Origin of the sequence: Solimonas aquatica, assembly GCF_900111015.1 — a bacterium.
Taxonomy (GTDB): Bacteria; Pseudomonadota; Gammaproteobacteria; order Nevskiales; family Nevskiaceae; genus Solimonas; species Solimonas aquatica.
The window spans coordinates 1-55,535 of sequence record NZ_FOFS01000003.1 but is presented as its reverse complement, the minus strand read 5'-3'; the positions used below and the strand labels follow the sequence as shown (position 1 = coordinate 55,535).

The 55,535-nt window shown below is 66.3% G+C and carries 52 protein-coding genes, 2 tRNA genes and 1 riboswitch (1 of these 55 running past the window's edge); of the genes, 20 read left to right on the top strand and 34 right to left on the bottom strand.

All coding sequences use genetic code 11. The features are described 5' to 3' along the window. The 4 genes in view from BMY12_RS04420 to BMY12_RS04405 are tightly spaced (at most 33 nt apart) and all read right to left on the bottom strand, a layout consistent with a single transcriptional unit that may run on beyond the window. Window positions 1–732 carry the 5' portion of a lipoprotein-releasing ABC transporter permease subunit gene (locus BMY12_RS04420; protein ID WP_093282604.1) on the bottom strand. The gene continues 516 nt to the left of window position 1, outside the view, so 732 of the gene's 1,248 nt are visible here — the first part of the coding sequence; its start codon is at window positions 730–732; its stop codon lies off the left edge, out of view. Between the two features lie 33 nt (window positions 733–765). Then, a complete protein-coding gene (locus tag BMY12_RS04415; protein WP_143068839.1) occupies window positions 766–1,431 on the bottom strand; it encodes a hypothetical protein in 666 nt (221 codons plus the stop codon). A gap of 2 nt (window positions 1,432–1,433) precedes the next feature. Beyond that, window positions 1,434–2,888, bottom strand: a complete 1,455-nt coding sequence (locus tag BMY12_RS04410) for an alkaline phosphatase (protein ID WP_093282599.1) — start codon at window positions 2,886–2,888, stop codon at window positions 1,434–1,436. A gap of 26 nt (window positions 2,889–2,914) precedes the next feature. Next, window positions 2,915–4,387: an alkaline phosphatase gene (locus BMY12_RS04405; protein ID WP_218140084.1), complete on the bottom strand. Its 1,473-nt coding sequence runs from the start codon at window positions 4,385–4,387 to the stop codon at window positions 2,915–2,917. A 233-nt stretch (window positions 4,388–4,620) separates the two neighbouring features. Between BMY12_RS04405 and pdhA the strand changes: the two genes are divergently transcribed. From pdhA to BMY12_RS04390, 3 genes are read left to right on the top strand one after another with little or no spacing between them, the layout of a single operon-like run. Beyond that, window positions 4,621–5,727, top strand: coding sequence for a pyruvate dehydrogenase (acetyl-transferring) E1 component subunit alpha (pdhA, locus tag BMY12_RS04400; protein WP_093282596.1), 1,107 nt, complete (start codon window positions 4,621–4,623; stop codon window positions 5,725–5,727). A 5-nt stretch (window positions 5,728–5,732) separates the two neighbouring features. Further along, complete coding sequence (locus BMY12_RS04395) at window positions 5,733–6,722, top strand: alpha-ketoacid dehydrogenase subunit beta (RefSeq protein ID WP_093282594.1); 990 nt, start codon at window positions 5,733–5,735, stop codon at window positions 6,720–6,722. Window positions 6,723–6,736: 14 nt separating this feature from the next. Further along, window positions 6,737–7,876 (top strand): dihydrolipoamide acetyltransferase family protein, encoded by a 1,140-nt coding sequence (locus BMY12_RS04390; protein ID WP_093282591.1) that lies wholly within the window; start codon window positions 6,737–6,739, stop codon window positions 7,874–7,876. Window position 7,877: 1 nt separating this feature from the next. Here the strand turns inward: BMY12_RS04390 and BMY12_RS04385 are convergent, their stop codons facing one another. From BMY12_RS04385 to BMY12_RS04375, 3 genes are all read right to left on the bottom strand, one after another. Then, window positions 7,878–8,279, bottom strand: a complete 402-nt coding sequence (locus tag BMY12_RS04385; protein ID WP_093282587.1) for a hypothetical protein — start codon at window positions 8,277–8,279, stop codon at window positions 7,878–7,880. Beyond that, window positions 8,276–9,169: an alpha/beta fold hydrolase gene (locus BMY12_RS04380; protein ID WP_093282584.1), complete on the bottom strand. Its 894-nt coding sequence runs from the start codon at window positions 9,167–9,169 to the stop codon at window positions 8,276–8,278. Before BMY12_RS04380 ends, BMY12_RS04385 begins: the two co-directional genes overlap by 4 nt. A 76-nt stretch (window positions 9,170–9,245) precedes the next feature. Next, window positions 9,246–9,956 (bottom strand): helix-turn-helix domain-containing protein, encoded by a 711-nt coding sequence (locus BMY12_RS04375; RefSeq protein WP_093282581.1) that lies wholly within the window; start codon window positions 9,954–9,956, stop codon window positions 9,246–9,248. A 229-nt stretch (window positions 9,957–10,185) separates the two neighbouring features. Here BMY12_RS04375 and BMY12_RS04370 point away from each other — a divergent pair, with 229 nt between their 5' ends. The 3 genes from BMY12_RS04370 to BMY12_RS04360 are packed head-to-tail and all read left to right on the top strand — an operon-like array spanning window position 10,186 to window position 13,299. Beyond that, window positions 10,186–11,205, top strand: coding sequence for an agmatine deiminase family protein (locus BMY12_RS04370; RefSeq protein WP_093282578.1), 1,020 nt, complete (start codon window positions 10,186–10,188; stop codon window positions 11,203–11,205). Continuing rightward, window positions 11,202–12,092, top strand: coding sequence for a carbon-nitrogen hydrolase (locus BMY12_RS04365; RefSeq protein ID WP_093282576.1), 891 nt, complete (start codon window positions 11,202–11,204; stop codon window positions 12,090–12,092). Before BMY12_RS04370 ends, BMY12_RS04365 begins: the two co-directional genes overlap by 4 nt. Window positions 12,093–12,114: 22 nt before the next feature. Then, the gene (locus BMY12_RS04360) at window positions 12,115–13,299 is read left to right on the top strand and encodes an FAD-dependent oxidoreductase (RefSeq protein ID WP_177188836.1); all 1,185 of its coding nucleotides are present in this window, start codon (window positions 12,115–12,117) and stop codon (window positions 13,297–13,299) included. 94 nt (window positions 13,300–13,393) lie between these two features. Here the strand turns inward: BMY12_RS04360 and BMY12_RS04355 are convergent, their stop codons facing one another. The 4 genes from BMY12_RS04355 to BMY12_RS04340 form a co-directional block, all read right to left on the bottom strand. Further along, window positions 13,394–13,717 (bottom strand): CsbD family protein, encoded by a 324-nt coding sequence (locus BMY12_RS04355; protein WP_093282571.1) that lies wholly within the window; start codon window positions 13,715–13,717, stop codon window positions 13,394–13,396. Between the two features lie 116 nt (window positions 13,718–13,833). Further along, entirely contained in the window at window positions 13,834–14,046 is a 213-nt protein-coding gene (locus BMY12_RS04350; protein ID WP_093282568.1) for a cold-shock protein, read from the bottom strand. A 202-nt stretch (window positions 14,047–14,248) separates the two neighbouring features. Next, window positions 14,249–14,509, bottom strand: a complete 261-nt coding sequence (rpoZ, locus tag BMY12_RS04345; protein WP_093282566.1) for a DNA-directed RNA polymerase subunit omega — start codon at window positions 14,507–14,509, stop codon at window positions 14,249–14,251. 55 nt (window positions 14,510–14,564) lie between these two features. After that, window positions 14,565–15,197, bottom strand: a complete 633-nt coding sequence (locus BMY12_RS04340) for a class I SAM-dependent DNA methyltransferase (RefSeq protein ID WP_093282563.1) — start codon at window positions 15,195–15,197, stop codon at window positions 14,565–14,567. Between the two features lie 252 nt (window positions 15,198–15,449). Here BMY12_RS04340 and BMY12_RS04335 point away from each other — a divergent pair, with 252 nt between their 5' ends. Both BMY12_RS04335 and BMY12_RS04330 read left to right on the top strand, forming a co-directional pair. Further along, window positions 15,450–16,598 (top strand): acyl-CoA dehydrogenase family protein, encoded by a 1,149-nt coding sequence (locus BMY12_RS04335; RefSeq protein WP_093282561.1) that lies wholly within the window; start codon window positions 15,450–15,452, stop codon window positions 16,596–16,598. A 121-nt stretch (window positions 16,599–16,719) separates the two neighbouring features. Then, window positions 16,720–17,865, top strand: coding sequence for an MFS transporter (locus BMY12_RS04330; protein ID WP_093282558.1), 1,146 nt, complete (start codon window positions 16,720–16,722; stop codon window positions 17,863–17,865). On the opposite strand, the gene BMY12_RS04325 is transcribed toward BMY12_RS04330, so the two are convergent. From BMY12_RS04325 to BMY12_RS04310, 4 genes are read right to left on the bottom strand one after another with little or no spacing between them, the layout of a single operon-like run. Then, window positions 17,860–19,515 (bottom strand): 3-(methylthio)propionyl-CoA ligase, encoded by a 1,656-nt coding sequence (locus tag BMY12_RS04325; RefSeq protein ID WP_218140083.1) that lies wholly within the window; start codon window positions 19,513–19,515, stop codon window positions 17,860–17,862. The two genes, BMY12_RS04330 and BMY12_RS04325, sit on opposite strands and share 6 nt — an antisense overlap. Before the next feature lie 40 nt (window positions 19,516–19,555). Then, on the bottom strand, window positions 19,556–21,031 hold the full coding sequence (locus tag BMY12_RS04320) for a M28 family peptidase (protein WP_143068838.1): 1,476 nt from the start codon (window positions 21,029–21,031) through the stop codon (window positions 19,556–19,558). Continuing rightward, window positions 21,021–23,612, bottom strand: coding sequence for a TonB-dependent receptor (locus BMY12_RS04315; RefSeq protein WP_177188835.1), 2,592 nt, complete (start codon window positions 23,610–23,612; stop codon window positions 21,021–21,023). Before BMY12_RS04315 ends, BMY12_RS04320 begins: the two co-directional genes overlap by 11 nt. A 41-nt stretch (window positions 23,613–23,653) precedes the next feature. Further along, the gene (locus BMY12_RS04310) at window positions 23,654–25,270 is read right to left on the bottom strand and encodes a carboxylesterase/lipase family protein (RefSeq protein WP_177188834.1); all 1,617 of its coding nucleotides are present in this window, start codon (window positions 25,268–25,270) and stop codon (window positions 23,654–23,656) included. A gap of 259 nt (window positions 25,271–25,529) precedes the next feature. On the opposite strand from BMY12_RS04310, the gene BMY12_RS04305 reads away from it, so the two are divergent. Continuing rightward, a complete protein-coding gene (locus BMY12_RS04305) occupies window positions 25,530–26,129 on the top strand; it encodes a TetR/AcrR family transcriptional regulator (protein ID WP_245732344.1) in 600 nt (199 codons plus the stop codon). Window positions 26,130–26,139: 10 nt separating this feature from the next. Next, window positions 26,140–28,527: a penicillin acylase family protein gene (locus BMY12_RS04300; protein WP_093282545.1), complete on the top strand. Its 2,388-nt coding sequence runs from the start codon at window positions 26,140–26,142 to the stop codon at window positions 28,525–28,527. A gap of 13 nt (window positions 28,528–28,540) precedes the next feature. Here the strand turns inward: BMY12_RS04300 and BMY12_RS04295 are convergent, their stop codons facing one another. Further along, window positions 28,541–29,782 carry a threonine ammonia-lyase gene (locus BMY12_RS04295; RefSeq protein ID WP_093282543.1) on the bottom strand — a complete coding sequence of 414 codons (1,242 nt, stop codon included), beginning with the start codon at window positions 29,780–29,782 and terminating at the stop codon, window positions 28,541–28,543. Window positions 29,783–29,933: 151 nt separating this feature from the next. Between BMY12_RS04295 and ettA the strand changes: the two genes are divergently transcribed. The 3 genes from ettA (at window position 29,934) to BMY12_RS04280 (ending at window position 32,783) form a co-directional block, all read left to right on the top strand. Then, window positions 29,934–31,598, top strand: coding sequence for an energy-dependent translational throttle protein EttA (ettA, locus tag BMY12_RS04290; protein WP_093282540.1), 1,665 nt, complete (start codon window positions 29,934–29,936; stop codon window positions 31,596–31,598). Continuing rightward, window positions 31,595–32,356, top strand: a complete 762-nt coding sequence (locus tag BMY12_RS04285; protein ID WP_093282537.1) for an ATP-binding protein — start codon at window positions 31,595–31,597, stop codon at window positions 32,354–32,356. The genes ettA and BMY12_RS04285 overlap by 4 nt, the downstream gene beginning before the upstream one ends. A 103-nt stretch (window positions 32,357–32,459) precedes the next feature. After that, window positions 32,460–32,783, top strand: coding sequence for a YXWGXW repeat-containing protein (locus BMY12_RS04280; RefSeq protein WP_093282535.1), 324 nt, complete (start codon window positions 32,460–32,462; stop codon window positions 32,781–32,783). Window positions 32,784–32,834: 51 nt separating this feature from the next. Here BMY12_RS04280 and BMY12_RS04275 read toward each other — a convergent pair whose 3' ends face one another. Genes BMY12_RS04275 through BMY12_RS04245 form a run of 7 tightly spaced genes read right to left on the bottom strand, consistent with a single transcriptional unit; the run spans window position 32,835 to window position 37,863 of the window. Next, window positions 32,835–33,101: an acyl-CoA-binding protein gene (locus BMY12_RS04275; protein ID WP_093282532.1), complete on the bottom strand. Its 267-nt coding sequence runs from the start codon at window positions 33,099–33,101 to the stop codon at window positions 32,835–32,837. A gap of 58 nt (window positions 33,102–33,159) precedes the next feature. Then, entirely contained in the window at window positions 33,160–33,660 is a 501-nt protein-coding gene (locus BMY12_RS04270) for a dihydrofolate reductase (RefSeq protein WP_177188833.1), read from the bottom strand. 10 nt (window positions 33,661–33,670) lie between these two features. Further along, a complete protein-coding gene (locus BMY12_RS04265; RefSeq protein ID WP_093282530.1) occupies window positions 33,671–34,465 on the bottom strand; it encodes a thymidylate synthase in 795 nt (264 codons plus the stop codon). 4 nt (window positions 34,466–34,469) lie between these two features. Then, window positions 34,470–35,273, bottom strand: a complete 804-nt coding sequence (gene lgt, locus BMY12_RS04260; RefSeq protein ID WP_093282527.1) for a prolipoprotein diacylglyceryl transferase — start codon at window positions 35,271–35,273, stop codon at window positions 34,470–34,472. Between the two features lie 45 nt (window positions 35,274–35,318). Continuing rightward, window positions 35,319–36,494 (bottom strand): class I SAM-dependent rRNA methyltransferase, encoded by a 1,176-nt coding sequence (locus tag BMY12_RS04255; RefSeq protein WP_093282525.1) that lies wholly within the window; start codon window positions 36,492–36,494, stop codon window positions 35,319–35,321. Between the two features lie 15 nt (window positions 36,495–36,509). Beyond that, on the bottom strand, window positions 36,510–37,445 hold the full coding sequence (locus tag BMY12_RS04250; RefSeq protein WP_093282522.1) for a carbohydrate kinase family protein: 936 nt from the start codon (window positions 37,443–37,445) through the stop codon (window positions 36,510–36,512). Window positions 37,446–37,503: 58 nt separating this feature from the next. Beyond that, the gene (locus tag BMY12_RS04245) at window positions 37,504–37,863 is read right to left on the bottom strand and encodes a diacylglycerol kinase (protein ID WP_093282520.1); all 360 of its coding nucleotides are present in this window, start codon (window positions 37,861–37,863) and stop codon (window positions 37,504–37,506) included. A 181-nt stretch (window positions 37,864–38,044) separates the two neighbouring features. Between BMY12_RS04245 and BMY12_RS04240 the strand changes: the two genes are divergently transcribed. Then, a complete protein-coding gene (locus BMY12_RS04240) occupies window positions 38,045–38,269 on the top strand; it encodes a hypothetical protein (protein WP_093282517.1) in 225 nt (74 codons plus the stop codon). 99 nt (window positions 38,270–38,368) lie between these two features. On the opposite strand, the gene gcvPB is transcribed toward BMY12_RS04240, so the two are convergent. The 8 genes from gcvPB to BMY12_RS04200 all read right to left on the bottom strand — a co-directional run bounded on the left by gcvPB (window position 38,369) and on the right by BMY12_RS04200 (window position 46,913). After that, on the bottom strand, window positions 38,369–39,829 hold the full coding sequence (gcvPB, locus tag BMY12_RS04235) for an aminomethyl-transferring glycine dehydrogenase subunit GcvPB (protein WP_093282515.1): 1,461 nt from the start codon (window positions 39,827–39,829) through the stop codon (window positions 38,369–38,371). A 24-nt stretch (window positions 39,830–39,853) separates the two neighbouring features. After that, the gene (gene tpx, locus BMY12_RS04230; RefSeq protein ID WP_093282512.1) at window positions 39,854–40,354 is read right to left on the bottom strand and encodes a thiol peroxidase; all 501 of its coding nucleotides are present in this window, start codon (window positions 40,352–40,354) and stop codon (window positions 39,854–39,856) included. A gap of 13 nt (window positions 40,355–40,367) precedes the next feature. Beyond that, a complete protein-coding gene (gcvPA, locus tag BMY12_RS04225) occupies window positions 40,368–41,735 on the bottom strand; it encodes an aminomethyl-transferring glycine dehydrogenase subunit GcvPA (RefSeq protein WP_093282510.1) in 1,368 nt (455 codons plus the stop codon). Between the two features lie 92 nt (window positions 41,736–41,827). Further along, a complete protein-coding gene (gene gcvH / locus BMY12_RS04220; RefSeq protein ID WP_093282507.1) occupies window positions 41,828–42,217 on the bottom strand; it encodes a glycine cleavage system protein GcvH in 390 nt (129 codons plus the stop codon). Between the two features lie 34 nt (window positions 42,218–42,251). Then, a complete protein-coding gene (gene gcvT / locus BMY12_RS04215) occupies window positions 42,252–43,337 on the bottom strand; it encodes a glycine cleavage system aminomethyltransferase GcvT (protein WP_093282505.1) in 1,086 nt (361 codons plus the stop codon). Window positions 43,338–43,503: 166 nt separating this feature from the next. After that, window positions 43,504–43,592: riboswitch (glycine riboswitch) on the bottom strand. A 162-nt stretch (window positions 43,593–43,754) separates the two neighbouring features. Continuing rightward, entirely contained in the window at window positions 43,755–44,918 is a 1,164-nt protein-coding gene (locus BMY12_RS04210) for a UbiH/UbiF/VisC/COQ6 family ubiquinone biosynthesis hydroxylase (RefSeq protein ID WP_093282502.1), read from the bottom strand. 90 nt (window positions 44,919–45,008) lie between these two features. Beyond that, window positions 45,009–46,343 (bottom strand): aminopeptidase P N-terminal domain-containing protein, encoded by a 1,335-nt coding sequence (locus BMY12_RS04205; protein ID WP_093282498.1) that lies wholly within the window; start codon window positions 46,341–46,343, stop codon window positions 45,009–45,011. A gap of 6 nt (window positions 46,344–46,349) precedes the next feature. Continuing rightward, a complete protein-coding gene (locus BMY12_RS04200; RefSeq protein WP_177188832.1) occupies window positions 46,350–46,913 on the bottom strand; it encodes a UPF0149 family protein in 564 nt (187 codons plus the stop codon). 72 nt (window positions 46,914–46,985) lie between these two features. Here BMY12_RS04200 and argA point away from each other — a divergent pair, with 72 nt between their 5' ends. Further along, on the top strand, window positions 46,986–48,302 hold the full coding sequence (argA, locus tag BMY12_RS04195; RefSeq protein WP_093282493.1) for an amino-acid N-acetyltransferase: 1,317 nt from the start codon (window positions 46,986–46,988) through the stop codon (window positions 48,300–48,302). Window positions 48,303–48,311: 9 nt separating this feature from the next. On the opposite strand, the gene BMY12_RS04190 is transcribed toward argA, so the two are convergent. Beyond that, window positions 48,312–49,121 (bottom strand): dioxygenase family protein, encoded by an 810-nt coding sequence (locus BMY12_RS04190; protein WP_143068836.1) that lies wholly within the window; start codon window positions 49,119–49,121, stop codon window positions 48,312–48,314. 166 nt (window positions 49,122–49,287) lie between these two features. Between BMY12_RS04190 and BMY12_RS04185 the strand changes: the two genes are divergently transcribed. Beyond that, a complete protein-coding gene (locus tag BMY12_RS04185; protein ID WP_093282488.1) occupies window positions 49,288–50,670 on the top strand; it encodes an adenosylmethionine--8-amino-7-oxononanoate transaminase in 1,383 nt (460 codons plus the stop codon). A gap of 8 nt (window positions 50,671–50,678) precedes the next feature. On the opposite strand, the gene BMY12_RS04180 is transcribed toward BMY12_RS04185, so the two are convergent. Then, window positions 50,679–51,083 (bottom strand): group I truncated hemoglobin, encoded by a 405-nt coding sequence (locus BMY12_RS04180; RefSeq protein ID WP_218140081.1) that lies wholly within the window; start codon window positions 51,081–51,083, stop codon window positions 50,679–50,681. Between the two features lie 300 nt (window positions 51,084–51,383). On the opposite strand from BMY12_RS04180, the gene BMY12_RS04175 reads away from it, so the two are divergent. Then, the gene (locus tag BMY12_RS04175) at window positions 51,384–53,912 is read left to right on the top strand and encodes a glycogen/starch/alpha-glucan phosphorylase (RefSeq protein ID WP_093282486.1); all 2,529 of its coding nucleotides are present in this window, start codon (window positions 51,384–51,386) and stop codon (window positions 53,910–53,912) included. A gap of 57 nt (window positions 53,913–53,969) precedes the next feature. On the opposite strand, the gene BMY12_RS04170 is transcribed toward BMY12_RS04175, so the two are convergent. Next, the gene (locus BMY12_RS04170; RefSeq protein ID WP_245732368.1) at window positions 53,970–54,674 is read right to left on the bottom strand and encodes an SDR family NAD(P)-dependent oxidoreductase; all 705 of its coding nucleotides are present in this window, start codon (window positions 54,672–54,674) and stop codon (window positions 53,970–53,972) included. A 201-nt stretch (window positions 54,675–54,875) separates the two neighbouring features. On the opposite strand from BMY12_RS04170, the gene csrA reads away from it, so the two are divergent. The 3 genes from csrA to BMY12_RS04155 all read left to right on the top strand — a co-directional run bounded on the left by csrA (window position 54,876) and on the right by BMY12_RS04155 (window position 55,432). Then, window positions 54,876–55,070: a carbon storage regulator CsrA gene (gene csrA, locus BMY12_RS04165; protein WP_093282480.1), complete on the top strand. Its 195-nt coding sequence runs from the start codon at window positions 54,876–54,878 to the stop codon at window positions 55,068–55,070. Between the two features lie 164 nt (window positions 55,071–55,234). Further along, window positions 55,235–55,326 (top strand) — tRNA-Ser (locus BMY12_RS04160). 29 nt (window positions 55,327–55,355) lie between these two features. After that, window positions 55,356–55,432: transfer RNA gene (locus BMY12_RS04155), tRNA-Arg, on the top strand. Window positions 55,433–55,535: the final 103 nt, after the last annotated feature.

Below are 55,535 nucleotides of genomic sequence, written 5' to 3'. Positions count from 1 at the left end.
GGTGGTCAGCTCGCGCGCCACGCGCGGCGCCTGAAACAGATCGTGCAGCTTCAGGCGCACGCCGGTGACGCTGTTGTCCATGCGCAGCAGGGCCTGGGCATCGGCCAGATCGATCAGCACCAGGCCGCGATCGAACTCGTACATGCCGACGCGGAACACGCCGCTGACCGTGAAACGCCGGAATCGCGGCAGCAGGCCGGCCGGCGTCACCGAGGCCTGCGGCACCATCAGATCGATCTTGTCGCCGGCCGTGACATTCAGCGATTCCGCCAGCTCCGCGCCCAGCACGATGTTGTAGCTGCCGGGCGTCAGCGAATCCAGCTGGCCGACCTTCATGTGCTGGGCGATTTCGGAGACCGTGGCCTCCTGCTTGGGGTCGATGCCGCGCAGCAGGGTGCCGGAGAGATCCGAGCCCACCTTCACCATGCCCTCGCCTTCGATGTACGGCGCCACCGCCGCCACGTCCGGATGCTGGCGGGCCAGCTCGGCGAGCTTGGCCCAGTCGCTCAGGCCGCCCTGATAGGCCGAGATCGTGGCATGCGAGGCCATGCCGAGGATGCGCGTGCGCAGCTCGCTCTCGAAACCGTTCATCACCGACAGCACCGTGATCAGCGCGGTGACGCCCACGGCGATGCCGGCCATGGAGGCGGCGGAGATGAAGGAGATGAAATGGTTACGGCGCTTGGCGCGGGTGTAGCGCAAGCCGACCAGGAGTTCGTACCAAGCGTGCATCCCGCTATTAGACCACAGCTGCCGCAGCGGTCTTCAATCCATGAAGTCGTCGTATTCCTTGTGCTGGTAGCCGGCCAGCTCGCGCCAGGGCAGCGCGGCATCCGCGACCGCCGGCATCGGCTCGGCGACGATCAGCTGGCGCTCGACGCCGTCCTCGCGGCCGGTCTCGATGCGCCGCGCGTAGCCGCCGCGCTCGTCCCAGAGCACGCGGGTGTAGCGTCCCTGCCGGCGCTCCTCGCGCCAGCTGCAGCCGGCGGGCGCGGTGCGCACCAGCACCGGCATGCGCTTGACCACGGCCGGCGGCAGCAAGGCTGCGGCCGCTTCCCAGGAACCGTCGAAGCCGACCGCCGCGTACTCGGCGGCCGGGACGAACACCACGGTGCGGCTGCGGGTATCGACGTATTCGGCGATCAGCTCGCCCTTCTCGCCGCGGCGCAGATGCTGCGCCGCCAGCGCGAAGTCGAAGTGCGCGTGCTGCTCCTGCCCGCCATGCGCCGGCAGCCGCGCATCGATGATGCGCTGCGTCCAGACATGGCCCTCGCGCACGATCAGACGGTCCTGCCATTGCTCGCGCTTGTGCACGGCAGCGGCATCCACAGCTTCGCTCTCGTAACGAACCCGCAGGTCCAGATCGGCCGCGGCAGCGGCCGCGCAGACCGCGGCCAGCAGCAGCGCCGCCGTCGCCGCCATCGCCCGCATGTTCAATAGCCCGCCGCAGTCTTGATCAGGCTGAACACCGCGGTGTTCTCGATGGTGCCCTTGAAGCTGGCCTGATCGGCGCCCTGCGCGAACAGCATCACATCGCCGCCGCCGTGCGTCTCGCTGCCGGCCGAGCCGCGACGGATCGCCACTTCCTGCAGATAGCCGGTGGCGGTGACCTGCTCCTGGGTCAGGGCGCTGCGCGTGTCGGGGCGGTTGGCACCGTTGCCGAACACCAGCGTGGTGTACGGCAGGCCGTCGGCATCCAGGCTGTTGCTGCCGCTGGCATAGCTCTGATTGAGACCGAGCACGTCGGTGCCGCGCTTGCCGTAACCGTTGAAGGCGATGGTGTGGTCATGATCGGCGGTGACCACGATCAGCGTGTTCTTCAGGTCGGGATCGAGGGTCTTCATCTTGTCGATGGCGGTCTTCACCGCATCGTCGAAGGCGATGGTATCCACCAGCGCGCGCTTGGCATCGGTGCCGTGCAGCGCGTGGTCGATACGCCCACCCTCCACCATCAGGAAGAAGCCGTTGCTGTTCTTCGCCAGGATGTCGATGGCCTTGGCCGTCATCTGCGAGAGGCTGGGCTCCACGGCGGGATCGCGGTCCAGCTCGTAGGACATGTGGCCCTGCGCCTTGGCCTGATCGAACAGGCCGAGCAGCTTGCTGCCGGAGCTGGTCGGCGCGGCATTGAGGCCGCTCAGATCGCTGACATAGGTGTAACCCCTGCCCTGCATCTCGGCGACCAGATTGCGGCCATCGGGACGGCCCTTGGGATTGCTGGTCTTGTTGTACGGCGTCCAGTACTGGCTGATGCCGCCGAGCAAGACGTCGATGCCCTCGCCCAGCGCGCTGTTGAAGCCGCTGCCGCCGGGCACCGCCTGCACCGAGATCGCGTACTCGGCATCGCGATGACAGATATGCGCGTAAGTGGCCGCCGGCGTGGCATGCGTGAGGCGCGCCGTGGTGACCACGCCGGTCGCCTTGCTCTTGGCCTTGGCCAGTTCCAGCAGCGTGGTCTTGGCGCTGCCGTTGCCGCTCGCCGGGCAGTTGTTCTGCGCATTGGACACCGAGGTGCTGCTGCCGTCGCCGTTGTCCACCAGCACCGCGCTGGGCTTGTAAGGCTGCGACACCGCGCCGCCATCCAGCGCCAGCACTTCATTGCGTGATTTCACGCCGGTCATGTAGGCGGCCATGGACGGCGCGCTGTCGGTGGTCTGCGCATCCAGCGAGTAGGTCTTGATGCGCGCGGCATAGGGCATGGTGTCCATGGTCAGCGCGCCTTCTTCCTTGTACTGGTAGATGCGCGCGGCGGTCTTGGTCACCGGGCCCATGCCATCGCCCAGGAAGAAAATGACATTCTTGGCTTCGCCGGCGGCGTTGGAGCAGCCCGCGTTGAACACCGCCAGCAGGACGCCGGCCCAGATCGCGGCGCGGGTGAAATTCTTGGTCATCGTGATTCTCCGGTTGCGCCGATGGCTTACAGGCCGACAGCGGCCTTGCACAGATCGAACACCTTGTTGTTTTCGAGCGTGCCGTGGAAGGTGTCGGCGTTCAGGCCCATGGCGCCGAGGAATACATCGCCGCCGCCGTGCGTCTCGCTGCCGGAGGGCATGCGGATCGCCGCCTCCTGGTGATAGTCCTTGTTGAACACCTGATCATCGCTGAGGTCGCTCTGCGTGTTGCGGTTGCCCTGGATGCGGTTCTCGCCGTTGCCGAACACCAGCGTCGTGAACGGCTTGCCGTCGGCATCCTTGCTGGGCGTCACCGTGCTCAGGTCTTTCTGGCTGCCGTCGGTGTTCTGGGCAGCGGTGTAATCCCGCATCAGGCCGAGAATGCCCGGATGCGTATCGGTGGTGGCACCGGTGAGTGCCGCATAGCCGTTCATCACCAGGGTGTGGTCATGGTCGGCGGTGACCACGATCAGGGTGTTCTTCAACTCCGGATCGAGGGTCTTCATCTTGTCGATGGCGGTCTTGATGGCCTCGTCGAAAGCCTTGCCGTCCTGCAGCGCCTTGCGCGCCAGCGTGGGATGCAGGGCCTGATCGATACGACCGCCCTCCACCATCAGGAAGAAGCCCTTCGGATTCTTCGACACGATGTCGATGGCCTTGGCGGTCATCTGCGACAGGCTCGGCTCGCTGGCCGGGTCACGATCCAGATCGAAATTCATGTGGCCCTTGGTGAACAGGCCCAGCAGCTTGCCCGTCGTGGAGGCCGGGACGGCTTGCAGATCGGTGACATTGCTCACGTAGCTGTAGCCCTTGGCCTTCATCTCATCGACGAGGTTGCGCGTATCGCTGCGCGAGGAACCCTTCGTATCACCCTGGGGCAGGAAGTGCTGCCAGCCGCCGCCGAGCACCACGTCCACACCATCGAGCAGCGCGCTGTTGAAGCCACTGCCGCCCGGCACCAGCTGCGCGGCGATGTTGTTCTCGCCATCGCGGTGACAGATGTGCGCATACGTGGCGGCGGGCGTGGCATGCGTGACGCGCGTGGTGGTGACCACGGCGGTGCCGCGACCGGCAGCCTTGGCCAGTTCCAGCAGCGTGGTCACCGGCGTGCCGTTACCCGAGGCCGGGCAGGTGCTGTCGGCGCCGGAGACATAGCCCTTGCCGCTGGAATCCGCCGCCTTGGTGTCGGTGGACATGGAGATGACTTCATTGTTCATCTTGTAGCCGGTCATGTAGGCCGACATCGAGGGCGCGCTGTCGGTGACCTGCGCATCATTGGAGTACGTCTTGATGAAAGCCGACTCCGGGAACTGATCGATCTGCAGCTGACCGCTTTCGCCCACGGTATAGATGCGGGTGGCGGTCATCGGCACGATGCCGTAGCCGTCGCCCAGGAAGAAGATCAGATTCTTTGGTTTGACTGAGTCCTTGTTGTCATTGCAGCCGCCCAGAACCAGGGCGGCCAGGACCGTGGCGGCCGTGAGTAGTTTGCGCATCATGCTTTCCCCTTGCTGATGGCCGCGAGTCTGCTGTCCAGCGATGACATCGCGATGACATTTGCGCGCCCGCGCCGGTGCTGCACGCCCGCCCGGGCCGACCGCTTGAGTGGATTTCCGGCTGCCAAAAGCCGGTCAAGCCCCTAGAATCCGCCGCTAAGGAAGATCAAGGCTCCGGCCGCATGGGCGAAGCAGGATGCTCGCACCGGCCGCGCCAAAGACACGAGGATGCGTGCATGAGTCACAGCAGTCCCGCCGTAGAACGCGTTGCGCAGTTCGAAGTCACGTACACGCAGTATCTGGACCCCGAGGGTCAGCCGCGTGCACCGCTGCCGGACTTTGCGCAGGACGCCGAGGAGTTGCGGCGCATGTACCGCGCCATGGTGCAGACCCGCGCCTTCGACAAGAAGGCGGTGGTCTTGCAGCGTACCGGTCGCATGGGCACTTACGCCGCCTGCCTGGGCCAGGAAGCCATCGGCACCGCCATCGGCTGCGCGCTGCGCGCCGAAGACATCTTCATCCCCGCCTATCGCGAATACGCCGCGCAGCTGCTGCGCGGTGTGCGCATGCGCGACATCCTGCTCAACTGGGGCGGCGACGAGCGCGGCATGCACTACGAGGGCTGCGCGATCCGCCACGACTTTCCGCTCTCGGTGCCCATCGGCTCGCACGTGCCGCAGGCCATCGGCGTGGCCTATGCGCTGAAGCTGCGCCGCGAGCCGCGCGTGGTGCTGGCTTCCTGCGGCGACGGCGCCACCAGCAAGGGCGATGTCTACGAAGCCATCTCCTCGGCCAAGGTCTGGAACCTGCCGCTGGTGTTTCTGATCTCCAACAATCAATGGGCGATCTCGCTGCCGCGCGGCCGCCAGACCGGCGCCCAGACCCTGGCACAGAAAGCCTTCGCCGGCGGCCTGCCCGGCGAGCAGGTGGACGGCAATGATGTGATCGCCACCCGCGCGGTGCTGGCCGCTGCCATCGAGCGCGCGCGCAGCGGCGGTGGCCCGAGCCTGATCGAGGCCATCACTTATCGCCTGCACGATCACACCACGGCCGACGATGCGCGCCGCTACCGCAACGAGGCCGAGGTGCAGGAGGCCTGGCAGCGCTGCCCGGTCAAACGCCTCAAGCAGCATCTGGAAGCTCGCGGCCTGCTCAGCGCCAGCGACGAAGCCGCCTTGCAGCAGGAGGCCTCGGCCTTTGCCGATCAGGCCGCCGAAGAATTCCTGGCCACACCGCCGGCCTCACCGGCGGCGATGTTCGATCATCTCTACGCGCAGCTGCCCAAGCAGTACGAGTGGCAGCGCCAGGAGGCCCTGGCGCGCGGCCTCAAGCCGGGACACTGAGCACCATGCCGGAACTGAACCTGATTGAGGCGGTGAACCTGGCGCTGCGCAGCGAGATGCAGCGCGATGCCGGGGTGCTGGTGCTGGGCGAGGACGTGGGCCGCAATGGCGGCGTGTTCCGCGCCACCGTCGGCCTGCTCGACGCCTTCGGCGAGGAGCGCGTGATCGACACGCCGCTGGCGGAAACCCTGATCGCGGCCATGGCCATCGGCCTGGCCACACAAGGCTTCAAGCCCGTGGCGGAGATCCAGTTCTCCGGCTTCACCTATCCCTGCATCGACCAGATCGTCAATCACGCCGCGCGCTACCGGCATCGCACGCGCAGCCGTCTGAGCTGCCCCATGGTGCTGCGCGCCCCCAATGGCGGCGGCATCCACGCCCCCGAGCATCATTCCGAATCGGTGGAAGCCACCTTCGCGCACATCCCGGGCTTGCGCGTGGTGGCGCCGTCCACCCCGGCGCGCGCCTACGGCCTGCTGCTGGCCGCGATCCGCGATCCGGACCCGGTGATCTTTCTGGAGCCCACGCGCCTGTATCGCCTGTTCAAGCAGGCCGTGGAAGACAATGGCGAGGCCCTGCCGCTGGACACCGCCTTCGTGGAACGCGAAGGCCAGGATCTGACCCTGGTGTCCTGGGGCGCGATGATGCAGGACGCGCGCGCCGCCGCCGACCGTCTGGCCGAGGAAGGCATTTCCGTGGAGCTGATCGATGTCGCCACGATCAAGCCCCTGGACATGGACACCATTCTCGCCTCGGTGGCCAAGACCGGGCGCTGCGTGATCGTGCAGGAATCGCCGCGCGCCGGCGGCTGGGCCTCCGAGATCGCCGCCAATATCGCCGAGCACGGCCTGCTCAATCTGTTCGCGCCGGTGCTGCGCGTCTCCGGCTACGACACCATCATGCCGCTGGCCCGGCACGAAGCCCTGTACATCCCCGACACCGAACGCATCCTCGCCGAGGTGCGCAAGGTCTTCGAGTTCGCCCCCAAAGCCTAGAGCCACAACCCCACATGATCGTCTTCAAGCTGCCGGATTTGGGTGAAGGACTGCAGGACGCGGAAATCCGCGAATGGCTGGTGCAGGAAGGCCAGAGCGTGGCCGCCGACCAGCCCCTGGTCTCGGTGGAAACTGCCAAGGCCGTGGTGGAAGTGCCCAGCCCGCAGGCCGGTGTGATTGCCAGGCTGCACGCCAAGGCCGGCGACACCGTGGAAGTGGGCAAGCCGCTGGTGAGCTTCGAAGGCGAGGCGCCGGCCGCCGCGCCGGCTGCGCCCGCGCCCGCGCCCGAGGCGATCCGCGACACCGGCGTGGTGGTGGGCGCGATGACGCAGGGCAACGAGGTGGTGCGCGAGCGCGCCACCGCCATCGGCAGTGCTTCCGGCGTCAAAGTGATGCCGGCGGTGCGCGCGCTGGCGCAGCGGCTGAACGTGGACCTGTCCATCGTCACGCCCAGCGGCCCCAACGAGATGATCACCGCCGCCGACGTGCAGCGCGTGCACAAGATTCTCTCCAGCGTCGGCCCGCTGGAAAAACTGCACGGCGCGCGCCGCGCCATGGCCAAGACCATGTCGCAGGCCCGCGACGAGGTGATGCCCACCACCGTCACCGACGATGCCGTGCTGCACGCCTGGAGCGCGCCGCAGGACGTGACCCTGCGCCTGATCCGCGCCCTGGTCGCTGCCTGCCGCGTGCAGCCGGCGCTCAATGCCTGGTACGACAGTGTGGAGATCGGCCGGCGCATCCTCGACAAGGTGCACCTGGGCGTGGCCGTGGACACGCCCGATGGCTTGTATGTGGCGGTGCTGCACGACGTCGCCAACCGCAACCACGATTCCCTGCGTGAAGGCCTGCAGAAGATGAAGGCCGCCGCCGCCGCCAAGGCCATGGCCCCGGAAGACCTGCGCGGCTTCACCATCACCCTGTCCAACTTCGGCAAGTTCGGCGGCAAGTACGCCACGCCAGTGATCGTGCCGCCGACCGTGGCCATCGTCGCCGCCGGCGCGGTGCGTGATGCGGTGGTGCCGGTGAACGGCCAGATCGCGATTGCCAAGGTGCTGCCGCTGTCGGTGACCTTCGATCACCGCGCCGTCACCGGCGGCGAGGCCACGCGCTTCCTCGCCGCGATGGTCGCCGACCTGCAACTGCCGGAATAGCTCAGGCGCTGGCGCGGCTCGCGCGGCGCCGGAGCAGCAGCGCCAGCACCAGCGCCGCCATCAGGTCGTAGGCCGCGCAGAACGAGGGCCACCAGACCGGCACGCCGGGATTGGCGATGAAGGCGTCATGCGTGAAATCAAACAGCGCATGCGCCGCCAGGCCCAGCACCAGATACCAGGGCCTGAGCTTGAAGCCGGCCAGCGCCAGCGCCGTGAACAGCGCCAGACCCAGGGACTCCTGAAGAAACAGCGCCAGCGACTGCGCCTGCGCGGCGAACAGCAGGTAGTAGGACGCGATCACGATCAGCAGCGTGGGATAAAACGCGCGGTCGCGATCCAGGCCCACACCGGCCGCCGCCAGTGCCACGGCCAGGGCCATGACGGCACCGATCAGATAGCTCATGCCAGCACCTTGTCCGCCATGCTCGCAGCACTGTCATGAAGAAAAACCTCCAGGTGCTGCGCCAGCTGCCCTGGATTGTCGATGGCGGAGAAGGTGTAGGCATCGTCCACCAGCATCAGCCGCGCCTGCGGGAAATGCTGCTGCAGCCGCCGCGCATGCGTCAGGGGGAAGAAACGATCCTGCCGCGACCAGGCGATCAGCACCGGTGCGCGAAAGCCCGCGAAGCTGTGCGCCGCCTGCAGTGTGTAGCGCGCCGAAATGCCGCGCAGGAACTTGCCCAGATCGCGGCGCACGCCCGATGAAGCCGCCATCGGCGCGGTCAGCGCATCGGCCAGATCGCGGGGCATGCGCTTCACCAGCCAGCCGAAGGCGATCGGCAGGCGGCGCAGCGGCCGCAGGCGCAGCAGCTGCGCCAGCAGCCAGAGCATGCCGGGCACGAAGGCGGCGTACTCCAGATATTTGAACAGCAGCGGCAGCCAGATCTCGTAGGCGTCACAGGACGTGAGCACCAGACGTTCGACACGCTGCGGATGGCGCGCCAGCAGCATCTGGCACAGCGCGCCGCCGCTGTCGTTGCCGATCAGCGTGGCGCGCGGCAGCCGCAGCGCGTCCATGAAGGCCACGATCTGCTCCACCATGCCCGGCGGCGAGAGATCGGCATCGGGACGCATGGCCAGACGATGCGCGCCCAGTGGCCAGGTCGGCAGGATGCAGCGGTAATGCGGCGCCAGTCTCTGCGCCACCGCCTCCCAGAGCCGCTCATTGGCCAGCACACCATGCACGAACAGCAATGGCGGCGCCTCGGCCGCACCGTATTCGCGATATTCGACAACGCCGCCCGGCACCATTGCCCGGTGCATGCCTGGCGGCGGCGTAGCTTTCAGAGCCATGCGCCGCTCCCTCGATGATCGGCGCCACTCTAGGAAAAAGGGTGCAGCCTGTCTTGAACAAATCGGCTGCGCGGCTTCATGCCAGCTCGTCCAGCACGATCAGGCGGCTGGCCTGAAACACCCCCGGCGTGATGCCCAGCATCTCGACGAAGGTGCGGGTCAGGTGCGCGGCATCGGCAAAGCCCGCGGCCAGGGCGGCATCGACGATGCGCTCGCCCTGCGCCAGCTGCTGCGCGGCCAGGCGCAGCCGCCACCAGCGACGATACCGCACCGGGGTGCCGCCCACCGAGGCGCTGAACAGCTGCCGCAATCGTCGCGGCGAGACGCCGGCCCGCGGCGCCATCATCGGCAGCGCCAGGTCCTGATCGCGACGCAGCGCATCCACGGCCTTGAGCACGCGCGCATCGGCGGCCTCCTGCATGTCCGGCTGCAGCTGCTGCACGACGGTCGGCGCCTCGCCAGCGCCGAGGTCCAGCCGCCGGCACAGGCGGAACAGCTCGCGCAGCTGCCGCGAAGCCGGCAGGCCGGAATGCGCGAAGGCCCCGGCATCGGCGTAGTACAGGCCGATGCGCCGCCCCGGCGCCGTGACGCGATGCAGGCTGCCGGCTTTCACCAGCGCGATGCGCCCGTGACGCCGCTCGCCCGAAGCCCAGTTCACCTCCAGCTCACCATCCAGGCCCATCACCAGCTTGTGGGCCAGATGCCGGTGCAGCGGCGTTGCGCCGCCCTGCCCCACGAACAGCGCCCATTCCGCGCCGAGATAGATCGTTCCGGTCCAGTCCTGCATCGGCGTAACTTAGCACCGTGCCGCGCCCCTGCCTTGCCGGCGCGGCGCTGATTCATCGCTGACACATGGACCGCCGCTTCGCAGGCGCAATGCCACGATTTTCCGAAGCGATCGGCACAAGCTCCGTGATGACCTTTTGCATCACCCTGTTAGAATCGCGCTTCGAATGGGCTTCCCTGCGCGCCCCGCGTGCGCTTTCGTCATTTCACCGCTGACAACTTCCGGATTCATGTCCACCGTTCTCCCCGCCGAATGGGCGCCGCAGCGCGCCGTGCAACTCACCTGGCCTCGTCCGGAGGGTGACTTCGCCCGGCACTTCGCGGCCGTGGAGCGCTGCTTCATCGCCATCGCCGCGGCGGTCACGCGCTTTGAGCATCTGATCATCGCCTGTGGCCCCGACAAGGCGGCGCTGCGCGAAAAGCTGCTGGCCGGTGGCGTGCGCGACGAGCGTCTGCGGCTGTACAGCGTGCCGGCCAATGATGTCTGGGCACGCGACCATGGCCCGATCACGGTGTTTCGTGACGGCAAGGCCGTGCATCTGAACTTCGTGTTCAACGGCTGGGGCGGCAAGTTCAACGCCTGGCTGGACAATGAAATCACCCGCCGCCTCGCCGAGCAGCAGGCCTGGCAGGCACCGGTGGAGGACTTGAGCTTCGTGCTGGAAGGCGGCGCCATCGAAAGCGATGGCCAGGGCACGCTGCTGACCACCGAGCGCTGCCTGCTCGCAGCCACGCGCAATCCGCAGTTCGACAAGCTGCAGATCGAAGCCCAGCTCATGCACTGGTTCGGCGTGCGCCGCGTACTGTGGCTCAGGCACGGCGACCTGCTCGGCGATGACACCGACGGCCACATCGACACCATCGCGCGCTTCTGCGATGCGCGCACCATCGCCTATCAGGCCTGCGAGGATGTGCGCGACCCGCACTACGCCGATCTCAAGGCCATGGAGGCCGAGCTGCAGGCCCTGCGCACCGCCGACGGCGAGCCTTATGCGCTGGTGCCGCTGCCGATGCCGGCACCGGCCTACGATGAGGACGGCAGGCGCCTGCCGGCGGGCTATCCCAATTTCCTGATCATCAATGGCGCGGTGCTGGTGCCGGTGTACGGCAATGCCCAGGATGAGATCGCACTGGCGCGGCTGCAGCCTGTGTTCGCGGACCGCGAGGTGATCGGCATCGACTGCCGCGCGCTGATCGAGCAGTACGGCAGCCTGCACTGCGTCACCATGCAGATTCCGGAGAGCGCATGAGCAAGTCCAGCATCCTTCGCGTCGGCATCGTGCAGCAGGCCTGCGGCAGCGATGCCGAAGCCAATCTGCACGAGTCCGAGCGCGGCATCCGCGCCGCCGCCGCGCAAGGTGCGCAGCTGGTGCTGCTGCAGGAACTGCACACCTCGCTGTATTTCTGCCAGCACGAATCCACTGAGCTGTTCAATCTCGCGGAAGCCATTCCAGGCCCGTCTTCGGACTTTCTCGGCACGCTCGCCGGCGAGCTGGGCATCGTCATCGTCGGCTCGCTGTTCGAGCGTCGCGCACCGGGCCTGTATCACAACACTGCGGTGGTGCTGGAGCGCGACGGCTCGCTCGCCGGCATCTACCGCAAGATGCACATCCCGGATGATCCGGGCTACTACGAGAAGTTCTACTTCACGCCCGGCGACATCGGGTTCGAGCCCATCGAAACCAGCGTCGGACGGCTTGGCGTGCTGGTGTGCTGGGACCAGTGGTATCCGGAAGCCGCGCGCCTGATGGCCCTGGCCGGCGCCGATCTGCTGCTGTATCCCACCGCCATCGGCTGGAATCCGCAGGACGAAGAAGACGAGCAGCTGCGCCAGCGCGAAGCCTGGGTCACCATCCAGCGCGCGCATGCGGTGGCCAATGGCCTGCCGGTGCTGGTGGCCAATCGCGTCGGCTTCGAGTCCGATCCCGCCGGCCAGTGGCCCGGCTCGCAGTTCTGGGGCAGCAGCTTCATTGCCGGCCCGCAGGGTGAATTCATCGCCCTGGCCGAGGATCAGCCGGCGGTGATCGTCGCCGATGTGGATCTCCGGCGCAGCGAGAACGTGCGCCGCTGGTGGCCCTTCCTGCGCGATCGCCGCATCGATGCCTACGGCGATCTGGTGAAGCGCTACCGGCGCTAGTCCCAGCCGGGCCCCGATCATCGTGAGCACTCCGCACGCCTTGATTGTCGGTGCCGGCATCGGCGGCCTGAGCGCCGCCTTGACGCTGGCCCGCAGCGGCTGGCGCATCACCCTGGTCGAACAGACCGCCGAACCTTCCGAAGTCGGCGCGGGCCTGCAGATCAGCCCGAACGCCTCGCGGGTGTTGCTCAGCCTGGGCCTCGGCGAAGCGCTGGAAGCCTGCGCCTGTCATCCGCTGGCGCTGGAAATGCGCAGCGCGCAAAACGGCCGGCTGCTCAGCCGCATGCCCCTGGGCGAGTCGATGCGGCAACGCTACGGCGCGCCTTATCTGCACCTGCATCGCGCCGATCTGCATGGCGTGCTGCTGCAGGCGGCGCGCGAGCTGGCGCAGATCGAATGCGTATTCAATGCGCGCGTCATCCTGGTGGAGCAGAACGCTTCGCGCGTCAGCCTCTGCATCGCCAACGGCCGTGAGTTGCAGGCCGATCTGCTGATCGGCGCCGATGGCATTCATTCCCTGGTCCGCGCCACCTTGTTCGGCGCCGAGCACGCGCGCTTCACCGGCTGCGTGGCCTGGCGTGGCGTGATTCCCGCAAGCCGCTTGCGCGACGCGGACATCCCGCGCAGCGCCGCGCTGTGGCTGGGGCCGGGCGCCCACTTCGTGCACTACTACCTGCGTCGCGGCGAGCTGCTCAACTTCGTGGCGGTCACCGAGTGCGAAGGCTGGGAAGTGGAGTCCTGGACGCAGAAGGGCGAGTATCGGGAGTTGTTCGACGAGTTCGGCGACTGGCCCGCGCCGGTCAGCCGCATCATCGAAGCCGCCGATCCGGCGGCCTGCTTCAAGTGGGCCTTGTTCGACCGCCCGCCGATGCCGCAGTGGTCGCAGGGCCGCGTGAGCCTGCTGGGCGATGCCTGCCATCCAACCCTGCCGTTCATGGCCCAGGGCGCGGCGATGGCCATCGAGGACGCGGCGGTGCTGGCCAGCTGCCTGCGGCGCAGCGCGGCGATTCCCGGGGCCCTGCTCGAATACGAGCAGCTGCGCCGCGCACGCACGGCGGAGATCCAGAACACCAGCCGCGACAACAAGCGCCGCTATCACTATCGCGGTGCCGCAGCCTGGGCGCGCGATCTGGCGATGCCGGCCCTGCAGGGCGCACTGGCGCGCAAGCTCGACGCCCTGTACGGCTACGACCCGCTGCGCGTCTGAACCTCGCGCCAGGGCTCACAGCGCCGGCCGCTCCCGAGCAAAAAAAAGCGGCCTGGCGCCTGCGCGCCAGACCGCCTTCAGTCATCGACCAAAATTACAGTGCCGCAGCCAGCGGTGCGCGATGCGTGTCGAAGAACGCATTGACCTGCCGGTCAGACTCTTCGCGGCTGAGCTGGTAGCGCAGCTGCACCAGGCCGGCGAGCTTGTGGAAATTGCCTTCCACGCCCGCCAGTTCCTGCGGATGCAGCTTGGCCCAGGTGGCCTTGGCGGGAGCCAGCAGGCTCAGCCACTGCTCCTTCACGGCACGGGCCTCGGCCTGCGCTGCGGCGCGCAGCTGATTCTTGGTGGGCGTGCCAGGAGCGCGCCGCACCTTGACCGGTGCGGGATATTGGGACGGACGCTGACGCTTGGGGCGCATAGTGCTTCCTCGATCAGAAAATGGAGCGGGAACGAGCGCGCAGCGCCGCAATGGCGCGCGCGAGGGATAAAAAAACCGCGGCAGTGGCCGCGGTTTTTTAACTACGGACCGGCAGCTTAGACTGCGCGAATCCGCGTCGCCTGCATGCCCTTGGGACCGCGAGCGGCGACGTATTCGACGCGCTGGCCTTCGGACAGGGACTTGAAGCCATCACCCTGGATTTCCTTGAAGTGCGCGAAGAGGTCTTCGCCGCCTTCGGAAGGGGTGATGAAGCCGAAGCCCTTGGCGTCATTGAACCACTTGACGGTACCGGTTGAAACATTGCTCATGGATGCATTCCTTTCATTGAGCGCGGGCACAAACCCGCCCGCGAGGCTGCAAATCATTCAAGGAAGGCATCTGGAAATTTCGTGCCGCTGTGACTGCGGACGGGAACTAGCTGATTACGCTGCTTGATACTTTGCGAGCCGCAGCTTACGCGACATTCATGGCCTTGTCGAATCAAGACTTTGCCGCGCCAAGCGGCAGGTTCTACTTGAATTCGCCTTCCAGGGTCTCCAGCTCCAGCTTCTGCGGCGATTCCAGCGGCAGATCCACCTCGTTCAGCACCGCAGCCGAAACATGCCCGGCGGCGATCTCCTGCAGCGCCAGCACCGTCGATTTGTGATCGCCCCAGGGCAGCTGCGAATTGGCGCCACGCGCCAGTTGCCGTGCGCGCTTTGCCGCGATCTGGACCAGAGCAAAATTGCTGCCGACCGATGCCAGACAGTCTTCAACAGTGACGCGTGCCATGGGTTACTCGTTCAAGAATCACCGCAAAAGCACGGTCGGCGGACTATACGCGCAATTACCGCTGTGCGTTTGCCAGATCAGGGCCTGGCCGCCGCGCGCTCAGCAGAAACACGCCGTACTCGCCCTGCGGCTTGCGCAGCACACTGACCGAATCCAGCCGAACCGACGCAAAACCCGCATCGGCAGGGAGTTTGGCGAAGGCCTCGCGTTCAAAGCCATGATGAAACACGCCGGTGTCCTCGCTGTGAAAGCTGCCGTCCTCGCAATCCAGATCGGCGATGGCGATGAAGCCGCCGTCCCTGAGCATGGCGTGGAACTTCGCAAACATCGCGGCGGTATCGGCGATGTGATGCATCGTCATCGAGGAGATGATGCCGTCCACACGCAGCGGCAGCGTGGTTTTTTCCAGATCCACTTCCAGCAGCTCCAGCTCGCAGGCGATGCGGCTGCGCTTGTCCGCCAGCTGCCGGTTCATGGCGGGCGAGACATCGATGGCCGTGATCCTGTCCACATAAGGCGCGATCTTCTCCAGCAGCAGCCCGGTGTCCGAGCCGAAATCGATCAGATGCATCGCAGGCCTGAACGCGAAGCGCCGCAGGATCGCCTCGGCAATCGTGGCCACATTGTCGACGCGGCTGGGATTGTCTTCGTAGCGGGCGGCTTTCTGTGCGAAGTGATCGACGGCCATTGCAGGCACCTGCGGAGTCCAAGAAACCAGGCGCCATCATAGGGGCAAGTGCCGGCGCCACATCCTTGCCGCGCGCCGCGCCATCCGGGCCGCCGCAAGCCCAGCTTTGCGTGAACTCGCCGCCGCGCTGCGCCCTCCCCTGCAGTCACCGCGCCGGCCCTACTCAAAAAGAGGGGGGCGCCACGCCGCCTTTGCGTTTATCCTTCGCGTTCATTTTTTGGCCATTCCCTTTCACTTTTACAGGCTTGAACCATGAGCAACGAAGCACTCGCCGCCGAACTCTCCGCCTGGCGCGACACCGTCCGCCGCTTTCTCACCGACGAGGTGTCGCCGCATTACGAGCGCTGGGAAAAGGAAGGCATCCTGCCCAAGGAGCTGTACCTGAAACTCGGTGAGGCCGGCCTGCTGTGCGTGGACGTGCCGGAGGAATACGGCGGCATCGGCGCGCCCTTCGAGTTCTCCTGCGCCATCGTCGAGGAAGCGGCGCGCATGGGCTATCTGGCCCTGGCCTCCAACCTCACCATGCATTCGGACATCGTCGCGCCCTACATCCTGCATCTGGGCACGCCGGAGCAGCGCGCGCATTACCTGCCGAAGATGATCAGCGGCGAATGCTTCGGCGCGCTGGCGATGACCGAGCCGGGCACCGGCTCGGACCTGCAGGGCATCAAGACCAATGCCGTGGCCGATGGCGATGAGTACGTGCTCAACGGCTCCAAGACCTTCATCACCAATGGCCAGCACGCCGGCGTGGTGATCGTCGCCGCCAAGACCGATCCCAAGGCCGGCGGCAAGGGCATGACCCTGCTGCTGGTGGACACCGACCGCCCCGGCTTCAAGCGCGGTCGCAATCTGGAAAAGATGGGCCTGCACTCGGCCGATACTTCCGAGCTGTTCTTCGACAACCTGCGCCTGCCCGCCAACAAGGTGCTGGGCCGCGTCGGCGGCGGCTTCGGCCATCTGATCGACGAGCTGCCGCGCGAGCGTCTGATGCTGGCGGTCTCGGCCGTGGCGCATGCCGAGGGCGCGCTGGAGAAGACCATCGAATACGTGCAGCAGCGCAAGGCCTTCGGCCAGGCGGTGTCCAGCTTCCAGAACACGCGCTTCGAGCTGGCCAAGATCAAGACCGACATCGAGGTGCATCGCGCCTTCTACGAGAAGTGCGCGCAGGCCTATGCCGAAGGCAAGCTCGATGTGCCGACCGCCGCGATGGTGAAGATGGCCACTTCCGACATGGAATGCCGCGTGGTGGACGCCTGCCTGCAGCTGTTCGGCGGTTACGGCTACATGGCCGAATACCCGATCTCGCGCTTCTACTGCGATGCGCGCATCCAGCGCATCTACGGCGGCACCAACGAGATCATGAAGGAAGTGATCGCGCGTTCGCTGGTCGGGCGCTGAACGCTGGCGGGGCGCCGTGCCAGCCACGGCGCCCCCTCGCAAGCAACCGGCGCGCGGCCAAGCGGGAGCCGGAAAAATCCCGATAGACAAGGCCGATGCCCGCGCGTAGGGTGCGCGCGCCATGGATTACCGCCGTCTTGCCGTCTGCCTCGCGGGCGCCGCCGCCTTCGTGCCCTTGTATGCCCCGCAGTCGCTGTTGCCGCAGCTCAAGCTGTGGATGGGCAGCAACGCGGCGCTGCTCGGCGCGGTGGTGTCGGCGGGCACCGCCGGTGTGGCCTTGGCCGCGCCCTTCGCCGGCCGGCTCTCGGATCGCATCGGCCGCCGCAGCACCATCGTCGCTGCGGCTTATCTGGCGGCCCTGCCCAGTCTGCTTTCGGCTCTGGCACCGACGCCGGCTCTGCTGCTGCTTGCGCGCCTGCTGGAGGGCCTGATGCTGCCGGGCATCTTCGCGGTGACGGTTGCCTACACCGCCGACGAATGGCCGCCGCTGGAAGCACGCCCCGTCACCGCCCTGTACGTGGCCGGCACCATCGGCGGCGGCTTCTGCGGGCGCATGATCTCGGGCCTGGTGGCGGAGTTCAGCAACTGGCGCGAAGGCTTTGCCGCGCTGGCGCTGTTGCAGCTGCTGCTGGCGTTTCTGATTCAGCGCTGGCTGAGCCCCGAGAAAGGCCATCACCGTCCCAGTTCCGGCAAGCCGCTGCGCCTGCGGCAGCTGTTTGCCGATCCGGCCCTGCGCAGCATCTACGTCGCCGGCTTCACGCTGCTGTTCTCGCTGGTGGCCAGCTTCACCTATCTGTCGCTGCGCCTGTCCGAGCCGCCGTACTCGCTGTCACCGGCGCGGCTCTCGGCGATCTTCGTGGTGTATCTGGTGGGCGTGGCGGTGACGCCGCTGGGCGGACGCCTGCTCAACCGTCACGGTCACGCCAACATGCTCACCGGTGCCTGGGCGATGGCCATCGTCGGTCTGGTCATTACCCTGCTGCCGAGCATCGCCGCCGCGATGCTCGGCCTCTGCCTGCTGTCGCTCGGGCTGTTCCTGGCGCAGACCGCTGCCACCACCTTCGTCGGTGAGGCCATGCCGCAGGCGCGCGGCGCGGCGGTGGGCCTGTATGTCACCTGCTACTACCTGGGGGGCAGCTTTGGCGGGGTTTTGCCGGCGCCGGTCTGGGAGCTCGCAGCCTGGCCGGGCGTGGCGGCCATGATCGCCACCGCAGGGGTGCTTTGCGTGGTGCTGGCGCGTCGGGCGTTTTCACTTCGTCAGTCATGATTGGGCAGGCCATTGGTAATTGCCGAGCTGCTGACGCAGCTGCAGCTTGCTGAGCTTGCCGTTTGCGGTGTACGGCAAGGCGTCGAGGAACAACACGTCATCGGGGATCCACCATTTCGCCACCCGGTCCTGGTAGAAACTCAGCAGGGATCGGCGGTCGACCTCGGCGGCAGGCTTCTTCACCACGATCAGCAGCGGACGCTCGTCCCACTTCGGATGTTTCATGCCCAGCGCAGCAGCCTCCGCCACTGCCGGATGTGACATCGCGATGTTTTCGAGTTCGATGGAGCTGATCCATTCGCCGCCGGACTTGATCACGTCCTTGCTGCGGTCGGTGATCTGCAGGAAGCCATCCAGATCCAGGTTCGCCACGTCGCCGGTTGCGAACCAGCCCTGCCGCAGCGCCGTGGTGCCGGCGCGGAAGTAGCGCTCCGCGACCCAGTGCCCGCGCACCATCAGCTCGCCCGTACTCTGGCCGTCGTGCGGCAAGTCCACGCCCAGGCCATCGACCACCTTCAGCTCGATGCCGAACGGCGGACGGCCCTGCTTGGCGGCGAGGGCCGCCTGCGCCACCGGCGGCTGATGCTCGTGCTGCCGCTTGGGCGTGTTCACCGTGCCCAGCGGCGAAAGCTCGGTCATGCCCCAGGCGTGCTGCAGCTTCACGCCCAGTTCTGCATAGGCCTGCATCAGTGCCGGCGGGCAAGCCGCACCGCCGACGATCATGCGCGGCACGCTGCTCAGGCGCAGGCCGCGGCTCTGCAGGTACTGCAACAGCCCCAGCCACACCGTCGGCACGCCGGCGGCGAAGCTCACCTGTTCCTGCTCGAACAGCTGATGCAGGCTCGCGCCATCCAGGGCGGCGCCCGGAAACACCAGCTTGGCGCCGACCAGCGGTGCCAAAAAGGGAATGCCCCAGGCGTTGACATGGAACATGGGCACCACCGGCAGCACGCAGTCGCGCGCCGAAAGATTCATCACATCGGGCAGGCTGGCAGTCAGGGCGTGCAGCAAGGTCGAACGATGCGAATACAGCACGCCCTTGGGATTGCCGGTGGTGCCGGAGGTATAGCAAAGACCCGAGGCAAGTTCTTCGTCGAGCAGTGGCCACTCGAAATCGGCGCCGCCCGCACTCAGCAGTTCTTCATAGCAGAGCAGCCCCGGCAGCTTCAGTGCCGGCATGTGTTGGCGATCGCACATCGCCACCCAGTGGCGCACGCTGGGACACAAGGGCTGCAGACGCGCCACCAGCGCGCTGAAACTCAGATCGAAACACAGCACGCTGTCTTCGGCGTGATTGACGATCCAGGCGATCTGTTCGAGGAACAGGCGCGGATTGATGGTATGGGTGATGGCGCCGATGCCGGAGATCGAAAAATACAGCTCGAAATGACGGTATCCGTTCCAGGCCAGCGTTGCGATGCGCTGCCCCTCGCGCACACCCAGACGCTGCAGGGCGCACGCCAGCTGCCGGCAACGCCGCGCCGCTGTGGCGTACGCATAGCGCTGAATTGCTGGCGGCTGTGGCGAGCCATCGTCGCCCGAATCGGTTTCTGTGCTGCGCGAAACGATTTCTGTGTCGCCGTGATAGCGCTCGGCATGCTGAAGCAGGGCGCTGATGTTCAGCGGCATGCGCATCATCTGACCTAGCATGAGTTCCTCTCGTTGTTTTTGTGTGCGGGGATCCGCCCGTTCAGGATGCGCAGGACGGCAGGGGCGTGCTGCGCGGTGGCTGGTACGCCTGCTCGCGCAGCTGCGCGGCGCTGACGCCATCCAGCCCCTGGATGATGCGGATGGTGGCGCGCGTCAGCGGCTCCAGACTGTCGACATCCACCTTGTCGAGCCGGTCCTGCGCATCGAACAGATACATCGGCGCGGTGAGAAAACTGACGATGGGCGTCAGCGGATGAAAGAACGCGGCATCGGTGGGCGGATGCCTGCTGCCTTCGGGAAAGCCTTCCACCGGCATCAGCAGTGAGCGCTGCAGGTTCTCGGCGCAGATCGCCTGCGTCACCACCTCTTCCAGCCTGGGAACGAAACTGGTGAACCACCAGCGCACTTCCGGCCGGCCGGTCGCTTGCAGCTGACCGTCCTGTGCGCGCATCTCGCGTGCGGCATGTTCCAGATGAATCTCGGTCACCACCTGCTGCTGGAGGAAGGCCTTGTGAACCTGCGCAAACTGCAGCAGCCCCGCGCCGCCCGACATATGTCCGCCGTTGAGCAGGAACATCAGATTGAAGGGGCGCTGCTCGCGCGGCAGTCGCGACCAGTAGCGTGCCTGCGCCATCACCAGCGCGGTGCCGGAGGCGTCCTCCACGGCCGACTGCCAGGGGCCGTCGTGATGCGAGCCGATCACGATCCATTCCGACGAACGCCCGGGCAGCGTGCCGATGAGGTTGTGCGACATCGACACCACCAGATCGCGCTGCAATTCCAGGCGCGCGCGCGTCGGCCCCTGCGCCATGAATTCGAGCAGACGCTTGCCGTTGGCGGCACTGAGCCAGACCCCGGGAATGGCGCGTGCCTTGCCGTCATAGGGATAGAAGTAGCGATCGGTCTCCCAGGGAAAATCGAGAATGCCGATCAGGCCGAGCGCGCGGGCCTCCACCGCCTGATCGAGCGGATTGGCGAAGCGATCCGGCACCGGCAGGGTCTGCACCCGGCCGTCGAGCTCCCGCAGCGGATCGAAGTCCCAGCGTGCGATCTGGCGCATCTGGCTGTGCGCCATGCTCAGCAGCCGGCTGCGCGACACCAGGATGCTGCCTTCCGCTGCCACACCCTCCGCCTCCAGCCGCAGGTCTGCTTCCACGCTGCCGGCGGCGGACATCGGCACCGGATACGAGGGCAACTCGAGCACCTTCTGCGGCTGCTGCGGATGCCAGACCCGCAGCGACCAGCGACGCGGCGTCCACTGCATCACCGGCACCGGCTCCAGGCGCACCTGCTCCAGCCCGAAAGCCTGGAACTGACGCTGCGCCCAGCGCTCCGTCCACTGATCCGCCGCATAGCCGGGGCGTCGCTCCCCCTGCGCTTCGATCTGCGCAATCCAGCGCATCATAGTCTGCGCGCTCACCGGCGTCGGCGCAGGCGCCTGCGCCGACGCCGCGGATAGACTCAAGCCCAGCAGCAGCGCCGCGCAGCCACGCATGCCGCCGCGCTCAAAAGTCATAGCGCAGGGAGCCGTAGATCGTGCGCGGCGCGTCCACGCCTTCCACGCGCGCGCCCTTGATCAACTCCGCCTGACGGATCGAGACCACGCGGTCGGTGAGATTCTCGCCCTGCAGGCGCAGCGACCAGCCCTGCGCCGGATTGCCGATGCCCAGCGTGGCGCGCCAGCGCATGATGCCGCCCTGGCGGAAACGACTGTCCAGGGCGGTATCGGTGTATTGCCAGGACTGGTAGTCGAAACCGGCGCCCAGCTGCATGCCCAGCCCCGTGCCGAACAGCGGCAGGGTCACCATGCCCAGCGTGCCGGCGGTGAGCTTGGGCGTGAGCGGGAACGGCTTGCCGCTGGCATCGCAGTGCGGATTGGCGTCGCCGTCGGTGTTCTGATTGTCCGGCTCGCAGGCGTTGTCGGCGAAGTCCAGATACTTCGAATCGTTCAGACCCAGGGTCGAGAACAAGGTGAACCAGCGCGTCAGTGCCCAGGTCATGTCCGCCTCCAGGCCTTGGGCCCGCGCGGCAGCGGCGTTCTGCACGCGTGTCGTGCCCAGGCCGATGCCGGTATTGCTCTGCTCGCCCACCAGCACCTGGAAATTGTTGACGGTCATGCGATACAGCGAAGCATTCAGATGCATGTTGCCGCCCAGCAGGCTGGCCTTGAAGTCCAGGCCCCAGTCCTTGGCCGACTCGGGGCCGAAGCTCAGCGTCTCGGGCGCACCGTTATACGAGAAGGAATTGAAACCACCGCCGCGAAAACCCTTGGCCCAGTGCAGGAACAGGCCCAGGTCGCGATCGGGTTCAAAATTGAGCGAGACGCGCTGCGCCAGATTGCTTTCCGACAGATGCCGCTGCGCCTGGTACTCGTTGACGCCCAGCACCGGCATGAGAATGGCCGTCGGTGAGGAGTAATACTGGTTGAACTGTGCGTCCTTGCTCTCGCGGTTGTAGCGGACGCCGTACTCCATGCCCCATTCCGGCGTGAAGTGCCATTGCAGCTGCGTGAACGCAGCGCCGGCCTTGGCCTGCTGGTCGAAGTCCTGGGTGACTTCCTCGCTGTAAGTCGAATTCGTCGAACCCAGCGGGGCCGGCAGCAAGGGGTAGAGCGCGGCCAGCAAGGGATCGAGCGCACCTGCCAGCGGATTGTCCGGGCTTGTCGCGTCGGCGGCGACCAGCAGATCCAGATACGACAGGCCGAAGCGGAACACGATGCCGTCGCCCTGGATGTCGCGGCGCTGGTAGTACAGGCCGCCGAGAATATTGCTATGGCCCAAGCTCACGCCGAACAGCTGGCCCATGCCCAGCAGACCGTCGAGGTCCGGCGACTCCAGGCGCAACTCTGCGGTAGTGGTGGGCGAGCGATCCTGGTCGCCGCCGAAGATCGCCGGCACCGCCGTGGCGTCCACGTCCAGACCGGCCTTGTCCTTCAGCACCGAGTAGCCGCCCAGCGCCACCAGATTCCAGTCGCCGAGCTGATAGCGCCAGTCGGCATTGAGGGTTTCGATACGGATGTTGCGGAAGTCCGGATCGTTGATGGTGTTGACGTAGTTGCCGCGGATGAAATCGCTGCGCGGCTCATAGCGCAGGATGGCCTGGCGCAGGGCATCGCTGGGGTCATAGGTTTCCAGACCGGCACCGATGGACTTGGAGTCCACGCTTTCCAGCGACAGCTTGAGCTCGGAACCCCACAGGTCGAGAAAATCCAGCTTCAGGCGCACGCCGCGGCGATCCACGCCGCGGCCATGGCGGGGGGCGCCGCTGAGGGATTGCTCGGCGCTGTTGTCCACGAAGCCTTCACGCTGATCGTAAAGACCCGCCAAACGGAAATTGAGGAAGCCTTCCAGCAGCGGACCGCCCACGGCCGCCTCGGCGCGCCGTCGCTGGAACTGCCCGGATTGCACCTCGGCATAACCCTGGTAGCCGGCGCTGGGTGATTTGGTGATCAGATGAATCAGGCCGGCGGTGGTGTTCTTGCCGAAGGCCGTGCCCTGCGGGCCGCGATACACCTCCATGCGCTCGAGATCGAACATCGCCGAGTTGAAGTACTCCAGCCGCGTATACGGAATGCCGTCGACGGCCACACCGGCAGGCGGCTCGAAGGCCTTGTTGTTCTGGTCGGTGCCGAAGCCGCGGATGCGCGGCATGATGAAGTAGCCGGCATCGGCCATCTTCACGTTCGGCGTGTACAGCGCTGCCGTGCTCAGATCGGTGATCGACCAGTCCTGGATGAATTGATCGTCGAGTACCGAGATCGAGATCGGCACATCCTGGATGGCCTCGGCGCGCTTCTGCGCCAGCACCACCACGGTTTCCAGCAGCGGCGCCTCCGCTGGCTGCGCGGACGCCGACGGAACCGGCGGCGGCACCTGATCCAGACTCACGACCTCATCGATCGCTTCGGCCTGCGGCGCAGCTGCGGCGGCCGGCGACGGATCCGAAATTCCGGGCATGGTCGTTCCGGCCTCGACGAAGGTGTCGGCAGCCTGCGCCTGCGCCTGCACCAGACCTGCCAGGCACAGGCAGGCCAGACCGCTCAGCCGGGCGGCAGCCTGGGGCCTCGGCTTCCTGCCGCTGCGATGTCGCACACTCATCTCCACTTCTCCTCTTGTTTTTGTTTCGTCGTGATCTGATTTCACGGAATGTCGGTGTACTGGCGGTTCTGGTTCCATGCGCGCCAGCGAATGGCGCTCGGATAGCGCGCGGGATCCCCCGCCTCGATGTAGCCTTTGACGCTGCTCACGAACTGCTCATGCAGCTGCTCGCGTTCGATCTGGTTTTCCGCTGTCCAGCTAAAGCGCGAGAAGTTCGGCCGGTCGACGATGAAATTGCCGAACAGCACGGCCAGATCCAGACCGTGATACGCACCGAAGAGATCGCGCCAGGGCTGCGCGATGCGGTCCCAGGAAAAGGCGTAGCGGTACACCGGCAGGCCCTGCGCGGCGAGCAGGTCGGCGCTGGCGTCCACCTTGCGCAGCAGGTAGGGATTGACGAAGAAATCCGAGACCGCATAGGCGGCGCGCGACAGCGGTGCGAACACGTCTGAAGTCCTGACCTGTGCGCCATCGCCATTGAGCAACTGCCAGAATCGCTGGGTATCGGGCCGGCCGAAGGTCTTGATCAGCAAGAGGCTGGCCTCGTTGCTCACCGCGCCGATGATCATCGGCACACGCACCTGCGAGCCCGGCGCCTCGCCGCGCGCTTCCAGGGGCAGCACCACGCCGTCGCTGGGATCGGCAATCGCGGCGATGCCGCGCGAGGCTTCGACGAGTTCCGCCGTGCTCTTGCCATGCAGATAGTCACGCAGGCCCGCCGCGCCCAGCTGCTGCTTGATGGCGGACAGTTCGCCATCGCGCTGCAGGCGACCGTCGCGACGCAACAAGGCCGTAAGGAATTTGTCGCTGCGCGCCTGGGCCTGCGCCATGGTGCTGCTCATCGGAATGCCCGACAGGCAGATGGCGCGCTGCACCTTGCCCTGCGACAGCGGCGAGCGCAGCAGCGACCACAGCCGCACGCAGCCTGCGGAGTGACCCATCACGGTGACATTGCCGGGATCGCCACCGAAGGCCGCGATATTGTTCTGCACCCAGGCCAGGGCCTTGAGCTGATCGAGAAGCCCGTAGTTGCCGGAATCGCTCTGCGCATCGCCGCTGGCCAGCGCCGGCACATGCAGGGAACCGAAGAACGCAAGCCGATAGTTGATGGTCACCACCACCGCATTCAGCTCTTGCGCCAGCCGGCCGGCGTCGTACAGCGACCAGGCGCTGCTGCCGGCGATGCCCGAGCCACCGTGGATGAACAGCAGCACCGGGCGCGGTTGATTGCCGCTCGCGGCCGCCCACACATTCAGTGACAGACAGTCCTCGTCACCGTAAGGCTTGTCGAAGGTCTGCGGATCATCGCTGGCGAAATAACCTCCGAGCTGCGCACAGGGCGCGCCGAAGCGATCCGCGCGGCGCACGCCCGCCCAGCCGGCCGGATCCTGAGGCGCCTGCCAGCGCGCTTGCGCCACCGGCGGCGCCGCGTAGGGGATGCCCAGATAGCGCCAGCTGCCGGCCGCCGTCCTCTCTCCCTGCAACCAGCCCTGCGCACTCAGCGCCAGCCCCGGCGTCCCTGCAACGCCCTGCTCCGGGGTGAACTCCCGCGAATCCGGATTCATGCCCACACCCGCCTCCTCGATGCCCAGCGCCAGCCCCGGCAGCAGCAGCCACAGCATGCAAGCGCCCGCACGCACCGCTTTTGCGAATCCCATCAGCCAACTTCCCCTGTTCATGATTGCGATCGCCTCGCCGGACCCGCGCCCTCGCCCGGCACCGCCCAGGCTTCGGCCGAAGGCGTGGCTCGCTTGATTTTATATACTAACGTTCGTTGTTATTTTTGTGAAGTCTGTATTGAAAACACTGTTTAAACAATATACTGTTAAAAGCACGTCACAATAACGGTCGTTAATTATGAGCCTCCTAGCCCAGCTCCCGCCCCCGGGGCGCCGCATTGCCACGGAACAAACTGCGATGCCCCCCGGCGTGCTGCCCAAGGGCGCGCGCGGCCGCATCCTCACCGCCGCCTTGCGGTTGTTTGCGGACCTGGGCTACGGCGGCACTTCGGTACGTGATATCTGCGCCTCCGCCGAAGTGCAGGCCACGACGCTTTACGTCCACTTCCCGTCCAAGGAAGACGTGCTGGCCGAAATCATTCGCCTGGGCCATGAGGAGCTGTTGCGCCGCCTGCGCGAAGCGCTGCTCGCGGCGCAGCCCGATCCGCGCGAGCAGCTCGTCGCGCTGGTCCGCGCGCATGTCCTGTCGCATTGCGAGCATGCGATGCTGGCGGTGGTGGCCAGCGCCGAACTCCACGCCTTGTCGGAAGCCACCGCCGCGCCGATCCGCGTGGTCAGCGCCCAGGCGGAACGCCTGGCACTCGACGTCGTCGAGCGCGGCATCACGCTGCAGCTGTTCAACTGTCCGGAACCGGCGCTGGCCCTGCGCGCCATCAGCAGCATGGGCCAGCGCGCCGCCTACTGGTTCGCGCCCGGCTGCGGCAAGACCCCGCAGCAGGTCGCCGACACCTTTGCCGACTTCGCCCTGCGCATCGTCGGCGCGCAGAACAAGAACTGAGCCGCCGAACATGCGCCTGTTTGCCAAACTCTCCCTGGGCCTGCTGGCCGGTTTGAGCCTCGGCGCGCTGGGAATCGACCTCTGCCTGCGCAGCAGCCTGCCGCAGCTCGATGGCGAGCATGCGCTCGCGTCATTGCAGGCACCGGTACAACTGCAGCGCGACGCCCTGGGCATCGTCACGATCCATGGCGAGCAGCGTCTTGATCTGGCCCGCGCCACCGGCTTTGCGCATGCACAGGACCGCTATTTCCAGATGGACCTGCTGCGCCGCAATGCCGCCGGCGAGACCGCCGCTCTGCTTGGCCCGGCCGCCCTGCCTCTGGACCGCCAACGCCGCTTCTTCCGCATGCGTGCCGCGGCAGTCGCCGCCGTGCAGGCACTGCCGGACGAAGAACGCGCGCTGCTGGACGCCTATGTCGATGGCGTCAACCAGGGCCTGCAAGCCCTGCGTTCACGGCCGTTTGAATACTGGCTGCTGCGTCAGCAACCGCAAGCCTGGCGGCCGGAGGACAGCCTGCTGGTGCTGATGACCATGTTTTTCTCGCTGAGCGATGCGCGCGGCGAACGTGAGCTGGCGTTGTCGGCCCTGCGTGAAAACCTGCCGGCGGAACTGCTGCGCTTCCTCACACCGAAAGGCACGCCCTGGGATGCACCACTGCAGGGTCAGGCGGACACCGAGTCCGCCGCGATTCCGCCGCCGCAGGTTTATGACCTTCGCTCACTGAAGAAATCATCGTTTCCGCAGCTGTCGTGGGCTGAACGATCGGCGCCGGATCCGGGCTTTCACCGCGGCAGCAACAACTGGGCGCTGGCCGGTGCGCACGTTGCGGGCGGCGGCGCGCTGGTTTCAGGCGACATGCATCTGGACTATCGCGTGCCGCACATCTGGTACCGACTGCGCCTGCAGTCGGACAGCGGGCTCGACCTCAGCGGCGTGAGCCTGCCTGGCGTGCCGTTCATGATCGCCGGCAGCAACCGGCATATCGCCTGGGCGCTCACCACGACCTATGGCGACTGGAGCGATCTGGTGGCGCTGGAACTCGATCCCGCCGACCCCACCCGCTATCGCACACCGCAGGGCTGGCGCCGCTTCACGCATCAGCATGAAATCCTGCGGCAGCGCCAAGGTGCAGACGAAGCGCTGGATATCGACGAAACCATCTGGGGCCCGGTGATCCGCGATGCACGCGGCCGCGCCTATGCCGTGCACTGGCTGGCGCGTGTGCCAGGCGCGGTGAATCTGCATTGCCGGCAACTGGAATCCGCGCGCCGCGTGCAGGATGCGCTCGACATCGTCCATCTCTGTGGCCTGCCGCCGCAGAACTTCGTGGCGGGTGATGCGCAGGGCCACATCGCCTGGAGTGTCGCCGGGCGCATCCCGCATCGTGTTGCCAGCGATGGCAGCACGCCGCTGTCCTGGGCCGAGCAAGAACACTGGCAGGGCTTTCTCGATCCGGCGCGCTATCCGCAAGTGCTGGATCCGCCGCAGGGCCGGGTGTGGTCGGCCAACGCGCGCATGGTGGACGGCGAGGCACTGCGGCTGATCGGCACCGGCAATTACGCGCTCGGCGCGCGCCAGCAGCAGATTCGCGACGATCTGCTCGCCATCGAGCAGGCCCGGCCCCAGGACATGCTGGCGGTGCAGCTCGATGATCGCGCGCTGTTTCTGCACCGCTGGCAGCAACGCCTGCTGAGCCTGCTGACCCCCGCGGCGCTGGCCGGCCAGCCCCTGCGTGCGCAGGCACGGACGCTGATCGAACACTGGGGTGCGCACGCCGCGCCGGAATCGGTGGGCTATCGCCTGGTGAATGAATGGCGCACGCAGATGCACGATGCGGTGTTCGCGGCCCTGCTGGCGCCCTGCCGTGCCGCCAATGCCGACTGCCGCTACGGCGCGCCGATGTTCCAGAGCGAGGGGCCGCTCTGGCAGCTGATCACGCAGCAGCCGCTGCATCTGCTCAATCCGCGCTACGAAAACTGGGACGCGCTGCTGCTGGCGGCGCTGGATGCCGTCATCACGCCATATGCACAGCAGCCCGGCGGCCTGGCCGCGCGCAGCTGGGGCGAGCGCAATACCCTGTCGATGCGCCACGCGCTGTCGCCGGCGCTGGGGCCGCTGGCGCGCTGGCTGGACATGCCGGCGGTGCCGATGGCGGGCGACAACCAGATGCCGCGCGTGCAGACCGCACACGGCGGCGCTTCGCAGCGCATGGCGGTGACACCGGGACGCGAAGAAGAGGGTTATCTCAACATGCCAGGCGGACAGTCGGGTCATCCGCTGTCGCCGTTCTACAGCGCCGGGCATCAGGACTGGATCGAGGATCGTCCCACGCCCTTTCTGCCTGGCAAGCCGAAGCACCAGCTGCGGCTGCTGCCCGCTGCCGCCGGCACCTCCTAAACGAACGCCCCGTTCACTCGAATTCCATCCCGCCAGCGCCCAGGCGCACCACGAAGCCCGCCGCGCTCAGATCCGCCACGATCTGCTGCGCGTGCGCCTGATCCTGCGCTTCCACCATCACTTCCAGGGTCGCGTCCTTGGCGTGGCCGCGATGCAGGCGTTCGTGATGCACCTGGATGATGTTGCCGCCTGACTCGCCGATGCGTCCCGCCACGCGCGCCAGAAAGCCGGGGCGGTCTTCGATGTCGATGGACAGTGAGATCAGCCTGGATTCATTGACCAGCTGACGCAGCAGCACCGAGGCCAGCAGGCGCGCGTCGATGTTGCCGCCGCAGATCACCAGACCGACCTTGCGTCCGGCAAAGCGCGCCGGATCGCTGAGCAGCGCAGCCAGGCCCACGGCGCCCGCGCCTTCGGCCACCACCTTCTCGACGTTCACCAGCAGGCCGATGGCGCGCTCGATGGCGGCTTCCTCCACGCGCATCAGCTCGGCCACCTGCTCGCGGATGATGGCCAGGGTCAGTACGCCGATGTTGCGCACGGCGATGCCTTCGGCAATGGTCTGGCCGCCGCGCACCAGGCCGGGTTCGTTTTGCAGCGCCGCATAGGCGGACGGATAGGCGCTGGATTCCACGCCCACCATGCGCAGCTCGGGCTTGATGCCATGCGCGGCGATGGCCATGCCGGCGATGAGCCCGCCGCCGCCGATAGGCACCACCAGGGTGTCCAGTTCCGGGGCCTGCGCCAGCATCTCCAGCGCCACCGTGCCCTGCCCAGCGATGATCTGTGCATCATCGTAAGGGTGCACCAGGGTCATGCCGCGCCGCTGCACCAGCTCCTGCTCCATGTACAACTGCGCGTCGGCCAGCGTCTCGCCGTGCAGAATCACCTCGCCGCCCAGCTCGCGGGTGTTGCGCACCTTGGTGAAGGGCGTGATCTGCGGCATCACGATCACGCTGCGGATCCCCAAGCGCGTGGCGTGATAGGCGACGCCCTGGGCATGATTGCCGGCCGACATCGCGCAGACCCCGGCGGCGCGTTCCTCGGCGCTCAGGCTCAGCAGCTTGTTGAGCGCGCCACGCTCCTTGAACGAAGCGGTGAACTGGAAGTTTTCAAACTTCAGCCAGACCTCGGCGCCGGTCAGCCGCGAGAGCACGCGCGAGTGCGTGCAGGGCGTGCGCTCGATGGCGCCGGCCAGCCGCGCGGCGGCGGCTTGCACGTCGGCGAAACGGACGCGGGCGGCGGTGGCATTCATGCGGACACTCTCATCGTGAACAGGCGGCGCTGCCGTGCTGCGGCCATTATGGTCGGCGCTTGCGCGCGGCGCCTGAGAACTTGCCCGCTCCGGCCGCGCGGTGGCGATCCGCTACAATGCGCGCCCTCGTCTCAAACCCCAGTCCCGGCCCATGTCCCAGTACGTTTACACCATGAATCGCGTCGGCAAGATCGTGCCGCCGAAGAAAGAGATTCTGCGCAACATCTCGCTGTCGTTCTTCCCGGGCGCCAAGATCGGCGTGCTGGGCTACAACGGCGCCGGCAAGTCCACGCTGTTGCGCATCATGGCCGGCATCGACAAGGACATCGTCGGCGAGGCGCGGCCGATGCCGGGGCTGAAGGTCGGCTACCTGCCGCAGGAGCCGCAGCTGGACCCGAACAAGACCGTGCGCGGCAATGTCGAAGAGGCGCTTGGCGAGGTGCTGGGCCTGAAGGCCGAACTGGACGCGGTCTATGCGGCCTACGCCGAGGAAGGCGCGGACTTCGACAAGCTGGCCGCCAAGCAGGCCGAGCTGGAAGCCAAGATCGCGGCTGCCGATGCCGAGAATCTGGACGTGGTGCTGGACAAGGCTGCCGAGGCGCTCAACCTGCCGCCCTGGGACGCCGACGTCACCCGGCTCTCTGGCGGTGAGCGCCGCCGCGTCGCGCTCTGCCGACTGCTGCTGTCCAAGCCCGACATGCTGCTGCTGGACGAGCCCACCAACCATCTCGACGCCGAATCCGTCGCCTGGCTGGAAAAATTCCTGCACGACTTTCCCGGCACCGTGGTGGCGGTCACCCATGACCGCTATTTCCTCGACAACGTGGCCGGCTGGATTCTGGAGCTGGACCGCGGCCACGGCATTCCCTGGCAGGGCAATTACTCCTCCTGGCTGGAACAGAAGGAGAAGCGCCTGGAGACCGAGCAGAAGCAGGAAGACGCGCGCAGCAAGGCGATGAAGGAAGAGCTGGAATGGGTGCGCAAGAATCCCAAGGGCCGTCAGGCCAAGAGCAAGGCGCGCATCAAGGCCTTCGAAGAACTGGCCTCGCAGGAATACCAGAAGCGCAGCGAGACCAAGGAACTCTACATCCCGCCGGGCCCGCGCCTGGGCGACAAGGTCATCGAGGTGAACAATCTCACCAAGAAGTTCGGTGATCGCACCCTGTATCAGGGCATCAGCTTCTCGGTGCCGCGCGGCGCGGTGGTCGGCATCATCGGCGCCAACGGCATGGGCAAGACCACGCTGTTCAAGATGCTCACCGGCCAGGACCAGGATTACAGCGGCGAGATCAGCGTCGGCGAGACCGTGAAATTCGCCTACGTGGACCAGAGCCGCGATGCGCTCAACGGCGATCACACCGTGTTCCAGGAAATCGGCGGCGGCGGCGACCTGCTGCGCGTCGGCAATTTCGAGATGCCCTCGCGGGCCTACATCGGCCGTTTCAACTTCAAGGGCGAGTCCCAGCAGAAGCGCCTGAAGGAACTCTCCGGCGGCGAACGCAACCGCGTGCATCTGGCCAAGATGCTGCTGCAGGGCGGCAATGTGCTGCTGCTCGACGAGCCCACCAACGACCTCGACGTGGAAACCCTGCGCGCCCTGGAAGAAGCCGTGCTCGACTTCCCCGGCTGCGCGCTGGTGATCTCGCATGATCGCTGGTTCCTGGACCGTATCGCCACCCACATCCTCGCCTTCGAAGATTCCGGCGAAGTGGTCTGGCACGAGGGCAATTACCAGGAATACGAAGAAGACTTCCGTCGCCGCACCGGCAGCGAGCCGGGCGTGAACCGTCGCGCGCGGCACAAGAAGCTGGCATGAGTCTCACCGCCATCGCGTATCGCTGGCACGAACGCCAGCTGCAGCCCATCGAGTTTGTGCAGAAGCTCAAGCTCGATGAGTTGCTCGGCATCGAACGCCAGAAAGACGCGGTGGTGCAGAATACGCGGCAGTTCGTGGCGGGCAAGCCGGCGAACCATGTGCTGCTCACCGGCGCACGGGGCACCGGCAAGTCCTCCATCGTCAAGGCCCTGCTCACCGAGTTCGCGCCGCAGGGCCTGCGCCTGGTGGAAGTGGCACCGCATGATCTGCTGCAGCTGCCGGAAGTGATGGCGCCGCTGCGCGGACGGCCCGAGCGGTACGTGCTGTACGTGGATGATTTCTCGGTGGCCAACAATGATCCGGCCCTCACGGCTCTGAAGACCGCGCTGGATGGCGGCATCGAAGAACCGGCGGAGAACGTGCTGATCTACGCCACGTCCAACCGTCGTCATCTGATGCCGCAGACACGCAGCGACAATGCCGAGTATCAGTGGATCGACGAGGAGCTGCATCCGGGCGAGTCCACGGAAGAGAAGAACTCCCTCGCCGAGCGCTTCGGTCTGTGGCTGAGCTTTCCGGCCTTCACGCAGGATCAGTATCTGGACGTGGTGCGCCTGCACCTGAAGCGTCTGAACCACGCGCTGTGGGACGAGGAAACCGAGAAGCTCGCGCTGCGCTGGGCCCTGAACCGCGCCTCGCGCTCGGGGCGTGTGGCGCAGCAGTTTGCGCGCGACTGGGCGGGGCGCCACGCAAGCTGAGCGCAAGCTGGCCGCAACAGTTCTTTACCGGCATTTCAGGCAGCGCTCAGCAGCGGGAATCGATGATGTCCTCGCGATCTTTCGCGAGCATCAGGAGCCTCCCATGTCACAGAAAAAGCGTTCTTTCGCCCGACTGATCCTGCTGATCGGCTTGACCGGCAGCGTGCTGGCGCCACTGGCCGCGCAGGCGCGCGTGGATGTGGATATCAACGTCGGTCCGCCACCGCCGCGCGTGGTGGTGGTGCCGCCGCCGCGCGAGGGCTATGTCTACGCGCCGGGCTACTGGCAGTGGCAGGGCCGCGCGCATGTCTGGGTGGAAGGCCGCTGGATTGCCGAACGGCCGGGCCGTCACTGGGTGCCGGACCACTGGGTGCAGCACGGCCCGAACTGGCGCTTCGTGCCCGGACACTGGGCGCACAACCCTTGATCCGCAAAACGAAACGGGGCCGGATTTCCGGCCCCGTTTCGCAGGCAGGGTTTACTTGTGCGTCTTGAGCAGGGCCGCGACCTTGTCGATGTACTTCTTCATCGCATCATCGGCCTTCACGCCCTTGAGCTTGGCCCAGGCGTCGTACTTGGCGCGGCCCACCATATCCAGCATGCCGGGACGCGAGCCTTTCACATCGCCGTCGGCGGCCTGCTTGTAGTGCGCGTAGAGAAACAGCATGTCGTCATTGCCCGGGCGCTTGGTCAGCGTCTTGACCTCGGTTTGCGCCTTGGCGAAGTCAGCCTTCAGATCAGCCATCGCGATTCTCCCCTGTGAAATGCTGCGGTAATGGATCGGCGCGGAGCATAGCAAAGCACTACGGCGCTCCGGATTGGCCGCGGCGCAGGGTGAGGAAGGTAAATGCGTAAGCGTGGCGTTCATCGGCCGGATGCGCCTGCCGCTGGGTCTCCTGCCAGGCGCTGCGTTCAAACTCGGGAAACCAGGCGTCGCCGCCGTCCACGTCCGCCTCGACTTCGGTGAGATACAAGGTGTCGGCCAGCGCCAGGGTCTGCGCATAGAGTTGCGCGCCGCCGATCACCATCAGCTCGCGGCCCTGCGCCGCCGCCAGCGCCGTCGCCAGATCGGCAAACACGCGCGCACCCGGCGGCGCGAACGCCGCATCGCGGCTCAGCACCCAGTTCTCGCGCTGCGGCAGCGGCCTGCCCAGGGAATCCCAGGTCTTGCGCCCCATCAGCACGATCTTGTTCAGCGTCAGCGCCTTGAAGTGCTTCAAATCGTCCGGCAGCCGCCAGGGCAGATCGCCGTTGCGGCCGATCAGTCGCTTGCGGTCCATCGCCACGATCAGGGCAATGCTCATCGCTTGCGCCTCACACCGCCACCGGTGCCTTGATATGCGGATGCGGGTCATAGCCCGTCAGCGTGAAGTCTTCAAAGGTGAAGGCAAACAGATCGCGTACCGCCGGATTGATCTGCATGGTCGGCAGCGCGCGCGGTTCGCGGGACAGCTGCAGGCGCGCCTGCTCGAAGTGATTGTTGTACAGATGGCAGTCGCCGCCGGTCCACACGAAATCACCGGGCTTCAGCTCGCAGACCTGCGCGATCATCATGGTCAGCAGCGCGTAGGAGGCGATGTTGAAGGGCACGCCCAGGAAGATATCGGCGCTGCGCTGGTACAGCTGGCAGCTGAGCTTGCCGTCCGCCACGTAGAACTGGAACAGCGCATGGCAGGGCATCAGCGCCATCTTGTCCAGCTCGCCCACGTTCCAGGCCGAGACGATGATGCGCCGCGAATCGGGGTTCGTGCGCAGCTGCTGCAACACCTGCTGGATCTGATCGACATGGCGGCCATCGGGCGTGGGCCAGCAGCGCCACTGCTTGCCGTACACAGGGCCGAGTTCACCCTGCGCATCGGCCCATTCATTCCAGATGCTGACGCCGTGTTCCTTCAGATATGCGATATTGGTTTCGCCGCGCAGGAACCAGAGCAGTTCGTAGATGATCGACTTGAGATGCAGCTTCTTGGTGGTGAGCACCGGGAAGCCGGCGGCCAGATCAAAGCGCATCTGATGTCCGAACACCGAGCGCGTACCGGTGCCGGTGCGATCACTCTTCTCCGTGCCGTTTTCCAGCACATGCCGCATCAGGTCCAGATATTGGCGCATCGCTTCAGGCCTCCTTCTTGCGCAGCGACCAGGCCAGGATGATCAGGCCCGCCGCCAGCATCGGCAGACACAGCTCCTGGCCGCGCGTCATCCAGCCGAAGTGCAGATAACCCAGCTGCGTATCGGGCACGCGCACGAATTCCACCGCGAAGCGGAACGTGCCATACAACAACAGGAACAGCGCGCTGAGCAGGCCGCGCGGACGCGGCTTGCCGCCCACCCACCAGAGCACGGCGAACATCACCAGACCTTCCAGCAGTGCTTCATAAAGCATGCTGGGATGACGCGGCAGCAGATCCGGCGCGGTTTCGAACACCATGCCCCAGGGCAGCTCGGTGGGCTTGCCCCAGAGTTCGCCATTGATGAAATTGCCGATGCGCCCGGTGAACAGGCCGATCGGCACCAGCACCGCGGCAAAGTCCGCCACCTCGAAATACTTCAGCTTCTGCAGATACGCGAACAAGCCCATGGCCAGCAGCACGCCGATCAGCCCGCCGTGGAAGGACATGCCGCCCTGCCAGACGCGCAACACCATCATCGGATCATCCAGCGGCAGCCAGTGCCCGCTGTTGTCGTAGGCGTAGAACAGCACGTAGCCGAGACGGCCACCGAGAATCACGCCCATCACCACGTAGAACAGCAGATCGCTGATGCGCTCGCGGCTCCAGCCGACATGCGCCAGTCGCGCGCGACGCAGGGCCATGCGCCAGGCGCCCCAGAAGCCCAGCAGGTACATGAGGCCATACCAGTGGATGGCCAGCGGCCCGAGCTTGATGGCGACCGGATCGATATTGGGATGATGGAGCATGAGGGTCTGGGTCGGTATCGCGGTATGGTGGCCGATGCGTTCGGCTCAGGTCTGCGAGACGGCGCAGTAGAAGGCTTTCAGATAGCGCGTTTCGGGAATCGCCGGATGCACGGGATGATCCGCGCCCTGCGCGCCCTGCTCCAGCAGACGCAGGCGACGCTTGGCGCGACGCGATTCGCGCAGCAGGATGCGCTGCAAGTCCTCAGCCGGCAGATGGTGCGAGCAGGAGCAGGCCACCAGCAGGCCTTCCGCAGGCAGGAGCTGCAGCGCGGCACGGTTGAGCGCGGCGTAGTGCTCCAGGCCCGCTTCGTAGTCCTTGCGGCGCTTGATCAGTGCCGGCGGATCGACAATCACGATGTCGAACTGCCGTCCCGCCTCGCGCAGTGCCTTCAGGCCATCGAGTGCTTCGTCGCGGATCGTCTCCAGACTCAGGCCATTGCGCTGCGCGGCGGCCTGCGCGGCATCCAGCGCGGTCTGCGAGGAATCCAGGCAGGTGGCCGAGGCCGCACCATCGCGCAGTGCGCGCAAGGCCCAGGCGCCGACGTAGCTGAACACGTCGAGCACGCGGGCACCCGAGGCATAGCGGGCCAGGCGCGAGCGGTTGTCGCGCTGATCGAAGAAGAAACCGGTCTTTTGTCCGCGCAGCAGATCGAGCGGATAGCGCAGACCTTCTTCCTGCACTTCGACGACATCCGGCAGGCTGCCGATCACTTCCGGTTCCAGCGACAGGCCTTCCTGCTCGCGCGCGGCATTGTCATTGCGCAGCACGATGGCGCGCGGTGACAGCAGCGCCTGCAGCGCGGCCAGCAGCGGGGCTTTGAGCGCTTCCATGCCGGCCGTGGTCAGCTGCACCACCAGCACCTCGCCGTAACGGTCGATCACCAGGCCCGGCAGGCCATCGGCCTCGCCATAGACCAGCCGGTAATGCGGCTCGCCGTAGAGCTTCTCGCGCCAGTACAGCGCGGCCTGCAGGCGACGCTGGAACCAGTCCTGATCGATGCTCGCTTCGATATTGCCGCTCAGGATGCGCACCGCCAGCAGGCTGTGCGGATTCACATATCCCAGGCCCAGGGGCTGGCCGCGGCTGTCGAACACGCGGCACAGGCTGCCGGCGGGCAGCTTGCGAAACTCCGGGCCCGCGTCGATCTCGTTGGAATAAACCCAGAGATGACCGGCGCGCAAGCGGCGCTCTTCACGCGGCTTGAGCTTCAAGTCGAGCATGATGGTCGGGCTCTTTCAGAACGAGCTGCGGAAGTTTTCGCGATAACGCTCGCGGAAGGCTTCCAGGCTGAAACGGTGGTTCTGCGTGCCCGGGCGCTCGATGCACATCGCGCCCATCAGCGCGGCGATGCGGCCGGTGGTTTCCCAGTCCATGCCGCGCAGCAGGCCGTAGATCAGGCCGCCGCGATAGGCATCGCCGCAGCCGGTGGGATCGGTGAGCGAATCGGCCTTGGCGCAGGGGATGTCGATGACGCGCGCGCCCTGCTCGACGAAGATCTGCGAACCCTTGCCGCCGCGCGTGACGATCAGCGCCTGCACCCGCTCGGCGATCTGCTTGAGGCTCCAGCCGGTCCGGTTGACCAGGATCTCCGCCTCGTAATCATTCACCGCCACGTAGCTGGCCTTGTCGATGAAGTCGCGGAACTCCTCGCCGTTGAACAGCGGAATGCCCTGGCCCGGATCGAAGATGAAGGGAATGTTGGCTTCGGCAAACTGCTGCGCGTGCAGCAACATGGCCTCGCGCGATTCCGCCGACACCGAGCCCAGCTTGATGCCGGTCTTCGGCACATCCTGGGTATCGGCCTTGGCCATCGCACCGGGGTGGAAGGCGGTGATCTGGTTGTCGTCCATATCGGTGGTGATATAGGCCTGCGCGGTGTAGTGGTCCTCGATCACCTTGAGGTACTGGCGCGACACCGAGTTCTGGTCCAGCCACTTCGCATAAGCGCCGAAGTCATGACCCACGGTGCCCATGGGCATCGCGCGCTCGCCCAGCAGCGCGAGGTTGTAGGCGATGTTGCCGGCAGTGCCGCCGAAGTCGCGGCGCAGCTGGGGCACCAGGAAGGACACATTCAGGATGTGAACCTTGTCGGGAAGAATCGCGTTCTTGAACTGTCCCGAGTACACCATGATGGTGTCGTAGGCCATGGAACCACAGATCAAAGCTGACATACCCACTCCGAAATGAGCGCCTGCGGCGCCACACGAAAACCAAACCGCCGCGGCCTTATCAGCCCAGCAGCACGAATCCCCAGACCACCAGCACCTGCACCAGGGACAGATGCACCGCCGCCGAGCCCAGATCCTTGGCCCGCCCGGACAGCTCATTCCAGTCCTTGCCGATGCGATCCACCACCACTTCCACCGCCGTATTCAGCAGTTCGGTGATCAGCACCACGAACAGGCTCAGCAACAACAGCGCCCGTTCCAGGCCGCTATGGCCCAGCCATAGCGCCGCCGGCACCAGCAGCAGGCACAGCACCGCCTCGATACGGAAGGCCTCCTCGGACCGCAGCGCCCAACCCAGCCCCCAGTATGAGACTTTCGTCGCACGCATCAGGCGCGCCCAACCCTTGATGCCATCAGCCATAAACCTTTGTTCCTGTTCGCGAAAACCAGCCAGATATAGTGGCACAGTTTAGCTTTTCTAATTTGACTAATTAGTTAAAATCACTTGTTGCAACGCAGCAAAATGCCCTTAAATACGCTCCAGCGGTTCCCCTTTCACGCATCCGCGTGAGCCGCGGCAAGAGGTAAGAAGGAGTAGGAAGATGGAAAACACGCTGCCGATGCTGACCTTCGTCGTGTTGACCACCGGTCTGTGCATTATCGCCCTGACGGGTCTGATTTTCAGCGATTGGGTTGAAGAGCGCCGCGCGCAGTTTGCCTTCAAGGCAGCCTCCGCCACCCGGGCCGCCACCCTCGCGATGGAAGCCCCCCAGCGCCGCGCCACGCCGGCGCAGGAGCTGATCCAGGCGCTGAAAAAGGCCGCCTGAAGTCGGGCAGACTCGCAGCCGGGCTCAGCCCAGGCTGCGACGCCGGAATCAGAAAAGCCCGCTTCCTTCCGGAAGCGGGCTTTTGTTTTGCCCGGCGCTTCAGGCCGCCGGCTGATAGCGCAGGTCCAGATGCCGCGCCGCACGCACATCGTCCAGGCGCCGCACCGGCATGGTGTAGGGCGCGCCCTTGAGCTTGCTCACGTCCTGCTTGGCCTCGTCCCAGATCGCCACCAGCGCCGCCACGAAGCTGTCCAGGGTCTGCCGGTCTTCGGTCTCGGTGGGCTCGATCAGCAGGCACTCGGGCACCAGCAGCGGGAAGTAGATGGTGGGCGCGTGAAAGCCGTAGTCGAGCAGGCGCTTGGCCACGTCGGTGGCCGTCATGTCCAGTTCCTGTTTCTGCTTCTTGAGGGTGACGATGAACTCATGCGAGGCCCGTCGCGCCGGGAAGGCCAGCTCGAAGCCCGCCTCCTTGAGCCTTGCCGCCAGGTAATTGGCATTGAGCGTGGCGAACTCGGCCACCCGCAGCAGCCCCTCGCGGCCCAGCATGCGGGCGTAGACATAGGCACGCAGCAGCACGCCGGCATTGCCCATCCAGGCCGAGAGCCGGCCGATGCTCTGCGGCAGGTCCTTTTCATCCAGCCAGCGGTAGCGCTCGCCCTGCCGGCCCACCACCGGAATCGGCATGAACGGTAGCAGGCGCTCGGAGACGCCCACGGCGCCGGCACCCGGACCGCCGCCACCGTGCGGCGTGGAGAAGGTCTTGTGCAGGTTCATGTGGATGACGTCGAAGCCCATGTCGCCCGGCCGCACCTTGCCGAGAATCGCGTTGAGATTGGCGCCGTCGTAATACAGCAGGCCGCCCGCCTCATGCACGATGCCGGCGATCTCGTGGATGCGCCGCTCGAACACGCCGAAGGTCGAGGGATTGGTGAGCATGATGCCGGCGGTCTGCGGACCGACGGCGGCGCGCAGGGCTTCCACATCGACATCGCCATTGGCATCGGTGGGAATCTCGCGCACCGTGCAGCCGAGCATCGCTGCGGTCGCCGGATTGGTGCCATGCGCCGCATCCGGCACCAGGATTTCCGTGCGCGCGGCATCGCCACGCGCACGGTGATAGGCACGGATCATCGCCACACCGGCGAACTCGCCCTGCGCGCCGGCCATGGGCGTGAGCGAGACGCCGGCCATGCCGGTCACTTCCTTGAGAATCTCCTGCAGATCGAACATGCAGGCCAGAAAACCCTGCGAGTGCGACTCCGGCGCCAGCGGATGGCGGCCGAGAAACTCGGGCAGCATCGCCAGCGTGTTGCAGGCCCGCGGGTTGTACTTCATGGTGCAGGAACCCAGGGGATAGAAGTGCGTGTCGATCGAGAAGTTGCGCTGCGACAGGCGCGTGAAGTGGCGCACCGCCTGCAGCTCCGAGACTTCCGGCAGACGCGGCACATCGCGCCGGCGCAGCGCCTCGGGGATGCCGCCGTGATCCACACCGGCGCCAGGGTTCTGCGCCACCGCGCAGCGACCGGGCTGCGAGACTTCAAAGATCAATGCTTCCGTCATGGTTTCCCGCTCAGCTCAAAAGGTTTAGGCCAGCGCCTTGAGCGCCGCTTCGTAATCCGGCTCGTGCGCGATCTCGCTCACCAGTTCACCGTGCAGCACGCGATCCTGCTCATCCAGCACCAGCACCGCGCGCGCGGTGAGGCCGGCCAGCGGACCGTTCTCGATCAGCACCCCGTAGTCCTGCGCAAAATGCCGGCCGCGCATCAGCGACAGCATCTGCACATTGTTCAGGCCTTCGGCGCCGCAGAAGCGCTTCTGCGCAAACGGCAGATCGGCGGAGATGCACAACACCACGGTGTTGGCCAGCGCGCTGGCGCGCTCGTTGAACTTGCGCACCGAGGTCGCGCAGGTCGGCGTGTCCACCGAAGGGAAGATGTTCAGCACCTTGCGCTTGCCGGCGTAGTCATGCAGGGCCACGTCCTTGAGGCTCACGTCCACCAGACGAAAGCCCGGCACCTCACTGCCCTTCATCGGCAGCTCGCCATTGGTCTGCACCGCATTGCCGCCCAGAGTCACTGTTGCCATTGCATCTGTCTCCTCACGCTTGCTGTTGTAGAACCGCGGTCAGCGCCTGCGCGTAGCGAGCGAGATCGCCTTCCGTCTTGGTTTCCGTGGCGCAGACCAGCAGGGCATTGCCCAGCTCCGGATAGCGCTCGGATAGATCATAGCCACCGAAGATATCGGCCTCGGCCAGTGCCGCGAGCACGCCGGCCACCGGCCGGTTCAGACGCAGCACCACTTCATGAAAGCCCGGTGCGCTGAACACGCGCGTGACGCCCGCAATGGCCGTCAGCTGCTGGGTCAGCTGCGCGGTATTGCGCAGGCAGGACGAGGCCACCTGCGCCAGACCCTGCGCGCCCAGCAGCGACATATGGATGGTCGCCGCGGTCACCAGCAGACCCTGGTTGGTGCAGATGTTGGACTTGGCCTTGGCGCGGCGGATGTGCTGCTCACGCGCCTGCAGCGTCAGCGTGTAGCCGGTCTTGCCTTCGAGATCCACGGTGCGGCCGATGATGCGGCCCGGCATCTCGCGCACATGAGCCATGCGACTGGTGAGAAAGCCGAAGTAAGGTCCGCCCGAGGACAGCGGCGCACCCAGCGGCTGGCCATCACCGCAGACAATGTCCGCGCCCTTGGCGCCCCACTGTCCCGGCGCCTTGAGCAGGGCCAGGGACACCGGATTGACCACCGCCACCAGCAGCGCGTTCTGCGCATGCGCCCAGTCGGTGATCGCGTCCACGTCTTCCAGCACACCGAAGAAATTCGGCTGCTGGATCACCACCGCCGTCGGCGCGCTGCCGCCGTGCGCCTTGAGCGCATCCAGCGCGGTCTGGCCGCTGGCCGGATCGTAGGCCACGGCGATGGGCTGCACGCCCTGCGCCGGCGTGGTGGCGGCCACTACTTCGCGATACAGCGGATTCACCGCCTGCGGCATCAGCACGCGGCCGGAAGCGTTCTGCTTGTTGACGCGCAGCGCCATCAGCAGCGCCTCACCCAGCGCCGAGGCGCCGTCGTACATCGAGGCGTTGGAAACCTCCATGCCGGTGAGGCTGCAGATCATGGTCTGGTATTCGTAGAGCAGCTGCAGCGTGCCCTGGCTGGCTTCGGCCTGATAAGGCGTGTAGGCCGAGTAGAACTCACCGCGCGTGGCAATCTCCCAGACCGCCGCCGGAATGTGATGCTCGTAAGCACCGGCGCCGATGAAGTTCAGCGCGCCACCATCCTGGCGCGCACGCTCGCGCATCAGGCGGCTCACCGCCATCTCCGACAGGCCGGAAGGAATCTTCTCCAGGCTGGCACCGCGCAGCGCTTCGGGAATCTCGTCGAACAGCGCCTCGATGCTCGGCGCACCGATGGCGGCGAGCATCTGCTGCACATCGGCTTCGGTGTGGGGAATGAACGGCACGCTTGCTTACCTCTTCAGCAGGGACGGCAAAAAAGAATCACGCGAAGGCGCAAACACAGAACCCGGCCGCCTTGCAGGTTTTCTGAATCGGCTTACAGCGACTTGAGAAAGTCCTCGTAGCCCGCCGCGTCCAGCAGCGCGTCGAAGTCGGCGGCGTTGGAAGGCTTCATCTTCCACAGCCAGCCTTCGCCGTAAGGATCGCTGTTGAGAACCTCCGGCGCGTCGGCGAGCTTGCCGTTCACCGCCAGCACCTCGCCGGCGATCGGGGCGTAGACATCGCTGGCGGCCTTGACCGATTCCACCACCGAGCAGGCCTCGTCCTTGGCCAGCTTGCGGCCCACCGCCGGCACGTCGACGAATACCAGATCGCCCAGCGAGGCCTGCGCGTAATCGGTGATGCCCACGGTGATGCTGCCGTCGGCTTCGCGCTTCAGCCATTCATGGGTCTTGACGTACTTGAGTCCTGCGGGAACCTGGCTCATGGAATGCTCCGATATGCCGTGAAAGTGGTGGGAATCAAATCAGTGCGCGGCCATGGCGCACAAACGGTGGCTTGACGATGCGCACCGCCTGCCATTGTCCGCGAATCTCGACTTCGCAAGCGCCCTCGGCCTGCGCCTCGATGCGCGCCAGCGCGATAGACTGCTTGAGCGTGGGCGCAAAGCCGCCGCTGGTGGTTTCACCCTTGGCGCCGTTGGCGAAGCGCAGCGGCATGTGCGCGCGCATGATGCCGCGGCCTTCCAGCACCAGGCCCACGAACTGATGCGCGCTGTGACCGCGCAGTTTCTCCAGCGCCGCGCGGCCGATGAAGTCGCGATCCTGCGGCTGCCAGGCGATGGTCCAGCCCAGGCCCGATTCCAGCGGATGCCGGCTTTCGTCCATGTCCTGACCGTAGAGATTCATGCCGGCTTCCAGGCGCAGGGTGTCGCGCGCGCCCAGGCCACAGGGTTTGACGCCGGCCGCCAGCAGCTGCGACCACAGCGCCAGCAGCTGTGCGTGCGGCAGGATCAGCTCGAAGCCGTCCTCGCCGGTGTAACCGGTGCGGGCGACGAAGCACTCGCCGTCCCAGGCCGCCTGGAAATTCACCAGCGCCTCGGCGCGCGCGCGCAAGGCCTGCGGCAGCAAGGGCAGTACGCGCGCCCGCGCCTGCGGGCCCTGCACGGCGAGAATGCCCAGATCGCTGCGCTGCGTAACGCTCACTGCAAAAGCCGGCGCCTGCGCGCGAATCCAGGCCAGATCCTTGTCAGTGGTGCCGGCGTTCACCACCAGGCGGAAGTGCGTATCGTCCAGGTAGTAGGCGATCAGATCGTCGATCACGCCGGCGTCTTCGCGCAGCAGGCAGGAATACAGGGCCTTGCCCGGCAGCGTGAGCTTGGCCACGTCATTGGCCAGCAGATGACGCAGGAATTCGCGCACGCGCGCGCCGGAAAGGTCCAGGGCCGCCATGTGCGCGACATCGAACATGCCGGCATCAGCGCGCACCGCATGGTGCTCATCGAGCTGCGAGGCGTACTGGATGGGCATGTCCCAGCCGGCGAAATCCACCAGCTTGGCGTTGAGGCGCTGGTGTTCAGCGTGCAGGGCGGTGTGCTTGAGAGTCACGAAGCGCTCCAGGTTCGAGAAGTGGGTCTGGCCATGGCCGGCCGGGTGCCCGGGCTTTGGCAAAGCGAAGGCTTTGCCAGGTTCCAGGCCCACTCCTCTGTCCTTTTACCTGAGCGTTAGAGCGCCTTCGGTGGCCGCGCCAGGCGGCTCTCTCCAGAGTGTTTACTTCGGCAGCGCGCTTCTTTTGCTTGAGCGATTCGGAGCGGATTTGCGCCTTCAGCGCCTCAGTGAAGAGGTCTCTCGCGCGCTGCATGGCGATACTCTAACCCGAGAGGCGGCGGGCTTGCCATCGGAAAATTTTCGGCCCGCGCTTTCGAAAAAGACCGGGACTGCGGCGGCGCGAAGCGCGGGCTTTGGCGCCCGCGCGCGCGCCTGTCCACGTCCCTGGCGAGAGCGAAACAAAGACCATGACCTGCCTCAGCGCAGGCCCACCGCGCGGCGCACCAGTTCGCGGCGCAAGGGCGCGGCGGCCTTGACCAGGCCCAGGCCCACTTCACGCAGCGAGGCCAGACCCGGCAGCGGCAATTGATAGGCGCGGTACAGGCCGTCGGTGACCGCGATCATGTCCAGCACATCGGCGCGACGCGCACGCTCGTAGCGCTTGAGCAGGCGCTCGGCGCCGAAGTCGCGGCCGGCGTCGCGCGCCTCGGCCAGCAGACCGATCAGGGCCTCGACATCGCCAAAGCCCAGGTTCACGCCCTGCCCTGCCAGCGGATGCACCAGGTGCGCGGCATCCCCCACCAGCACCGCACGTTCGGCGACGTAGCGTTCGGCGTGCTGCAGGGCCAGCGGGAAGCGCACGCGCCGCGTGCAGGTCTGGATGCGCCCCAGCACCTGCTGGCTGGCCTCACCCAGCACGCGCCGGAAATCTTCCTCGTCCAGCGCCAGCAGGGCCTCGGCTTCGCTGGAGGACCAGACGATGGAACTGCGGCCATCGGCCAGCGGCAGGAACGCCAGAGGCCCGGTGGGCATAAAGCGCTGATAGGCCACGCCCTGATGCGGCTGTTCGGTCTGCACATGGCAGACCACCGCCATCTGCGCATAGACGCCGCTGAGCATCTCGATACCCAGCTGCGCCCGCAGCGCCGAGTCGCGGCCCTCGGCCACCACCAGCAGCCGCGCGTACAGTTCTTCGCCGTCGGACAGCTGCAGGCGCACCACGCCGCCTTCGCTCTGCGCCGACTGCACGGCCAGGGCATTGCGCAGTACGCCGGCCGGCAGCGCGTGCCAGAGCACACGCTGCAACAGCGAGTTTTCGACGATGTGCCCGAGCGCGGGCGCCGGCAGCTCGGCAGCGGAAAAGCTCAGCGCCGAGGCACGTTCGCGCTCCCAGACCTGCATCTGCGTGTAGGCACTGGCGCGCTGGGCCAGCACCTGCGGCCAGACGCCGAGCCGCTCCAGAAACGCGGCGGCCGAAGGCGCGATGGCATAGACGCGCAGATCGTAGTCGTCGTCATGGCCGGGCAGAAACGGCGCGCGCTCGATCAGCTCGACATCGAAGCCGCGCTGGCTCAGGCCCAGGGCCAGGGCGGTGCCGACCAGGCCGGCGCCCACCACGGCTACGTCGATGCAGTTCTCCATTCGGGTTTTGCTTTCTCTTGCTTATGCCTTGCCGTCCGTGACGAGAGCTTGCGTGAGCCGAGCCGCACTGCCCCGCCATTCCTGGCCGGACTACTGCCGGCTCGCCGCCATCAGCTTTTCGATCTCGCGCACGTCCTTGGGCACACCGCCGGTGAGCACGCGCGGGCCCTGCGGGGTGACCACCACATCATCCTCGATGCGGATGCCGATGCCCCAGTATTTTTCCGGCACGTTCTTGCTGCCCGGCGCGATGTACAGCCCCGGCTCCACGGTCATCACCATGCCGTCCTCGAAGCGCCGGTACTGGTCTTCGAGCTTGTAGCGGCCCACGTCATGCACATCCATGCCCAGCCAGTGACCGGTGCCGTGCATGAAGAACTGCCGGTGCATGCCGGCCTTGACCAGGTCCGCCGGCTTGCCCTTGAGCAGGCCCAGCTCGACCATGCCCTCGGTCAGCACGCGCGTGGCGACCTCGTGCGGCTTGCCCACCGACTCGCCGATCTTGAGCGTCTTGATCGCCGCCTTGTTGGCGGCCAGCACCACCTCGTACACGGCCTGCTGCGCGGCGCTGAACCTGCCGCTGGCCGGATAGCTGCGCGTGATGTCGGCGGTATAGCCTTCCAGCTCGCCGCCGGCATCGATCAGCACCAGATCACCGGCCTTCAGCGCGCTGCGGTTTTCCACGTAGTGGAGGATGCAGGCGTTCTCGCCGGTGCCGACGATGCTGCCGTAACCCGGCTGCATATCGTGGCGCGCGAAGTGGTATTCGATCTCCGCCGCCAGCTGCCATTCGTAGACGCCGGGCGCGGATTTGCGCATGGCGATGCAATGCGCCTCGGCGCTGATCTCGCAGGCGCGCGCCAGGGTTTTCAGCTCGGCGGCGCTCTTGTGCAGACGCATCTCGTGCAGGCTGGATTCCAGGGCCACGAATTCCTCGGGCGCCGCCGCGCCGCGCCGCGAAATCTCGCGGATGTGGCGCACGCAGGCGGTGATCTTGGCGTCCCAGCCGCCGTGCTCGCCCAGGGTGTAGTGCACGCGCTCGCGGCCGGCGAGCAGCGCGCCCAGGCGCGTTTCGAACTCGTCGATGTCGTAGGCCTCGTCGGCACCGTAACGCTTGCGCGCGCCTTGCGGGCCGGCGCGACGACCGTCCCAGATCTCGCGCTCGGCATTGCGCGGCCGCACGAACATCACGAACTCGGCCTTGCGTCCGTCCACCCGCCGGCCCGGCGCCAGCACCGCCACCGCCTCGGGCTCGGTGAAGCCGGTGAGGTAGAAGAAGTCGGCATCCTGCCGGAAGCGGTAATGCGTGTCGCGGGCGCGGATCACCTCGCGCGCGGCGGGGATGATCGCCACACCACTTCGGCCGATGCGCCGCATCAGCTCGGCGCGGCGACGCGCGTGTTCCTTCGACAGGGGAGCGTTCATAGGCCCTCAGTGCAGATGCCGCGACTCGGCCGGGTCCAGGGTCGGACGCGGGTGCAGTTCCATGTAAACCAGCTGTGCCCCGACGCGCACGTATTCCACCAGTTCGGCATAGGCGCTTTCCTCGATGTCGGGATCCTCATCGCCGACCGCCGCCTGCGTGAACTCGGTGAAGTCGCGCAGGATCTCGCGCGCCTCTTCGGAAAGCTTGTCGTAAGCCAGGGCCTGCTGGCTGGCCAGACCGTAGAGAAAGCCTTCGCACCAGGACACCAGGGCGCGCACGCGCGGCACCAGCGCCACCTCGTCGTCGGGCAGCAGCGGACTGAACACCATCTCGCTGTCCTGCAGCGCGCCCACCGCCTCGCTGCGCAGGGTCTCCAGCGCAGCGCGGGTTTCGCCGTCGGCCGGCGGCGGGGCATCCCCCGGCTCCAGCAGGCGCAGCAGATCGATGTTTTCGGGCGGCTGCAGGCACAGTGCGCCGCAGAGGCTGCCGTGGAACTCGGCGGCAGCTTCGGCATAGCCGATGCGCGCCAGAACCTCGGCGAGTTGGTCGTAAGCAATGACAGTGGACATGGCGCCATTATAGGGCGGCGCTGCACCACCCCATCCCGGGAGAAACCCCCCAGCCGCGCCTATAATCCGCTCATGAATGCCTCCGACTTCGTCTCCGTGCTGCGTGGCAGCGCCCCCTACGTGCATGCCCACAACGGCAGCGTGTTCGTGGTCGCCTTTGGCGGCGAGGCCGCCGAGCGCCCGGATTTCGAACAGCTGCTCTTCGACATCGCCCTGCTGCACAGCCTGGGCGTGAAGCTGGTGCTGGTGCACGGCGTGCGTCCGCAGATCGATGCGCGCATGAAGGCCCGCAATCTCAGCCCGCGCTACGTGGGCGATCTGCGTGTCACCGACCGCGCCGCCCTGGACTGCGTGAAGGAAGCCGCCGGCAGCCTGCGCATGGACATCGAGGCCAAGCTCTCCACCTCGCTGGCCTCCACTTCCATGGGCGGCGCGCGCATCCGCGTGGCCGGCGGCAACTGGGTGACGGCGCGGCCGGTGGGCGTGCGCCAGGGCGTGGATCATCTCTACACCGGCGAGGTGCGGCGCGTGGACGCCGAGTCCATCCGTCGCGAGCTGGAGCAGGACCGCCTCGCCCTGCTCTCGCCCATCGGCTACTCGCCCACCGGCGAGATCTTCAATCTGCGCGCCGAAGACCTCGCCACCGCCGTGGCCAGCGCCATCGGCGCCGACAAGCTGGTGTTCGTCACGCCCACCGAGCCGGCGCAGTGGCGCCTGGCCGAAGGCACCGGCGATGTCGGCCAGCTCTCGCAGGCGCAGGGCGAACAGCTGCTGGCCGGCGCCACGCTCAGCGCCATCGACCGCACCTATCTGAGCGCGGCGCTGGCGGCGACGCGCGGCGGCGTGACGCGCGTGCATCTGGTGGGCCATCAGGACGGCGCGCTGCTGCGCGAGCTCTACACCCGCGACGGCATGGGCCTGATGCTTTATGCCGACGCCGAGTACGAGGCCACGCGCGATGCCAGCATCGAGGACGTGGGCGGAGTGCTGGCGCTGATCGCGCCCCTGGAACAACAGGGCGTGCTGGTGCCGCGCTCGCGCGAGCAGCTGGAACTGGAGATCGAGCGCTTCAATGTGATCGTGCGCGACGGTCTGGTGATCGCCTGCTGCGCGCTGATTCCGTTTACCGAAGACGCCGCCGGCGAGCTGGCCTGCGTGGCCGTGCATGCCGACTACCGCCGCGCCGGCCGCGCCGCCGCCCTGCTCAAGCGCGTGGAGGCCGAGGCGCGCGCGCAGGGCCTCAAGCGCCTGTTCAGTCTCACCACGCACACGCCGCACTGGTTCATCGAGCACGGCTTTCGCCAGGCCACGCCCGAGGAGCTGCCCGCGCAGCGCCAGAAGCTCTACAACTACCAGCGTGGCTCCCTGGTGCTGATCAAGGATCTGTAGCAACGGCCTTCAGGCCACCACGCCGATGGTGATGCTGGCCGTGTAGCCGCTCGTGGCATTGCCCGACAACGTCAGCAGCTCCTGCTCATAGCCGTCGCTGAACACACTGTCGCGGGCGTTCTTGGTCTCGCTGGTGGCCTGGCTTTCGGCGTAGTCGCCGTCGGCGGCATAGACCGCCTCATTGACGCTATCGGTGAAAGCGAACTGTGTGGTCTTGAGCAGGGTGCTGAAGCTGCTGTCGCTGTAGACCTCGACATGGATGTGCGTGGCGCGGCCGGTGTAGCGGCCCGGGTAGATCGTGGTGAACGTCACCTGGCCGCTGCTGTCGCTGATCTGCACGCCGCGCAGAAAGGTGTCGGCGCTGTGGTTGCCGTTGCCGCTGGTGTTGTACACCGAGTACTCGCCATCGGCATTGCAGTGCCAGATGTAGACGGCGGCATTGCGCAGCGCCGCGCAGCTGGCGCTGAGATTCTCCAGGGTGATGGTGAGGCTCAGCGGCAGACCGGCCTGCACGCTGCCGCCGCCGATGTTGCCGCGGATATCGCGGCGGACCACATTGGCATTGGCCAGGACATTGGTGACGCCGGACTGCGAACCATCGGCCGGGTACGGGCCGCCGGTTTCCTCCGGCACCTCGCTGCAGCTGGCGCTGGAGCCGCTGCTCGAATCCGTACTGCTGGTACTGCCGCTCGTGCTGCTGTCCGTGGAATCCGAACCGCCGCTGCAGGCCGCCATCAGCAGCGCATACAAGCTGCCGCCCATCAGCCCCAGGGCCGAACGGCGATCCAGCAGCGCATCGGGTTTGGGTGCTGAGTTCATGAGCTTGGCCTGCAGGTCCGAAAGGGTGAGCACCGCCACTTTAGGAGCGCCGCGAGCCGGCGCGGGCTGGCCGTTACAATTGCGAACAACTTGTTATGAAAACCCTGCAGTCCTGTCTACGGCATACGATGGATGGCCGCGACCAGGCGACCGGATCACTTGAACCATGAGCAACGAAGACTATAGGCAGCGCTCGCTGGCGCACGTCTGGCATCCCTGCACCCAGATGCAGGACCACGAATGGCTGCCGCTGATTCCGGTGAAGTCGGCCGAGGGCGTGTGGCTGGAGGACTTCGAGAACAAGCGCTACCTGGATGCGATCAGTTCCTGGTGGACCAATATCTTCGGCCACCGTCATCCCTACATCGTCAACGCGCTGAAGGCCCAGCTCGACGAGCTGGACCACGTGCTGCTGGCGGGCTTCACGCATGCGCCGGCGGTGGAGCTGGCCGAGCGTCTGCTCAGGCTCGCACCGCCGGGATTGTCGCGCTGCTTCTACGCCGACAACGGCTCGGCGGCGGTGGAGGTGGCGCTGAAGATGAGCTTTCACTACTGGCGCAATCAGGGTCAGACGCAGAAGACCCGCTTCATCGCCCTGGAGAACAGCTATCACGGCGAGACCCTCGGCGCCCTGGCCATGGGCGGCCCCAGCATGTACCGCGACACCTACGCGCCGCTGCTGCTGCAGCCCATCCACGTACCCTCGCCGGACTGCTATGTGCGCGGCGCCGGCGAGTCCTGGGAAGACTACACGCGCCGCCAGTTCTGGCACCTGGATCAGGCCCTGCAGCGCCATGCGCACGAGACCTGCGCGGTGATCATCGAGCCCCTGGTGCAATGCGCCGGCGGCATGCGCATGTATCACCCGCTCTATCTCACCCTGCTGCGCGAGGCCTGCGATCGCTACGGCGTGCATCTGATCGCCGACGAGATCGCGGTGGGCTTCGGCCGCACCGGGCGCCTGTTCGCCTGCGACTGGGCGCCGCCGCCGAGCCATGATCGCGATGCACAGCCCGGCATCACGCCCGACTTCATGTGCCTGTCCAAAGGCATCACCGGCGGCACCCTGCCGCTGGCGGTGACGCTGACGCGCGAGCACATCTACGAAGCCTTCTATGCCGAGCACAAGGCACAGAAAGCCTTCCTGCACTCGCATTCCTACACCGGCAACCCGCTCGCCTGCCGCGCCGCGCTGGCGACCCTGGACCTGTTCGAGGAGACCCGCGTGCTGGCCACCAATCGCGTGCTCACGCAGCTGATGTGGTCACGCACCGAAGAACTGCGTCAGCATCCGAAGGTGGCCGAGGTGCGTCAGCAGGGCATGATCCTGGCCATCGAGATGGCGAAGAACGCACGCAGCCGCGAGCCCTACCCGGCCGCCGAGCGCCGCGGCCTGCGCGTCTATCAATACGCGCTGGAACAGGGCGTGCTGCTGCGGCCGCTGGGCAATGTCATCTACTTCATGCCGCCCTATGTGATCACGCCCAAGGAAGTGGAGCGCATGTGCCAGGTGGCCACCGAGGGCATCCGCCTGGCGACGCGGGACTGAGGCGGCGTTCAGTCGCCGAAGTCGGCGCCCACGCCGATCACATCCTCGGCGTAGAGATTGATGCGGGCGATGATTTCGTAGCGGTCCTGCTCGCTCAGGGAAAAGCCGGCCAGGGTTTCGAACAGGTGATCGACGAAGCGCTGGAAGTGCTTGCGCTCGATGGGCAGGCGCTGGTGCGCATGGGCGATCACCCGGCCCTTGTAGAGCTCCGGCCCGCCCAGGGCGGCGCTGAAGAATTCGCACTGCATCTTGCGCAGGCGGTCCATGGGCACCCCGGTGAAGAAATCCTTCAGCTCCGGGTCGGCGAGCACGCGCTGGTAGAACTGCTCGACCATGGCCGCAATCGCCGGCGCGCCGCCGATGGCCTCGTAGAAATTTTTCCGCTCGGCCTGTTCTGGCATCTGCTGCGACATCCTGGGCTCTCCGAAAGCTCGCGTCTGCACGTGGGGAAGCGGACTCAGCATCGGCGAGCCTCGCGCCGGCAGCCTTGACTGCCATCAATCCGCACCGGTGTGGGCGCAAGCCCCGCGCCTCCAGGCCATGTCCCGATTCCAGGCCCCGCCCGGCCATCCGGGATAAGCCCTTCTTTCTCGGCGCAAAAGCGAATCGGGCCCGGCCCCGTCCCGACGCAGGCGCGGCAGCGCTGAAAATGTGCACGAAAATTGCGCATAGTGGCGGGCACCGAACCGGTGTGTTTGGGAGGAGAAAGCATCTTGGATACCCGCGCCGCCGCAGCCGCCGTCGACCACCGCCCCTTGAGCGAACGCGCCGCGCTGAACAAGGAGGCCCTCAAGCAGTCCTTCCTGGACAACCTGTTCCATACCCAGGGCAAGTTTCCGGCCCTGGCCAGCAAGAGCGATTACTATCTGGCGCTGGCCTACGCGGTGCGCGAACGCCTGCTGCAGCGCTGGATCAGCACCGCCGCCGAGTACATGCAGAAGGGCGCGCGCACCGTTTCGTATCTCTCGGCCGAATTCCTGATGGGCCCGCATCTGGGCAACAACCTGATCAACCTCGGCATCTACGACGAGGCCAAGCAGGCCATGACCGAGCTGGGCCTGAACTTCGACGAGCTGCTGGCGCAGGAAGAGGAACCAGGCCTGGGCAACGGCGGCCTGGGCCGGCTGGCGGCCTGCTTCATCGATTCCATGGCCACCCTGGAAATCCCCTCCCTGGGCTACGGCATCCGTTACGAGTTCGGCATCTTCCACCAGTCCATCGTCGACGGCTGGCAGGTGGAGAAGACCGACAAGTGGCTGCGCTACGGCAATCCCTGGGAGCTGCAGCGCCCGGAATGGGCGGTGCAGGTCAAGCTCGGCGGCTACACCGAACATCGCAGCGAAGAGGACGGCACGCTCACGGTGCGCTGGATTCCCAGCCGTCTGGTCAGCGGCGTGCCCTATGACACGCCGATCCTGGGCTACCGCAACAACACCGCCAACACCCTGCGCCTGTGGAGCGCGCAGGCACCGGAGTCCTTCGACTTCGAAGTCTTCAACCGCGGCGACTACTACGGCGCGGTGATGCAGAAGATGTCCTCGGAGAATCTCTCCAAGGTGCTTTATCCCAATGACGAGCATGAGGGCGGCAAGGAGCTGCGCCTGGAGCAGCAGTACTTCTTCGTGTCCTGTTCACTGCAGGACATGATCCGCATCATGCAGGGCCAGCGCCTGCCGCTGGAGCATTTCCACGAGAAGTTCGCGGTGCAGCTCAATGACACGCATCCGGCCATCGCCGTGGCCGAGCTGATGCGCCTGCTGGTCGATGAGCACAAGATGCCCTGGAACCGCGCCTGGCAGGTCACCTGCAAGACCTTCGCCTATACCAATCACACCCTGATGCCGGAGGCGCTGGAACGCTGGCCACTGCCGCTGTTCAAGAAGGTGCTGCCGCGCCACCTGGAAATCATCTTCGAGATCAACGCGCGCTTTCTCGACGAAGTACGCCGCCGCTATCCGGGCGACTCCGCGCGTGTGGCGCGGCTGTCGCTGATCGACGAAAGCGGTCCGCGCTATGTGCGCATGGCGCATCTGGCCTGCGTGGGCTCGCACGCCATCAATGGCGTGGCCGAGCTGCATACCGAGCTGCTCAAGAGCGATGTGCTGCGCGACTTCTACGAACTCTGGCCCAACAAGTTCAGCAACAAGACCAATGGCGTGACCCCGCGCCGCTGGATGGTGCTGGCCAATCCGCGCCTGACCAGGCTGGTCAGCGATTCCATCGGCGAGGACTGGATCAAGCACCTGGACCAGCTGCAGAAGCTCGAACCGCTGGCCGAGAGTGCGGACTTCCGCAGCCACTGGCGCGAGATCAAGCGCGCCAACAAGCGCGCCCTGGCCGAGGTGATCGCGCGGCGCTGCAATGTCGCGGTGGACCCGGATTCGATGTTCGACGTGCAGGTCAAGCGCATCCACGAATACAAGCGCCAGCATCTGGCGGCGCTGCACATCATTGCGCTCTATCTGCAGCTCAAGGCGCAGCCGAATCTGGAGCTGGCGCCGCGCACCTTCATCTTCGGCGGCAAGGCCGCGCCGGGCTATCGCATGGCCAAGCTGATGATCAAGCTGATCACCGGCATCGGCGATGTGGTCAACCGCGACCCCATGGTGCGCGATCGCCTGAAGGTGGTGTTCCTGCCCAATTTCAGCGTCACCAACGGCCAGCGCATCTACCCGGCCGCCGATCTCTCCGAGCAGATTTCAACGGCCGGCAAGGAAGCCTCGGGCACCGGCAACATGAAGTTCCAGATGAATGGCGCCCTGACCATCGGCACCATGGACGGCGCCAACATCGAGATCCGCGAGGTGGTGGGCGCCGACAACTTCTTCCTGTTCGGTCTCACCACGCCGCAGGTCTACGCGCTGCAGGCGCAGGGCTATCGCCCGCATGACTGGTACGAACAGGACCCGCAGCTGCGCGAGGTCATCGACATGATCCGCGACGGCTATTTCTCGCGTGGCGACGCCTCGCTGTTCCGGCCGCTGGTGGACAGCCTGCTCTGGCACGACCCCTACTTCCTGTTCGCCGACTTCCGCTCGTATGTGGAATGCCAGCAGCGCGTGGGCGAGACCTGGGTGGACACCGAGCGCTGGACGCGCATGTCGATTCTCAACAGCGCGCGCTCCGGCAAGTTCTCCTCCGACCGCAGCATCCGCGACTACACGAAGGACATCTGGCATGCGCCGAGCGTGCCGGTGGAACTGCTCACCGAACACCATGTCCGGGCGGGTCTCATGCAGTAAGGCAAGTACTGCAGGCCGCAAGAGAAAGGGCGCTGCACAACAGCGCCCTTTTTTTCATCAGATGTCGCCACGCTGCGGACGCAGCACGATCTCTTCCACCACGGTGTTGCGCGACAGCTGGTAGATATCGACGAAGGCGCGCGCCACGTCCTCGGTGGGCATCAGCCGCTCCGCCGGCACGCCCGTGCCGTCCCAGGACGGCGACAGCGTCGGCCCCGGATGCACGCAGCAGACGCGGATGCCCTTGTCGAGCAGCTCGGCGCGCAGCACCTTGGACAGGCCGGTGACGCCGTGCTTGGCGGCGGCATACGCGGCATTGCCGGGCAGACCGATCAGGCCGGCGGTGGAAGACATGTTGAAGATATCGCCGCTGCCGCGCGCGATCATCGCCGGCAGGAAAGCATGCGTCACCGCATACAGGCCCACCAGATTGGTCTGCACCACGGCGCTGAACTCCGCCACCGGCATGGTCTCGGCGCTGCCACCGCGCCAGAAGCCGGCATTGTTGACCAGCACATCCGGCGTGCCGAAGCGCTGCTGCACCGCTGCCGCCATGGCCGCCACCTGCTCCGGATCGGCCACATCCGCCACAAAACAGGCGGACTCGCAGCTGGCCGGCAGGCTCGCCCGCACCGCCTGCAAGTGCGTGGCCGATCGCGCCACCAGGGCCAGCCGCGGACGCTGCAGGCGGCGGACAAACTCCAGGGCCAGGGCGGCGCCGATGCCCTGCGAGGCGCCGGTGATCAAAATCAGGGGTTCCACGTTCAAGTCCTTGAGCTCCCGGACGGGTCTGGCGCGGCGCAATACGGCCGCAAGGCAGTAAGACTTTACCCTAGTCACAAACCGCCACGATCCGGCTAGCGGTGCGACAACACCTTGGGTGTATGATGGGCTTGGGCAAAATGCATTGCCCACATCAAGCGTTCACGGGAAGAACGCCAGGCGGGCTGGGGAGGGCAAGCCATGCTGATATTAACGAGGCGAGTAGGAGAGACCGTGATGATCGGCGATGACATCGTCGTCACGGTGCTGGGCATCAAAGGCAACCAGGTGCGGATCGGCGTCAAGGCGCCGCGCAACATCACGGTGCATCGCGAAGAAATTTTCGAGCGCATCAAGCAGTCCGACCACGACGACGAGGTCTCCGCTGCCGCTTGATCCGACGGCTCGGCAGCCGGCGTCTGTCCACATCGCCGGCATGCCAAAGAATTGCGAAGTTTTGCTTTACCTTGCCGAAACTCGCCGTTAGAATTGCGCCCCTCGCAGGCCGGACCGGCAGGCGATGGAGAGTGAGCCGGGCGGTCGCTCGGCCTTGCAGTCCCGGAGTGATGGCCGAGTGGACGAAGGCGCGCCCCTGCTAAGGGCGTATATGGCTAAAACCGTATCGAGGGTTCGAATCCCTCTCACTCCGCCACTTTAGTAATACCGTTTTTCAGTTAGTGCGCGCCCGTAGCTCAGCTGGATAGAGCACCAGGCTACGAACTTGGGGGTCGGAGGTTCGAATCCTTCCGGGCGCGCCATTTGATATAGAACGAAGCCTCGCTAAACGCGGGGCTTTTTTCGTTGGCGCAAAGGCTGGAGGGAAGGATTCGAAGCTCCGACAAGTCAACATGGTTCGGCGAG

Bases quoted from the DNA above. Each gene is read 5' to 3' on its own strand.
- BMY12_RS04415 (WP_143068839.1), bottom strand. From the start codon at position 1,431: ATGCGGGCGATGGCGGCGACGGCGGCGCTGCTGCTGGCCGCGGTCTGC.
- BMY12_RS04410 (WP_093282599.1), bottom strand. From the start codon at position 2,888: ATGACCAAGAATTTCACCCGCGCCGCGATCTGGGCCGGCGTCCTGCTG.
- BMY12_RS04405 (WP_218140084.1), bottom strand. From the start codon at position 4,387: ATGATGCGCAAACTACTCACGGCCGCCACGGTCCTGGCCGCCCTGGTT.
- pdhA (WP_093282596.1), top strand. From the start codon at position 4,621: ATGAGTCACAGCAGTCCCGCCGTAGAACGCGTTGCGCAGTTCGAAGTC.
- BMY12_RS04395 (WP_093282594.1), top strand. From the start codon at position 5,733: ATGCCGGAACTGAACCTGATTGAGGCGGTGAACCTGGCGCTGCGCAGC.
- BMY12_RS04390 (WP_093282591.1), top strand. From the start codon at position 6,737: ATGATCGTCTTCAAGCTGCCGGATTTGGGTGAAGGACTGCAGGACGCG.
- BMY12_RS04385 (WP_093282587.1), bottom strand. From the start codon at position 8,279: ATGAGCTATCTGATCGGTGCCGTCATGGCCCTGGCCGTGGCACTGGCG.
- BMY12_RS04380 (WP_093282584.1), bottom strand. From the start codon at position 9,169: ATGGCTCTGAAAGCTACGCCGCCGCCAGGCATGCACCGGGCAATGGTG.
- BMY12_RS04375 (WP_093282581.1), bottom strand. From the start codon at position 9,956: ATGCAGGACTGGACCGGAACGATCTATCTCGGCGCGGAATGGGCGCTG.
- BMY12_RS04370 (WP_093282578.1), top strand. From the start codon at position 10,186: ATGTCCACCGTTCTCCCCGCCGAATGGGCGCCGCAGCGCGCCGTGCAA.
- BMY12_RS04365 (WP_093282576.1), top strand. From the start codon at position 11,202: ATGAGCAAGTCCAGCATCCTTCGCGTCGGCATCGTGCAGCAGGCCTGC.
- BMY12_RS04355 (WP_093282571.1), bottom strand. From the start codon at position 13,717: ATGCGCCCCAAGCGTCAGCGTCCGTCCCAATATCCCGCACCGGTCAAG.
- BMY12_RS04350 (WP_093282568.1), bottom strand. From the start codon at position 14,046: ATGAGCAATGTTTCAACCGGTACCGTCAAGTGGTTCAATGACGCCAAG.
- rpoZ (WP_093282566.1), bottom strand. From the start codon at position 14,509: ATGGCACGCGTCACTGTTGAAGACTGTCTGGCATCGGTCGGCAGCAAT.
- BMY12_RS04340 (WP_093282563.1), bottom strand. From the start codon at position 15,197: ATGGCCGTCGATCACTTCGCACAGAAAGCCGCCCGCTACGAAGACAAT.
- BMY12_RS04335 (WP_093282561.1), top strand. From the start codon at position 15,450: ATGAGCAACGAAGCACTCGCCGCCGAACTCTCCGCCTGGCGCGACACC.
- BMY12_RS04330 (WP_093282558.1), top strand. From the start codon at position 16,720: ATGGATTACCGCCGTCTTGCCGTCTGCCTCGCGGGCGCCGCCGCCTTC.
- BMY12_RS04325 (WP_218140083.1), bottom strand. From the start codon at position 19,515: ATGCTAGGTCAGATGATGCGCATGCCGCTGAACATCAGCGCCCTGCTT.
- BMY12_RS04320 (WP_143068838.1), bottom strand. From the start codon at position 21,031: ATGACTTTTGAGCGCGGCGGCATGCGTGGCTGCGCGGCGCTGCTGCTG.
- BMY12_RS04315 (WP_177188835.1), bottom strand. From the start codon at position 23,612: ATGAGTGTGCGACATCGCAGCGGCAGGAAGCCGAGGCCCCAGGCTGCC.
- BMY12_RS04310 (WP_177188834.1), bottom strand. From the start codon at position 25,270: ATGGGATTCGCAAAAGCGGTGCGTGCGGGCGCTTGCATGCTGTGGCTG.
- BMY12_RS04305 (WP_245732344.1), top strand. From the start codon at position 25,530: ATGCCCCCCGGCGTGCTGCCCAAGGGCGCGCGCGGCCGCATCCTCACC.
- BMY12_RS04300 (WP_093282545.1), top strand. From the start codon at position 26,140: ATGCGCCTGTTTGCCAAACTCTCCCTGGGCCTGCTGGCCGGTTTGAGC.
- BMY12_RS04295 (WP_093282543.1), bottom strand. From the start codon at position 29,782: ATGAATGCCACCGCCGCCCGCGTCCGTTTCGCCGACGTGCAAGCCGCC.
- ettA (WP_093282540.1), top strand. From the start codon at position 29,934: ATGTCCCAGTACGTTTACACCATGAATCGCGTCGGCAAGATCGTGCCG.
- BMY12_RS04285 (WP_093282537.1), top strand. From the start codon at position 31,595: ATGAGTCTCACCGCCATCGCGTATCGCTGGCACGAACGCCAGCTGCAG.
- BMY12_RS04280 (WP_093282535.1), top strand. From the start codon at position 32,460: ATGTCACAGAAAAAGCGTTCTTTCGCCCGACTGATCCTGCTGATCGGC.
- BMY12_RS04275 (WP_093282532.1), bottom strand. From the start codon at position 33,101: ATGGCTGATCTGAAGGCTGACTTCGCCAAGGCGCAAACCGAGGTCAAG.
- BMY12_RS04270 (WP_177188833.1), bottom strand. From the start codon at position 33,660: ATGAGCATTGCCCTGATCGTGGCGATGGACCGCAAGCGACTGATCGGC.
- BMY12_RS04265 (WP_093282530.1), bottom strand. From the start codon at position 34,465: ATGCGCCAATATCTGGACCTGATGCGGCATGTGCTGGAAAACGGCACG.
- lgt (WP_093282527.1), bottom strand. From the start codon at position 35,273: ATGCTCCATCATCCCAATATCGATCCGGTCGCCATCAAGCTCGGGCCG.
- BMY12_RS04255 (WP_093282525.1), bottom strand. From the start codon at position 36,494: ATGCTCGACTTGAAGCTCAAGCCGCGTGAAGAGCGCCGCTTGCGCGCC.
- BMY12_RS04250 (WP_093282522.1), bottom strand. From the start codon at position 37,445: ATGTCAGCTTTGATCTGTGGTTCCATGGCCTACGACACCATCATGGTG.
- BMY12_RS04245 (WP_093282520.1), bottom strand. From the start codon at position 37,863: ATGGCTGATGGCATCAAGGGTTGGGCGCGCCTGATGCGTGCGACGAAA.
- BMY12_RS04240 (WP_093282517.1), top strand. From the start codon at position 38,045: ATGGAAAACACGCTGCCGATGCTGACCTTCGTCGTGTTGACCACCGGT.
- gcvPB (WP_093282515.1), bottom strand. From the start codon at position 39,829: ATGACGGAAGCATTGATCTTTGAAGTCTCGCAGCCCGGTCGCTGCGCG.
- tpx (WP_093282512.1), bottom strand. From the start codon at position 40,354: ATGGCAACAGTGACTCTGGGCGGCAATGCGGTGCAGACCAATGGCGAG.
- gcvH (WP_093282507.1), bottom strand. From the start codon at position 42,217: ATGAGCCAGGTTCCCGCAGGACTCAAGTACGTCAAGACCCATGAATGG.
- BMY12_RS04210 (WP_093282502.1), bottom strand. From the start codon at position 44,918: ATGGAGAACTGCATCGACGTAGCCGTGGTGGGCGCCGGCCTGGTCGGC.
- BMY12_RS04205 (WP_093282498.1), bottom strand. From the start codon at position 46,343: ATGAACGCTCCCCTGTCGAAGGAACACGCGCGTCGCCGCGCCGAGCTG.
- BMY12_RS04200 (WP_177188832.1), bottom strand. From the start codon at position 46,913: ATGTCCACTGTCATTGCTTACGACCAACTCGCCGAGGTTCTGGCGCGC.
- argA (WP_093282493.1), top strand. From the start codon at position 46,986: ATGAATGCCTCCGACTTCGTCTCCGTGCTGCGTGGCAGCGCCCCCTAC.
- BMY12_RS04190 (WP_143068836.1), bottom strand. From the start codon at position 49,121: ATGAACTCAGCACCCAAACCCGATGCGCTGCTGGATCGCCGTTCGGCC.
- BMY12_RS04185 (WP_093282488.1), top strand. From the start codon at position 49,288: ATGAGCAACGAAGACTATAGGCAGCGCTCGCTGGCGCACGTCTGGCAT.
- BMY12_RS04180 (WP_218140081.1), bottom strand. From the start codon at position 51,083: ATGTCGCAGCAGATGCCAGAACAGGCCGAGCGGAAAAATTTCTACGAG.
- csrA (WP_093282480.1), top strand. From the start codon at position 54,876: ATGCTGATATTAACGAGGCGAGTAGGAGAGACCGTGATGATCGGCGAT.